The organism is Bacillus cereus group sp. N11, from assembly GCF_016483605.1.
GTDB lineage: Bacteria > Bacillota > Bacilli > Bacillales > Bacillaceae_G > Bacillus_A > Bacillus_A toyonensis.
Window position 1 is genome coordinate 173,014 of the sequence record NZ_JAEHBN010000009.1, and the last position, 57,671, is coordinate 230,684.

The following is a 57,671-nucleotide window of genomic DNA, read 5'->3' on the forward strand; positions in this document are numbered from 1 at the left end:
TCACATAGTGCAGCTGTAACAGCCGCCGGAAGTGCTCGAATTAGTTTTGGCTGTGTGGCTCCTTGTGAAAATACAAATACATTCTGTACCCCTAAAGGTAAAATGAGTCCGAATGCTAAGATTATTCCATGAACAATGGCTTCCATATAATCAACTCCCTTTCAATTACTATCGTACTATGATAAAACTAAAAGAAAACAACCAATTGGATGGTTTTTTATCCACCCAATTTAGGAGGGGATTAGATGAAATGGAAACCAAATCGTCATTCTCATTTGACCGTTCAAGAGCAAATTGTAGATTGGATAAAGTCTCATATTGAGCGAGGTGATTGGACTGTCGGCACAAAAATTCCAACACAGCGCCAACTCGCAACACAATTTAATGTGAACCGAAGTACTGTGCAACTTGCGCTTGATGAATTAAGGGCGGATGGTTTGCTCGAATCTAAAGTGGGGTCAGGGGTATTTGTGGCCAATAATTCGTGGAATGTGCTTTTGAACAGATCTCAACCAAATTGGCAGCAACACATTGAATCAAGTATTCATAAACCAAACTACCACACGATTCAACTCATCAACGAATATGAGCAAATGGATCATATCATCCGTCTTGGAACAGGTGAATTATCACCAGAATTACTTCCAACGAAACAAATTGAACAATCGTTAAAAAAGATTTCACTTGAATCAAAGGCAATTGGCTATTCATCACCACAAGGAAGTGAAAAGCTTCGGGGAATTTTATGTAATTATTTAAAAAAACGCGGTATTCAAACAGCAACAGAGAACATATTAATTGTTTCAGGTGCACTTCAGGCACTTCAATTAATTGCAGTTGGATTATTAGAAGAAGGATCCATTGTCTTCCAAGAACAACCTTCGTATTTAAATTCTGTGCATCCCTTTCAATCCACTGGAATGCGTATGATTTCAGTTTTACGAGACGCACATTTGACAGGCAATTTACGTTCACTCAAAAGAAAAAGACAATCTTTATTTTACTGTGTGCCAACATTACATAATCCGACAGGATATACTTGGTCGGTAAAAGAAAAGAAAAACCTATACAATACATGCAAAGAGCTACAAATCCCGATTATTGAAGATGATGTGTATCACGAACTGTTATTTGAATCATCTTCTCCTGCCATAAAGTCATTTGATACATCAGGGCAAGTTCTTTATATCGGTAGTGTATCCAAAACGCTAAGTCCTGGATTACGGATCGGTTGGGTTGTTGCACCTTCACCTGTAATTGGGCGATTAGCTGATATTAAAATGCAAACAGATTATGGTTCAAGTGCCTTTTCCCAAGAAATCGTCGCACACTGGATATCATCTGGTTTATACGAAAAGCATCTGATTACACTTCGTAAACAATTGAAAAGAAGGGCTACATTTGTAGAAGAAATATTAGAACATCACTTTCAAAAAATCGCTACGTGGAAAAAGTCTGAGGGTGGTTTTTATATATGGCTCAGGTTTCATGAACCTATTGTAAATAAAGCGCTATTTTTAAAGTTACTTAAACAAAATGTTCTGATTAATCCAGGTTATATATATGATCCAAGCGATTTACACCATATTCGTCTTTCTTATGCTTACGCATCATTGGAAGAATTAAAAAAAGGATTAAATATTTTACTAGAACTAAGCCGGCATTAATTACTATCTTAAATGCATTAATACTCCATTTGTGTATTTCCCTAAAATATATATTATTGTATAAAATCCATGAAAAGACGTTAGTCCCCCTTTATCAGACTGTATGATTTTTTCTATGTGTCCAGAAAATCAAAGCATAGAATTCAATAATATCAAGTTTTTCTATCTATAATCACGTTCATATAGTGTGTACGTTTCTGGTGCAAAAACTTCAGGGGAATTGCAAATAATCTCTAAATCTTGGACATACTGATACTATTACTCTAAAAAAGGTGTGTAATCGGTAGGAAAAAGGAAAATTTGTTCAAATGGAAGCACTATCAACCTGATATTATCTTATTAACGGTAAGATGGTACCTACGGTACAACCTAAGTTTTCGTGATTTGGTGGAAATGATGGAGGAACGAGGTCTGTCTATTGCTCACACCACTATTATGCGTTGGGTGCATCAATATGGACCTGAATTAGATGAAAGAGTACGACGTCACCTTAAGATAACAAATGATTCCTGGAGAGTCGATGAAACGTATGTGAAAGTAAAAGGGCAATGGATGTATTTATATCGCGCAGTCGATTCAGAAGGAAATACCATTGATTTTTATCTAAGTGAATCAAGAGATAAACAAGCAGCCAAGCGCCTTTTCAAGAAAGCCTTGGCTGCTTCTCATATTTGTAAACCTCGCATAATAACAGTAGACAAGAACCCAGCCTATGCTGTAGCAATTCAAGAATTAAAAGAAGAGAAACGTATGCCTGAAGGCATACAACTAAGGTAAGTTAAATATCTCAATAATATAGTGGAACAAGATCACCGTTTCATTAAGAAACGTGTACGTTCTATGTTAGGATTCAAGTCATATGAAACAGCCACTTCTATATTGAGTGGCGTTGAAACCATGCATATGATGAAAAAAGGACAACTTCACTTACAGGTGAAGTCTGCCCAAAATGAAGTTAGATTCATACATAAATTATTTGGAATTGCATCATAAACTACCATTGAACAGTCTATGCAGGTTTCTATGCCTCTATCAAATGATTTTTGCACCAGAACCATTAAAAGGATGATTTTATATAAAAGAATCGACAAGCTATGTTAGAATATTATAAAAGTTCTAAAAGAGAAATAATAGAAGTAAATAAAAAGAATATATAAACACCAGAGAACAAATAGTTCACCCTTATTTTACATTCTATTAAAGGGTGTATTTTTTGTACCGACATTTTTAGGCATGAAATGTCGGTTATTATTATCTATTATGTATTAAAGTAAATATTTGAAAGGAAGTAAACTTATGGATTGGCTAGAAAGAATGAATAATGCATTGGACTACGTTGAGAATAGTTTGGATGAAGAAATAGATTACAAGAAGATTGCAAAGGCAGCTAATTGCTCTGAGTTTCATTTTTCAAGAATGTTTTCTTCAATCTCAGGTGTGTCGCTTTCAGAATATATTAGACGAAGACGTTTAACGCTTGCAGCATTTGAAATTCAAAAAAGTGATATTCGAATCATCGATGTAGCAATTAAATACGGTTACGTTTCTTCCGATGCTTTCTCACGTGCTTTTAAAAAAATGCATGGAATAACCCCTTCTAATGCTCGTAATAAAGGAGTACAGTTAAAAGCCTTTCCGAAAATTTCCTTCCAAATTTCTATTAAAGGAGGTACCGAGATGGATTACAGAATTGAAAACCTCGATTTTGAGTTAAGAATTGTAGGAAAGAGTAAACCCGTAAAAACAAGCAGCGCATTTAAAAAAATCCCTACACTTTGGAACACTGCGAAAAAAGACGGATTTATGCAAGAATTAATAGCTATGTCATGGGAAAATCCAAAATGCACGCTTGAAAGCCTTTTGGGGGTTTGTGGAAAAGAAGCCGCCATAACAGATGAAGAGTTTTCCTACTTTATGGGTGTAAGATATGATGGGGAAGTATCAGCTGATATGGAAACATTAATTATTCCTGCAAGTACATGGGCAGTTTTTCCGAACATAGTGGATGCATGGAAACGCTTATATTCTGAGTGGGTCTCAACCTCTGAGTATGAACTTGCAAATTTACCATGCATAGAATGTTATTACGGTCCGAAACATAAACCGAGACATGAACTCTGGGTCCCTGTTATACCGAAATAAAATACACATTCAATAAAAAAGAAGCTGTTTATCGTTTTCCGACAGAAGACTCCTTCCTCAAAAATGTGAAGGTGTGAAACGCCAATTTTAGGTGGGAGATGAATGTCGGTTGGCATATGCCAACATGTTTGCTATCATTTACTTGTACAGATTGCTCTTCAACGTTCTATCGACCCACGCTTGCCGAAGTTGCGAAAACCAAGCAAAAGTAGGTAGTGTGGTGAGTCAACGTACAAGATACTTATGTTCTCACCGTAGGGACTACGGGTAGAGCCTGTTAAGATAACCGGTGGATACATCGGTGTTCACAGGAATCTCCCACTTCAAACAGTCCGTAAGGACGTTAAGTGGTGAGTAGTTCAAGGAGTAATGAAAAAACACTCTCAATTTAAATGCTTAGAAATTTGAGCTTTTTATATTGTGAGTAACCAAATCATGACCTAAAAACTTACGTTTCCGTTGTACAAAAGCTAGTTTTCTAGCAAGCTCTTCTGAAGAATAAGATATCGATGTAATTCTTCAGCAAATAATTGGAGTTCACTTTGAATCGAAAGATTCATAAAAAACGTCATCCTTTCTAATTTAACTTGTTTAGAGAGAATAACGTTTTTTTCAATTGGGGGGAAGTTAATATTCTTAAGTTGATGGGCATGTATGGTGCCCCCAAATGGAAAATAGCAGGATATTCGTTAACATGCAATAATGCATGTTCATTCAGCGAAAAAATCTGGTAAAATCTAAGCACCTGTTCTATTTTTTCAGTTATCTTGGAAACCTTACTTCTTAATTACCCAAATGGGGGGCGCTTTATTGCGTCTTTTTTTTATTTTTAAAAGGATCGGCTCAATTTCTTCTTAGAGCCGTATTTTAATTTAAATGAGATACGATAGTTGTATATAGACAACAATGAGAGGCAGCAAGTATTAAAAGAAAAGTAGATACAAATAGGGGGTGTATTTCATGTATAACTTACAAAAAGATATGTATGAACAATTGAAAGAGAAAAAAGGGGAAGTTACTGTATTTTTAAAGAATGGCGTTCCAGTACGTGGGCAGATCCTTGCGATGGATAAATTCACTATTCTTATGATGGTTCATGGTAAGCAACAACTAGTCTACAAGCAAGCAATTTCCACAATTCTTAAGTAATCCTTCTTCCTTTTTTCGATGGAAGAGGAAAAAACACAAAAAATAGAAGATTGAGATCAATCTTCTTTAAAAAAAGAACAGATGACAGATTACTACTCCAACTCTTAATCAATTATAAATAAGCACATATAAATATTCAATTCATTCCGAGTTTTCTCAATATATTTGTCTTATTTTTAAATTATAATATAAGTAATTCTTTTTATTATTATATATTTGTTCTTTCCTGTTGCAGAATCCTTATTATAAGGATTCTTTTTTTGTTTCAAGATCAGCTTTATATAGGAAACTACAAGACAAAGTATATTGAACTACCCCCACTTTCACTTCGTTTAGAAGAGGGGGATTCCTAAGTAAAGAGTTCTATCGAACTCTAATTTATTAGGCTATCTCCACAGTCCTTGCGGTTAGAAGCCTTATCGCTTCATTCTTTAGATTGATACTTGCGTTAATATCCCTATCATGGTGTGTACGACAAGAAGGGTAGTCCCATTTACGTAGTTTTAGATTTTTAACGTCTTTGTTTTGATATCCACAACAAGAACATAATTGGCTCGAAGCAAATGTTTTCGATACGACAATAATTTGTTTGCCGTCCCATTTTGCCTTATATTCCAACATAGTTCGAAGCTGAGACCATGATACCTCACTAATTGCTTTTGCTAACTTATGATTCTTTAACATATTCGATACTTGCAAATCCTCTATACCGATAACATCGTGGTTTTTGATGATTTCAGTCGAGATTTTGTCCAAGTAATCTTTTCTAGCATTCGTCATGTATTCATGAATTCTAGCTACTTTTACTCGTTGTTTATTCCATCGAGAAGATCCTTTCATTCTTCTAGAAAGAACACGCTGTGCTTTTGCCAACTTCTCTTCTAATGATCGAAAAAACTTCGGATTTTTATAGGTTGTTCTATCTGACAAAATGGCGAAATCTTTTATTCCCACATCCATTCCAATGTAAGAATGTGTTTTCGGAAGTTCTTGCACTTCTGTTTCAACTAACAATGATACAAAGTATCTGCCAGAAGGGTTCCGTCTAACTGTAGCATTTAAAATGCGTCCCTTTACTTCACGACTTTTGGCAAATCGAACAAGACCTAGTTTTGGCAATTTAATTTTGTTTCCTATAACGGCAATGTTTTCATTTGTTTGTTTTGTGGTGTAAGATTGTACATTGTTTTTCTTAGATTTGAAACGCGGGGCACTGTTTTGTTTTTTGAAAAAGCGTGTATAAGCATCCGCAAGGTTGCGAACAGACGACTGAATCGCAATACTATCCACTTCTTTTAGCCAAACAAACTCTTTCTTCATGGCAGGAAGTTTGGCAGAGCATGTACCATATGCCAAACCTTTTCCTGTTTCTCTGTATGCATTATCCCATAGAGATAGGAAGTGATTGAATACAAAACGAGAACAGCCAATCGTTTTATTGATTAGGGTCGCTTGTGCTTGATTTGGATAGATACGAAATTTATATGCTTTATTGATCATCATTCGTTTCACACCCATTTCGATATATGTCTATTATACAACAAACGTACATTCGATAGGTAGTGAAGTAACAGTTTATGTATGTCGAACAATTAAGATGGTTTCCTGCCATCCCTTGCCCGAAGCCAATTCATCTCCCACCTACTCACTTCGCGTTCCTTGAGGAAGGAGCCTTCTTGGCTAAAATGATAAATACAGCCTTTGCACCAAAACCTTATATAGCATGTCGCTCTCTTTTTTTATTGTATGAGAATATAAGTACTCAAGTCATGCCACCTTTCCCCCTAAATTCCTCTATCCATAAATCATTGTGAAAAAGGATGTTTCTATAACAATAAAACAGATAGAAAATTAAAAACATTCTAATTTTTAAGAATATGCAATTTTGCATTAATAATAACAAGATAATGTTTTTTCTGTATAATCCCTTAATAAGATGCATCTTTATTATACGTAGTATTGAGAGGAGAAATAAAAATGAAGAAATCCGTCGTTACATTACTAGCAACCGGAATGGTTTTAGGTGCTCCATTTTCAAGTGCCTTTGCAGCAGAACAAGTATCGCAGCAAGAAGCTTTGGACAAAATGGAAGTCGTTCAAAAAAAGTGGAATGATGAACAAGGAAATCCATCTTTCCTTTCAGGGAAATTATCTGATAAAAAAGCAGATTCAGAAAAGTCTGTAAAATCGTTCCTTGAAGAAAATAAAGAATTATTTAAAATCAACCCACAAACTGACTTAACACTGAAAGAAGTAAATTCAGATGATTTAGAAATGAAACATTATGTGTACATTCAATCTATTAATAAAGTTCCAGTTGATGGAGCACGTTTCATTGTTCATACAGATCGTGATGGCAAAGTAACAACAGTAAACGGAGACGTGCATCCCGCTGCTGCTGAACGTTTGAAAGGAAATACAAAGGCAAAGATTTCAAATGAAACTGCCCTTTCAAATGCATGGAAACATATTAATCTAGCAAAAAAAGATACATTTGTAGAAACAAATGGAACTCCGTTAGAACAAATGAAAGAAACCGTAAAATCTACAAATGAAAAAGCAGATTTAGTTGTTTATGAAAAAGACGGGAATTATTACTTAACTTATAAAGTACAATTACAATTCATTAAACCTTATGGAGCAAACTGGAAAATATATGTAAACGCAGAAGATGGAACAATTGTAAATTCATATAATGCAGTTACAGATGCAGATACTCCGCAAAAAGGCTACGGCAACGGCGTATTAGGGGATCGAAAAAGCCTGAATACAACTTATAGCAGTCAATATGGAAAATACTATTTAAAAGACACAACAAAGCCGATGAACGGTGGCGTTATTGAGACAACTACAACTAATCATGGCACTGATTGGCAAAATCCAAGTAATTACAATTTATTCGATACAGATAATGCTTGGATAGATAAGAGCCAAGCTCCGGCAGTTGATGCTCATTTTAATGCAGGAAAAGTATATGATTATTATAAAAATGTTCATAACCGTAACAGTTTTGATGGAAAAGGTGCAACGATTCGTTCTGGAATTAATTTCGGAACCAACTACAATAATGCATTCTGGAATGGACAACAAATGGTATATGGTGATGGCGATGGTGTTCAATTCGCACCGCTGTCAGGTTCTCTTGATGTTGTTGCACACGAACTAACACATGCGGTAACTGATAAGTCAGCTGAGCTTGAATACCTAAATCAATCCGGGGCACTAAATGAATCTTTTTCTGATGTATTTGGATATTTCGTTGATCCAGCCAACTGGGATTTAGGAGAAGCTGTAACTACGCCAAAAGTTGCAGGAGATGCACTTCGCAGCTTATCAAATCCTGAAAAGTATGGCCAGCCTGCTCATATGAATGACTATCAATATTTACCCCCAACAGAAGAAGGAGACAATGGCGGCGTACATATCAATAGCGGTATTCCAAATAAAGCTGCTTATTTAACAATCAATGCTATTGGTAAGGAAAAAGCAGAAAAAATCTACTACCGTGCTTTAACAACGTACCTTACACCAACTAGTGATTTCAGCAAGGCACGTGCTGCATTATTACAATCTGTTGCTGATTACGATGGCGTTAATAGCGCGACATATCAAGCTGTGCAAAAAGCTTGGAATGACGTAGGAGTAAAATAATAGTTTCATTGATAGAAAAGTGTAAAAGGACACGCTTGCTAGGATTATCTGACGAGGGTGTCCTTTTTTCACTGTATTTTTTATCGTATACTGTGGTCCCGCCACATGCCCATCAACTTAAGAAATTGGTAGTTCCCCAAAACGAAAAAATAAGTCGAATTCTATAATTAACTGTAAAAGGGTAAAACTTTCATTTTGAGGTGGTTCCAAATCCTTAGCTTGATAACGATGTGACGGTAGCCCGACTTAGAAGAATTACTTGGATTCACTGGAGAAGAAATTGAGCAAAAACGTTATTTTATAAATAATCAAGTCAGATTATCTATTTCTGACTTGATTTGAAATTAAAAATATAAACCTTTGCCCACTGGCTGAACTGTTTCTAGCACATTGTCAACCATTTCTTCATTAATTAGGGTTCTTATAATCCAAGCTGAGAGATCTTGAGCAGCAAAACAACCTGCGGCAGTAGAGATATTCCCTTCGTTTACGAAACTTTGCTCAATAACGTCTACATCAAATTCTTTAAGTTGTTCTACTACGGATGGATATGTAGTTGCTTTTTTGCCGGTTAATAATTTTTTAGCTCCTAGTAGTAGTGAACCAGAACACATAGAGCCTATTAATTGTCTTTGAGGATCTACATGAATGCTATGAAGATATTCTTGATTTTGATATAAACCTTGTACACCCTTACCACTTGCAAATATTACAGCGTCAGCGGAAGGAATATCAGATATGCTTCCTGTCATGGGGATACGTAAGCCAGACATGGATATATGAGTTTTTTCCGTTCCTAATAGTTGGACATTCCAATCAGAAATACCACCAACTAAACGGACACGATTTAATAAATCCCACGGTAAAAAAACATCTATATCAGTAAAGTTATCGAAACAGACTATTGCAATTTTCATTCTTCATCCTCTATTATTAAAATATTAAGAACATTTTAATTATAACAATTTCAAGTGGAGGTAGCGAAGTTTAAATTGCTTAATATCTGGATATCGCCCCAGCGTTACCAAGCTAAAAAATTGTATCCAAAAAACGAAAAATACGCTATTCTTTTTGTAGAAATATACAGAAAGGGTGGCGTTTTTGGTATGAATTTATGGATTTCTGATGAATTACAATTGTTTTCTAAAGAATTACAGCAACATATGTCACCACATACTCTGGATTAGTTAGCTAGAACAGTCGGATTTGTTCAACGAAAAAGTAAATATCGTGCACAAGACTTAGTGGCTTTATGTGTTTGGTTAAGCAAAAATATAGCTCATACTTCATTGACACAATTATGTATCCAATTAGAAGCTAACACAGGCATTTCCATGAGTCCGGAAGGACTCAATCAACGCTTTAATTCTCAGGCTGTACAGTTTTTACAACAAATATTAGCACATTTACTTCACCAACAATTTTGTTCTTCTAGTAAGATTCCAACTTTGTATATAAACTATTTTCGTAGTATTCGTGTATTGGATTCTACACATTTTCAGGTTCCAGATAAATTTGCTTCTACATATCAAGGCTCAGGAGGTAGTGGTTATAGTGCTGGTGTGAAAATTCAATTAGAATACGATTTGCTTAGCGGTCAATTTTTACATGTTCATGTAGGCTCGGGAAAGCAATATGATAAAATTTATGGTTCTACTTGCTTAACATCTCTTCAACCGCACGATGTATGTATACGTGATCTAGGATATTTCGATTTAAGAGATCTACATACGATAGACGAGTGTGGTGCTTATTTTATTTCACGATTAAAGCTCAATACTCGTATATATCAGAAGAATAGTGAAACTGAATACTTTCAAAATGGAACAATAAAAAACAATCTGAATACACCCAACTAGATATGGAGCAATTCATTGACCAATTACAGTCAGGTGAAACATATGAAATTCCTGAGATTTATATTGGAATGTATCAAAAGCTGCCCGCAAGGATAATTCTGTACAAATTAAATGAAACGCAAATGAAAAGTAGACAAAAGGATTTAGCATCTAAAGAACATAAGAAGCAAATTACTTATAAAGAGCGTAGTAAGCGACTTAGTGCAATTAACTTTTACATTACGAATATCCCTTCGGAATATCTACCAAAGGAACAAGTATACGATTTGTACTCCTTACGATGGCAAATTGAACTGATATTTAAAACATGGAAATCATTTTTTCGTATTCATCATTGTAATTCTGTAAAATTAGAACGATTAGAGTGTCACTTATACGGACAATTAATAAGTATCCTTCTTTGTTCCTCCACCATGTTTCAAATGCGCCAATTACTCCTCATCAAGAAAAAACGAGAACTAAGCGAATATAAAGCGATTTATATGATAAAAGATTATTTTCCACTTATTTATCACTCTCTACAAAAAGACACCCAAGAATTAACAAAGATATTGTCACGGCTGTTTAATCTCTTATAGAAAAATGGACGGAAATCCCATAGGTATGAAAAGAAAACAGTCTTTGATATCTTAGGCGTCGTGTACAACTTTTCTATGTCTCACGATCATGTAGCCTAATCCAAAAAATTGAAACCTGATAGGGTTTATTTGGTATGCAAATCTTTAAAAAAATCACACTGAATCTTCAGAAAAAAGGAAAAAACCTAGTTAAACGGAATTTTACTTACCCTTAGGTTGATGGGTATGGGGCGGTACCTCTTTCTGTACATGTATTTATCTTTTAAAGATGCTCATAGGATAAGATTTTGTAGTCCTTAGCGTACAATTTTCCCAGAATGATATAGTGACCCCATATAGCTATTTAAGGGAATTCAGCTCTGGGGGCATTTATTTTTCTTAAGTTGATGGATATGCAGGGTGCTCCCTATATACGTAATGTAATTGAGCGTTTATCCTTTTCTAACCTTGGTCCACTTAAATTTTTATCTTTTTTCACCTTCTTCTAAACCTTCAACATACCCCTTGTACAATAAAAAGACATTGGAACTATTCATAATCTTTACAACAGAACCACCCAGCCTATCTAAAGTTGATAAAGCTTATCTATTATTTTTTCGATTTCATCTTATGATTCTAAGCAAGGAAGGGGAATCTTCATTTTTCTATTCCGTTTTATGAACATCGGAACTAAAATCCCTCATTTCTTTATTTTATCTGCATTTCATCTGCATCTGTGTCCATTAAACTACGTAATTGTAAGATTTAGTTATAAAAATAGACTCATAAAAAGAGGGATCCATGAATGAAAATAAGCAAAAGTCGATCATATATGCGGAATGTTTTTTTTGATCGTAGCCATCGATCATTAAATAAACTTCAAGGTCAAAAAAAATCCCCAATAAAATTTGGGGATTTTATTCGAAAGGATACAAGTATAGCTTTATTTTTTCTTCTACCAAGTGCCATTGGATTTTCAATTTTTTATCTGATTCCATTTGTAATGGGAATGATTTATTCGTTAATGGATGGCACTACTGATGGTTCTTTTGTCGGTTTAACCAATTATAAAGAACTGTTGGGTAGTGCTTCTTTTCTCAAAGCAGCAACGAATACATTTTGGTTTACCACAGTGAGTGTACCGCTCATCATCATTATTTCTTTATTACTGGCACTTTGTTTGAACCAAAACATATATATTCAAAATTGGTTACGAAGCGCGTTTGTATTACCACTTGTCGTTCCTGTGGTTTCTATTGTCATGCTTTGGCAAATTTTATTCGATTGGAACGGCACGTTTAACGTATGGATGCACAACATGGGGTTTGAACGAATTGATTGGATGAAATCAAATTGGGCAATTTATATCTTGTCAATCGTATATCTATGGAAAAATATTGGATACAACATTATTTTATTCTTGGCAGCTTTACAAAATATCCCAAAGGAGTATTACGAAACTGCAGAAATTGAAGGTGCAGGTCGTATGCATACATTTCTAAATATTACACTCATTTATTTAACACCAACAATGTTCTTTGTCATATTAATGTCGATTATCAATTCGTTTAAAGTCTTTCGGGAAGCATACTTGATTGCTGGAAGTATACCACATGACAGTTTGTATATGATGCAGCATTATATGAACAATATGTTCGTGTCGCTAGATATTCAAAAGTTGACAGCGGCTGCCACGTTGATGGTGGGGGTTATTTCTATCCTTGTATTCGTATTGTTTGCAATAGAACGTCGTTTTCGAAAGTTTATGAATTAGGTGGGAAAAGCAGATGAAAAAAGAAAATGTATTTCGTAAATGGATGTTAACGCTATTTTTGACTATATTAGCCGTCATGATGCTATTTCCAATCGTATTTACCTTGACCAACTCATTTATGACTGAGCATGAGATTGGGTTCAATTATGATTCGATTGGAAAAGTGGAAAAGGATACACCGTTCATTAATTTGAAATTAATCCCAGATTTAGTGTCATTTGAACAATATGGAACAGTATTAGTGGAAAATCCAAAATTCTTAAAAATGTTTTGGAACTCAGTATTCATGGTTGTGCCAATCATAGTAGGTCAAGTCATCGTTGCATCATTTGCAGCCTATGTCTTTGCTAAGATTCAATTTCGAGGAAGAGACAAGTTGTTTATCGTTTATCTTTTGACGATGCTGATGCCATTCCAAGTTACACTGGTACCGAATTATATCATGGCGGATAAACTTGGAATATTAAATAGTACGGCGGCTATTATTCTTCCAGGAATCTTTGGAGCATTCGGTATATTTATGCTCCGGCAGTTCATGTTGCATATCCCGGATGCATATATAGAGGCGGCTAAGATGGATGGAGCCGGCCATATTACAATCTTTTTTAAGATTATTCTTCCTCTTATTCGTCCTGGAATTGCTGCTCTTATTGTTTTATTATTTGCGGATTATTGGAATATGATCGAACAGCCGCTTATTTTTCTGAATGATGAATCCAAATATCCATTATCGCTCTATTTATCAAAAATTAATGAAGGGGCACGCGGTGTTGGGTTTTCTGCTTCTATTCTGTATATGACTCCAATGATACTTTTATTTTTATATGCGCAGTCCTACTTTATTAAGGGAATTCAGTTATCAGGTGTGAAGGAATAATGAAGAATTACAATGTAAACTTTCCTTCGGAAAGATATTAGGAGGGAACTCAATGGAGTATAGTACAGAACAAGACGTTACAAGAAAAAAACGAAATATTAAAATCATTTCCAGTGTATTCATAGGGATTTTAACTATCCTAACACTCTTTAGTAATACGTTAGCGAATTGGGATTTGCCGAAGGTTATTACAGAGAAGCCAAAAAATGGTGAGCTTAAACAAACGTTTACAGGTAATGGCGAATTACAGCCACAGGAAGAAGTAAAGTTAAGTGCGAGTAGCGTAGAAGCGAAAGTGAAGGAGATACGTGTAAAAGAAGGAGACCGTGTCAAACAAAATCAATTATTAGTGACATACGATAGTAAAAAGAGTGAGCAAGATCTTCTTGATGCAGAAGCAGACCTTCAAATTAAAAAGTTAGAACTAAATGATAAAAAGTTAGAATTGAGTGAGGCTCAAGTTGCTTATAATGAAGCCCCAAAAAACCAACGAGATAACAAGTCAAACGATCAACCGAATAATCAACAAGATAGTAAATCAAATGATCAACCAAATAATCAACAAAATAACAAATCAAATGATCAACCGAATGGGGGTATAAGTGAGGCAAATATACAAAGTCTCAAAACAGCTGTGGAGAGCCAAAAAATTGGGATTAGTACGCAAGAAAGAAAAATTAAAGGTTTAAAAGAAGAATTAGAGATGAGTAAGAAGCTGATTGCTCCCTTCGATGGAGTCGTTACAAAAATAAATGCAAAGAAAGATCAACCTTCTACGAGTAATGAAGGAGATGTGATTCTCTCTGATGAGAGTAAAGGCTTTAAAGTTGAATTACAAGTACCTGCTGATTTAGCCACGCACTTGAAGGTTGGAGAAAAGATTGGGATGAAAAGAAATGCTAAATCCTTAGAAGGTGAACTTATAGAGATTAAAAATATAGAAAGTAATGAAAATCAGAGACCTCAGGAACAAGGTAAACAGCAAGATGAACAAAAGGGTGAACCAAAAGACGATCAAAAAGGTGAACCAAAAGATGAACAGCAATTTGAAATAACACCAGCAACTTCACAAGCACAGAAACGTATTCTTGTAAAAGTACAAGGAGAAGAACTGAAAAAAGGGGAGCAGGTGGAAGCCACAATAACTAAACAATTGACTAAAGGCGTGCTTATACCAAATAAGGTGATTAAGAAGGAAGGACAGAAAACATTTGTCTATACAATAGAAGAAAAAAAAGGACCTTTAGGTAATGCCTTTTATATAGAAGAGTCTCCCATTACTATTGGTGAATCCAATGGACAAGAAACAGTCGTGTTAGAAGGCGTATATGAGAATGATCAAATTGTTTTACAAACCAGTGAACCTTTGAAAAAAGACGACCGAGTAAAGATAAAATAGCAAAAATAAGGAGAGAATTTAAAATGAAAAAGGTTTGTATGATGCTAGTAGCAAGCTTATCAATCAGCTTTATGGCAGGTTGCGGAAATAGTGATAGCAAAGGAGAAAGAAAAACAAAAGATGGAAAAACGATAGTCGAATTGTGGACTTTAGGTAATACAGAACGCCTAAAACAGGCAGAGAAACTATATGAACAAAAGAACCCCAACATTGACATCCAGATAAAAGGTGATTTTTCCGAAAATGGATCGAATAAGGACGACATCTCCATAGAGAAAGAAATTAGTAAGGTGAATACAGAATTTTTATCTGGTAAAGGATCCGATGTGATTGTACTAGACTTTTTGCCACAAGAAAAGTATGTGAAGAAAGGATTGCTTACAGATTTAAGTAAAATGATGGATCAGGATAAATCTTTTGATAAAAATCAATATTTTAATAACATTTTAGATAATTCAAAAATAAACGAAAAACTTTACGGTATCCCATTATTTTTTTCGTTAAGTGGGCTAGTTGCGAACGATACAGCGATACAACAATCTGGAGTAAAAGTGAATGACAAAGAGTGGACTTGGAGTGAGTTTACAAGTATCGGAAAAGAATTGAAAAATAAAGGAACACAAAAACATGTTATTGGAAATACTCCTCCAGAATACCTGCTGCAATCTCTGGTGTATGATCAGTACGCTGAGTTAGTAGATAAAGCAACTGGAAAAGCAAAGTTCGAGTCTGAGTTATTTGTACAGATGTTGGAAAACGTAAAGAAGATGTATGACGAGAAAATAGTTACTGCAGATCAAGTGAACTTAGAAGAAGCATATTTTTCCCTAGTATCAATCAATAAGGTAGAAGACTATTTCAGTACGGGAGCTGTATATGCTATGAAAGAGAGGACAAAAATGTATCAAAAACCACATATAGCTGGACAGAAAAGGGGAGTCGCTTTTACACCGCGAACAACAGTAGGTATAAATGAGAAATCTCCGGTTAAAAAGGAGGCATGGGACTTCCTTAAGTTTTTAATGTCTGAGGAGCGCCAGGAGTCCAAAGAGTTTTATCTGAAAATTAATGCATTTCCAATTAATAAACTTGCTTACGAAAAACAAATCAAAATATTGAAGGAAAAAGGAAAACTTGAGCATCCAAATGGTTCTATTAACATTACTGAGAGTGATATACAAGGATTAGAGCAAATGGTTGCTGGAATAAATGTTCAGAGCCCAATAGAGACTAAAATTGAATCCATTATTGCTGAGGAGTCCAAGTCTTACTTTAATGGCCAAAAATCAGCTAAAGATGTAGCAGAGCTGATTCAAAACCGAGTGACAACATATATAAACGAGTAAGCTGTATATATTTCACGACAGGTAGTAGTAATTAATGTGGAATTTACTAGCAAAACGGGGATAAAAATTGAAGAGGAATAAAGTGATTCTAATGTTATGTAGCAGTATAGTTCTAACTGATATCAAAAAATAAATGTAATTACTCAGAAACATACTCAATAAACCATGTCATGTACGATGACAACAGTGCATTGTTTCATAGGAAAGCCTAACAAGTAAGAGAAACTGCATAAAATTAAACGGCAGTTTCTCTTATTCTACTTCTTGAGCTCAAGGAACCATTCCGATTTCCTATAAATACAGACTAGCCCTCTAAATCTATCCCAATAGAGTTTCCGAAGTATTATTGTTTGTTTGGGTAGATGAGAAAAAGTGTGTGAAGTTCAACGTGAATACGTAAAATAACAAAAATAAGGAGAAAATTTAAAATGAAAAAGGTTTGTATGATGTTAGTAGCAAGTCTATCAATCAGCTGCATGGCAGGTTGCGGAAATAGTGATAGCAAAGGTGAAAGAAAAACAAAAGATGGAAAAACGATAGTCGAAGTGTCGACTTTAGGTGACACAAGGTCCCTAAAACAGGCCGAGAAACTATATGAACAAAAGAATCCTAAAATAGACATCCAGATAAAAGGAGCATTTCCAGAAAGTAGATCAGATGAAAGTGGATCCAAAGGAGAAGGATCAAAGATAGATGAGACCTCCATAGAGAAAACGATTAGTAAGGTGAATACAGAATTTTTATCAGGTAAAGGGTCCGATGTGATTGTACTAGACAGCTTACCTGCGGACAAGTATGTGAAGAAAGGATTACTTACAGACTTAAGTGAAATGATGGAACAGGATAAATCTTTTGATAAAAATCAATATTTTAATAACGTTTTAGATAATTCAAAAACAAACCAAAAACTTTATGGTATTCCATTATATTTTTGGTTAAGTGGCTTGCTTGGGGACGATACAGCGATACAACAATCTGGAGTAAAAGTGAATGACAAAGAGTGGACTTGGAGTGAGTTCACAAGCATTGGAAAAGAGTTATCAAGCAAAGGAACAGATAAAAAGGTTATTGGGAATACTCCTCCGGAACAAATGCTGCAATTTCTGGTGCAAGATCATTACAATGAGCTAGTAGATAAAGCTAGTGGAAAAGCAAAGTTCGAGTCTGATTTATTTGTACAGATGCTGGAAGACGTAAAGAAGATGTATGACGAGAAAATAGCCACTGCAGATCCTGTTAATTTAGGAGAAGCGTATTTTAACCTTCTACCAATGATCATGTCGGTAGAAGACTATTTCAGTACGGGAGCTGCATTTGGTATAACAGGGACAAAGGTATATCAAAAACCACATATAGCTGGACAAAAAAAGGGAGTTGCTTTTACACCGTACACAACAGTAGGTATAAATGCGAAATCACCGGTTAAAAAGGAATCGTGGGATTTTCTTAAGTTTTTAATGTCTGATGAGGTCCAAAGTAAAGCGAATGCATTTCCAATTAATAAAGCTGTATATGAACAGCAAATCAAAACATTGAAGGAAAAAGGAAAACTGGAGCATCCAAATAGTTCTATTAACGTTACCGAGAATGATATGCAAGGGTTAGAGAAAATGGTTGCTGAAATAAGCGTCCAGAGCCCACAAAGTACTAAAATTGAATCCATTATTGCTGAGGAGTCCAAGCCTTACTTTAGTAGCCAAAAATCAGCTAAGGACGTAGCAGCGCTGATTCAAAATCGAGTGACGACATTTATAAACGAATAATCTGTATATATTTCACGACAGGTAATAGCAATTAAAGTGAAAATAACTAGCAAAGTGGGGATTAGAATTGAAGAGGAATAAAATGATTTTGATGTTATGTAGCGGTATATTACTAACTGGTATGGTTGCATGTAGTAACAAAGGTGATGAGAATCCGGTGAAACCTGTTGCTCAAAATACGAATGCAGAGAAAAAAGAGTCATCTGTTGAACTTTCAAAAGATGATCGAGATACGAGTGCGAATAAAAAGGAATCACCTGTTGAGGAAACCAAACTCTCTATAGAAGATACACTCTCAAAAGAAGATCAAGAAATTGTTGACGTATTGTTTAATTCGGTCCCTGAAATAAAAAGTTATTATCAAAAAGACAAACAAGATTACACGGTTTCATTAACAGCAGAAGTTACAAAACCCAATCCAAATTTAGCAGATAAAAATATGAAAGAATACTATAAAGTGCATTTTGAAGGAAAAGTATTAGGTGGTTGGGAGTTTTATGTGAAACCAGATAGTAAAGAGGTTCTATTTAAAGGGATATTTGTAGGGAATAAGGGCTTCTATACTCTTGAAGAGTTCAAAAAAGAAGCCAATGAAGTGGATGATTTCTATGAAAAACTGAAAGAGAAAATTCCTGAGTTTAGAAAAAATGTGAAAACAACTGTTGCTAAAAAACTACAAAGTAAAGTAGCGAAAAAGCAAGAAATTAGCGATGAAGAAATCATAGCGTATCTAGATGAGGTTGCGGAACCGGAATTTACAGTATGGAACCAAGCTATGGCGGAAAAAAAGGGAATAGACATAAAAAAAGAAGTAATCAAACCAGATCCAAGTGCAAAAGACCCACTGAAGAGGGACTTTTATCAAGTTACAATCCAAAAAGAAACTTTCCTTATTAAACCTACTTTTGAAGAAAGAGACATATATTTGGCTCTAGATCAACCGATTGAGAAGGCAGGGAAAGAAGTGAATTCAGTAGAAGTTTCTCGTTTTATAACATTTTCTATGGACATGATTTCTCAGAAGGAAAGTAACCAAAAATAAATGTAACTACTCCTACTAAATAAGATGACGTACTCAATAAACCATGTCATATACGATGACAAAGGGGACTAAAAGCCCACGATAAATAAGAGGAACTGCACAAAATTGAATGGTAGTTTCTCTTATTTTATTTCTTAAGCCCAAGGAACCATGCCTTTTTATACTGCTCTCATAGGTTGAAATAAAGACTGGTCTCCTCAATTTATCCAATAGAGTTTCTGAAGTATTATTGTTCGTTCGGGTAGATGAGAAAAAGCGTTTAAGGTTCAACATGAATACGTAAATTTTGAATTCATACGATATATTTAAAAATACAAGGAAAACAAAAATGATAAAAACATATATAGTTCTTTTATTACAGGAGGTAAAAACATGACAGAGGTAGTATTAAAAAATATTTATAAAATATATGACAATAACGTGCCGGCGGTAGAGGATTTTAATCTTCATATTCAAGACAAAGAATTTATAGTATTTGTTGGTCCTTCTGGATGTGGCAAGTCGACCACTTTACGTATGATTGCTGGATTAGAGGACATTTCACAAGGAGATTTATACATTGACGAAAAATATGTGAATGACGTACCACCAAAGGATCGTGACATCGCAATGGTTTTCCAAAATTATGCCCTCTATCCTCACATGACCGTGTATGATAATATGGCATTTGGCTTGAAAATTCGTAAGTTACCAAAAGACGAAATTGAGCGTCGTGTTCACGATGCAGCAAGAATTCTCGGATTAGAAGAACTTTTAAAAAGGAAACCAAACGCGTTATCCGGTGGTCAGAGACAACGTGTTGCTTTAGGGCGCGCCATTGTACGTGATGCAAAAGTATTTTTAATGGATGAGCCATTATCAAATCTAGATGCAAAACTACGTGTTACCATGCGCTCTGAAATTTCAAAGCTCCATCATCGTTTACAAACAACAACTATTTATGTGACACATGATCAAACAGAGGCGATGACAATGGCAACGCGCCTGGTAGTTATGAAAGACGGGTGGATACAACAAGTAGGTACACCAAAAGAAGTATATGAACATCCTGAAAATGTATTTGTCGGTGGCTTTATTGGTTCACCAGCCATGAATTTCTTTAGGGGAAAAGTGGAGAATGGAAAATTTATTTTAGGTCATATCAAACTAAGTATTCCCGAAAAAAAATTAGAAGCACTACGTGAACAAGGATATGAAAATAAAAACATAATTCTTGGCATTCGTCCGGAACATATCTATGATGAGCCAAGTATATTAGAAACATTGCCTGATAATATGATAAATATAAAAATTGAAGTGGCGGAATTGCTTGGAGCCGAATCGATGATTTATGCTACGTTACACAATCAATCCTTCATTGCACGTTTAGATACACGTAATGATTATCAAACAGGCGAAGCTATGCAACTTGTATTTAACATGGACCAAGTACATTTCTTTGATGCTGAAACACAGCTACGTATTAAATAAATTAGTATCTTTTTGCACCAGAACCCACTATATTATTTGGGGGATTATGCACTTTTAAACACAAATGAATCTATTTTCTTTACGTTAAGGAAAAGACAAACACATTATCAAAATAAATAAAAAAAGTGTAGAACATATATTCTACACTTTTTTCTGTAAATAGAAATAAAATAGCACACCATCTACGGTATTATATACCCCATACTCAGCTCCATGAAGTTCTAAAATGTTTTTTGAAATGGCAAGTCCAAGACCTGTTCCACCTTGTGAACGTTGACGAGCTGTATCAACTCGGTAAAAGCGATCCCAAATTTTATCTAATTGATCTTCTTCAATATGGGCACCTTTATTTTCGATACAAACCTTTATGCGACTTGGCTCATCTATTGTAGAAATAATAATATTTTCTTTTTCTGGCGTGTAACGAATAGCATTCGTGATAAAGTTTGTGAGTACTTGTTCTATACGATGGTAATTTGCAATGACTTCAGTTGCAGCAAGATGTGTGTGAACATGTAATTGCTTTTTTGTTATCTCTAAAGATAATTGTTCACATATCTGCGTAATGGCTTTGTCAATGCAAAAAGCATCCATCTGCATTTTATACGTACCAGATTCAAATTTTGCTAACTCAAGCATATCCACAATTAACATATCCATCTTATCCACTTCTTTTTCCATTGCCTTAAAGTAATACTCTTTCTTATGACTTGCAACACCATCTTTTAAGATAGAAATACAACTTTTCATAATACTTAGAGGTGTCTTTAGCTCATGCGATACCCCTGAAATAAATTCTTTTCTTGTGTGTTCTAATTGCTTTTCTTTCTCTATATCTCGGTGTAACTGCTCAATATGTGAATGTAATGTATTTGAAAGTACATTAATATTTTGAGCTAAATCACCAATTTCATCTTTTGACATGACTGGTACCCTTTCCGAAAAGTCTAAGTTTACAATTTTTTTGGTTGTCTTGTTTATTTGTAATAAGGGCTTTGCAATCTTTTTTGAATAGTAAAAAGAAGCTAGAAAAATAAGAAGCAACACAAACATAATAATATAGACATAATACTCTTGTATCATTTGTACAGCTTCATCAACTGGCTGCAACGAAGTCATTGAGAAAATGTATGTTATTGCACCGCTTTTATCCTTTATCGGTTTTATTATGAACTTATATTTAATATTATTCTGCTCATAATCGATTTCTTGTAATGAATCATAGTTAGGATTCTTTTCATTTAGCAATAAGTTTGCCTGAAACTCCTGTATCTTTTCCATAAACACGTTATTTGTATAAACAAAATTCGATTGGTCCTTCCTATCTGAAATTTGGACCTTTGTAATTTTCCCATTTAGATATTTTTCAGGTAATGCTTTGGCCAATACTTTTTCAAATTCAGCCTGTTCTTTTCCTTTGATCATTTTTTTTTCATAATCAGATATACCTTCAGGCATGTCTGCAGGCGGATGTTTCTTTCTAGTTTTTTTGATAATTTCATCCACTTTTTTATCTAATGGCGCATTTCCCAACTGCGTACCGCTTCTTTCTATGCTTAAACTATAAGGAAAGAACGCAGCATTTTTTTCTATACCTACCAAAGAAATTGATTCTCCTAAAGGGAACATGTTATCTGAAATATCGTGCTCACTTTTTAAATTATACAATGGTATGGTAATTGTAGAATTAGCGAATTGACTTTCTTTATTTTTAGACTGCTTTAATGTTACTTCTATATAAAAATCATTTACATTCTTTAAGCTCCCATTACCATCTAATGTAGTAATCCATGTATTATGCTCTCGATAAAAGTCTTGTTCTAACTTTTGAATGGCTTGTGAATTTCCTCCGCTATTTAAATAACCTGTTTCAAAAGATCTCATGTTTGTTTTGATATCTTCTACTTTTTTATTCGCATAAAATTGTTTAAAGAATATCGTTTGTCCAACAAAAATGATTGCCAAGATCAACATACATAACACGGTTGTTAACATAAATAATTTTAATACAATTCCTCTTTTCACACTTTCTCCTCCAATTTATAACTCGCTCGAACAATGGTAATAACACTCTTACATTTATCTCCCCATTTATATCGCAATTTACTATACAGCCATCACCAACAAATTCATAGCCCCATATTTTTGTAATTAACTACTATCACGTAGGAACTATACCTTGATTTGGCATTACATATGTTCGTATTTCAAATTCGTTATGAGTCAAGTTAATATCTTTTCTTTAGATTGTGACCATATGTGTATGTTTCTTACAGCTCAATCTAACTTTTCTTTCACTACTTGATTATTCTCTTTTCCTTCAAGCGTAATTTGAGCATTTAATTCCTGCCCTTGCTTGTCTAATAGTGCTAATTTTTTCGTATCTTCATACATTGTTCCTTTTATACTTGAACTCAATACAAAATAAACTGATGCTAAACCTATATAAATCAGTATAAGAAGTATGATTATTTTATTGTTCATAAAAAAGTCCCTTCTGAGTCAACTTGTTTTTGGATAATATGTTTACAATTCAATAGACTTTTTTTTAGTAAAAAAATATCGTGAATGTTACAAAACTCTTACAAATATAAATGGAGACAATAAATTGAGAAATTTCTCCTTCCATAACTGTCTAGAAATTCTGTAACAATTTCTGAGTGTATTTATATGATATAAGTTTTATATAAAGATTAAATGCAGATAACATGCATTTTTAACAATATTGCTATCTACATCTACAAAAGCGGGCACAATACTTATCTATGGGATTCAGCCGAATTGCCATCAAGCTAATATCTTTAATTACCCCCATAACAAAAGTTTTATGCATCGTTGATTATTTATATTGATAGGTTATGTAAACTTTATATGTAAAAGAAGCAATACCTCTATATCCATGTATTTCATATACGGGGATATAGAGGTATTTTTGTACATTACAAAAGTGTAAGGTAAATGTAAGGTTAACCAATGGCGGATTATGTCGAAAAAACGCAGAATAGGGAAAGAAAAAACAAGTGTAGGAGGCTATATATGAACAAACCAGTTGTAGTCGTTAAAAACGTCCAAAAAGTATACGGTAAAAAAGGCGAAAACCAATCACACGCATTAAAAGGTGTGTCGTTCTCAATTCAAGAGGGTGAATTTGTTGGCATCATGGGACCATCTGGTTCAGGAAAAACAACGTTACTAAATGTAATTTCAACATTGGATAAAGCAACAGGTGGTGTTGTTGAAATTGCAGGTACGGATATTACGAAGATGAAGCAAGGTGAGTTATCTGATTTCCGTTCTCAAAAATTGGGATTCATCTTCCAAGACTTTAACTTACTAGAAAACCTATCAATTTACGAAAATATTGCACTGCCACTTTCACTACAAGGTGTTCCATCGCGTAAGATTGGACCAAAAGTAGAAAAAGTAGCGGAAATGTTAGGGATTTCAGGAATACTTCAAAAGTATCCATCTGAAGTATCTGGTGGACAAAAACAGCGTTCAGCAGCAGCCCGTGCGCTTGTACATGAACCAGCCATTATTTTAGGGGATGAGCCAACAGGTTCACTTGATTCTAAAAACGCAACGAGTCTTTTAGAGGCGATGACAAATCTAAATGAAGCACAAGGTGTTTCCATTATGATGGTTACACATGATCCGTTTAGTGCAAGTTACTGCAGACGTATTTTATTTATTCAAGATGGCGAATTATATAAAGAAATTCACCGCACTGGTACGCGTGAGGCGTTCTATAAAGAAATTTTAGATGTGCTTGCAGACTTAGGTACACAAAAAGCATAAGAAAGGAGGTTCAAGCATGTTATTTAAGCTTTCCATGTCAGGACTAACAAGTAAGCTAAAAGATTATATCGTCTTACTTGTTGGTCTTGTCATATCAATTTCGATTTTTTACATGTTTCAAACGCTGGGACTTAATGAAGCGTTTCTTAAAGCGAATTCTACTATTGGTCATATTGTATTCGTCTTTCATGCTGGTACGGTACTATTAGCAATCATCACATTCTTCTACATTTTGTATGCGAATTCTTTCTTACTATCACTTCGTCAAAAAGAATTTGGTATGTATATGATGTTAGGAGCAAAAAAACATAAGATTACACTACTTATGTTTATCGAAACAATTATTATTGGGATCGTATCTCTTATTATTGGAATTGCAGTTGGTGTAGGACTTGCACAAGGAATTGGGCAGTTACTTATGAAGCAACTTGAGTTTACTGCAGGCGGTTATCAGGCATTTTATGTTCCATCAATGACTGTTACTTGTATGTTCTTCTTTGCACTATTTGTGTTATCTGCCATTATGAATAGTATTAAATTATCACGTATTTCAGTATTACAACTTGTACATGCGGATGCACAAACAGAACGTGTTGTGTTTAAAGGGAAGATGACAGTAATAGTCGCAGTTCTTGGAATTGTATTATTAGCAATTGGTTATGCTTCGATGATTTACATGAATGAATTAGAACAGAAGGGAATTATTATTGCGTTAATTACCGTGACATCAGGAACTTACCTGTTATTTGGAACGTTCCTACCACTTATCATTAACAAACTAAAAAGCAATAAAAAGCGTAGTGAAAAAGGACTTAATGCCTTTACATTTGCACAATTAAATTTCCGTATTAATAGCTTAACAAAGGTACTAGCGACAGTAACGATGTTAATTGCACTTGGAGCGGGTGCAATTTCAGGCGGTATGGCTTTTAAAAATAACGTCATGCTTACTGTAGATCGTTGGATGATTTATGATGTAGCGATTCATAATCCAACCGCAGCAGAAAAGAAAATTTTAGATGGTATTACATTTAAAGAGAAAAGTGAATATCGTTACAAAACAGATGATAAATATGTGTATTATTTAAAAGAAGATTTAGAGAAAAATCGTCCTTTAGTACAAGACTTAAAAGGTGCTAAAGAAAAGAAAGATCTCGATAAATTCAAACGAGTTTCTGGAGAGTTATCAGTAGGTGCTATTTCGAGTTTTAGTCAGGAGAAATCGGATAATGTAATTCCTAAGGAGTGGGATACTGCATTAAGAACGATTCAACCCGGTTATGTACACCCTAATCAAACCATCAAAATTGTAGATAAAAAAATGTATGATAGTTTGCAAGGTAAAGAGGGCGTTGCATTACTTGGAAAAGTAGAGAATTTCTTAACATCCCAAAAAGAATGGAAAAAAATTGACGAGTTGCAACTAGCTAAATATAAAAATATAAAAGCTGAAATGCTTAATAGTAAATATGCAGGTTATAGTATGTTTTATGGCTTTGCCAGCGGAACGGTATTCATGGGCTTCTTCTTAGGAATTGCTTTTTTAGCGATGATGGCAAGTTGCTTAATGTTTAAAATTCTCTCTGGTGCATCAAAAGATATTACACGTTACCAAATGCTTCGTAAAATCGGTGTTCGCCGTGAATTATTAACGAAGTCTATTTATAAAGAGTTATTCTTAGTGTTCCTATTCCCAGCAATTGTGGGTATCGCTCACGTATTAGTAGGTATGAACATCTTTGAACGTTTTATAATTGATCCGTACTTCCGTATTTGGCTTCCGATTGTTATTTTCGTAGTCATTTACGCGATTTACTACTGCATTACAGTTCAATTGTATAAAGGAATTGTTCTTCCGAAAGAGGACTAAGAACTAGAAAATGCCGAGCAGAGGGTGCTCGGTATTTTTTGATATGAAAATTTCAAATCATCAGGAGTCGGTTAAGTCCTCACATAAAGGGGAAGTACCAGCGTTCTTATAACCAGGGGTAAAGTAGCATTTCTTATAGGAAAGGCACTACTTTGCTTCTTCATATTCCTTCATTATTTTATAAAACGTGTTTTTCTTTAGTTCTAACATTTCCATAAACATAACAGCTGTTATTTCTCCACTCTTCCATTTTGGATGAGTTTCTTCTATAAGTGAATTTGAAAGTAAACAAATGGGTAAAAGTTTACTTTCTGATTTCGAATCATTTATAGCTGTTTTTGTAATTAATTTCTCAATATAGATATACTTGTTAATTATGTTATTTTTATCATTTTTGATGTCCGCTAATGCTTGTTGCGTAATTTAATTCCATTGCTACACAGGCCCTAGTTCGGTATAGTAAAGTGCATATAAAAAATCCCTCTTTGCTATCTCCCAAAAAAAGAATCATTACTGCGGACTTTATAAACTGTATTTTCAGAAATATTACAAACATGTAAGTAAAATGAAAGGTAATTCAATATGAGAAAAATCATCTTACTATTACAATAAGTAACAGAAACACTCATGAAAAACTTGTGGTGCGATATCAAGTTTTTTTAGTGCTTAAAACATTCGACCAAGTATTACAGTTTAAATAAGGAAACACGAAACTATACCATCAATTAATGGTATAGTTTCGTGTTTTAAAAAAAGTAAAAATGTCGGCAGGCATCATCTATCAACTCTCATTCTTAGTATGTAAATTTGGAGGGGATTTCCATGGCAGATAAAATATATATTATTCTAAAGAGGTGTAAAATGAATTTTATTAATGAACGAGAAAAAAAATTTACTAAACGACAAATTATATTACTTATATTAATAATAGGATATTATTCCCTTTTAATAATAGCTACCACATTTGGTCGTTCAGCTGAGAATATCTTTGTAAGAACAATTGATTTCGATGTACTGAGCCAGTATCAACAAGCATGGAATCAATTTTCATTTAATTCTTTTTTTCATATCATCGTTAATATAGGTATGCTGTTTCCGTTAGGGATTTTATTACCTCTATTTAGTGAAGTTTTTTTAAAAGCAAAATGGATGTTAATCAGTTCAATTACAACATCTTTATTTATTGAAACTCTTCAATTTATAACACTTCGTGGAAGTGCGGAACTAGACGATTTACTTCACAATACCATAGGAATGATGTTAGGGTATTGTATATTAAATATAGTTCTTATTTTTTTGAAAAAAAAGGAATCACACAAACAAATAGTCAAATATTTAATCTTACCCACTGCAGTAAGCTTCGTCGCACTTGGAATAATTGTTTCATATCAAATGAAGGAATTTGGTAATATGCCATTTGATCCGTATGGAAAAACAGATATGTCTCATGTCACTATAAAAACATCACTAGAGTTAAGTAATGAAGGTAAAAAAATGCCTGTTTACGATTCCAAAGGTCAAAAAGTGCGAGACGTCGAAATTATTTCTCCAAAAGAAGCATTTCAAAAACTGAAACATGGAGACATTTATCCTATGGGACCTTTCGGAGCGGGTGAAGAATTTGAGGGTGAGACATTATTCATTACAGAGTATAATTTAGAGCACGCCACTGATACAAAAGGTTTTTCTCAACCTGTATATATTTTTCGCGTACAGTTAAAAGATAATGACGTAGTTCTTACGGCTCCACCTATTTCCGCAAGTAAATAATGTGAATTTTCTTATTTTGTATTTGTGACCATCAGGGTTGCCGGCGATGTTAGTTTTTTCTTATATAGGGGTACCACCCCATCGCTATCAAGCTAAGCCCGTGTAACGTCAATGATAAGCGCAAGGTTGTTTCTTTTTTTCGAAAGTCTATACGTAGATGCTTTAAAGATTTGCATACGAAATAAACCCTAACGGGTTTCCTTTTTTGAATTAAGCTGCTTGGTTATCAGACATGGTACAATTATAAACGACACCTAATATATCAAAGACTGTTTTCTTCTCATACCTATGGGATTTTCGCCCGTTTTGCTGTAGGAGATTGAACAGGCGAAGTAACACCTTTGATAGCTCTTGGGTGTTTTTTTGTATAGTTTGGAATATAAGAAGAAAATAGACTTTAATCATATATATGGCTTTATACTCACTAAGCTCTCGTTTTTTCTTCATGAGGAGCAATTGGCGCATTTGAAACATGATAGAAGAACAGAGTAGAATGGCAATCAATTGACCATATAAATGGCACTCCAATCGTTTTGGCTTTATCTTTTTACAATGATGAATTTGAAAGAACGACTTCCACGTTTTCAATAAAATTTCGATTTGCCAACGCAAAGAATACCAGTCATGTACCTGTCCCATCGGGACAATATCTGTAGGGGTGTTTGTCATATATACATTGATACCACTGAGTCGTTTACTACGAGGAGAATACTTCATTCCTTTCTTTTTTTTTTCTTTTACAGCTTGATCTTGTAATCGTTTTTGTTGCTGTTGTTTTGTTAATCTATGAACAATTACACGAGCTGGCACTTTATCAATCATTCCTACATAAGCATCAGCTATTTCACATGTTTGTCCTGGTTGAAGGGAGTTCATTACCGTCTCCATATCTATCTGTATATACTCTGTACCTTTCTTAATTCTTCCGTCTTGAAAATAATCAGGATTAGAATTTTTTTGATAAATACGTGTATTCGACTTGATACGAGAGATATAGTAGGCCTCTTTATCTTGTATATATTGAAGGTCTTTTAAATGAAAATAACCTAAATCTCGGATACATAAATCATTCGCTGTCACAGTTGGGGCACACAGAGAGCCGTAAGTATGATCATGTTGTTTACCTGGACCTGTATGAATATGTAGGAACTGTCCACTTAACAAATCATACTCAAGTTGAATTTTTATCCCAGCTGTATGGCTGCATCCTCCTGCACCTGGATAAACCGATGAAAATACATCCGGGAGTTGAAATGCAGTTGAATCTAAAATACGAATACGCTTGAAAACAGAAGTGTATGGAGAAGAAATCGGCATAGATGCGGCCAATTTTTTACTTAGTAGTTCGGCTAGTAGGTGTTGTAAAAGTTGGACGGCCGCCTTATTAAACTGTTGATTCAGTCCCTCAGGACTGATGAGTACTTCTGTCGATGCTTCTAAACAGCTAGATAAATGAGTTAAAGAAGTCATAGCTACATTTTGGCTCACCCATACACATAAAGCTACTAAATCTTTTGCTTGGTACTTACTGGTTCGTTGTACAAAACCAACATCTCTAGCAAGATCCTGTAAGGTATTTGGAGATAAAAAACTTTGAATCTCTTGAGCAAATAGTTGTAATTCGTCAGACACAGAAACAGACATAAAAAACGCCATCATTTCCTATGACTCTACAGAAAGAATAACGTATTTTTTTCATTTTGAGGGTATTTCTTTTTATTAGTTTGATAGCGATGTGGTGGAACTCCTGTTTTTAAAAAATAAATATCACAAAATAAAAGTGTGAAATTACATTAATATAGAAAAAAACACTCTTATAGTGTAAAATTACACCATAAGAAAAGGAGAGATATTATGAATAAACAAGAATTTATTCAGTTAGTAAATGAAAAATTAAAACTTATTCGTATTGAAAATGATTTATCACAAGATAAAATGTCTGAAATTATCGGTTTATCCAAAAAAACCTTAATAGAAATAGAAAAAGGGAGACGCAGTCTCACATGGACAGGCGCAGTGTGTGTGGTCACTCTTTTTGAAGATAGCGATATAGTCCATATGACTTTTGGAGACGATATTAACGAGATTATCAAAACAATTGCTTTTACAAATTATAATAATAGTTTCCCAAAGACTTTAGGAGGAAAACTATGGTGGCGAGAAATAAAAGAGTTGAATGGTTATAAAATACAACAAAACATCCTTTCTCAACATTACCGAATTTTAAACAAAGAAAATCATAGAATATGTAGTTCATTTGAATTAAATGAACTTGAAAAAAGATTTATAGAAATAACAAAATAATTATAATAGATTCACCTGAAAAAACTTATTAAGTAATCTTTGATTGATGTCACAGCAAAAATCTTAAATAAATTAAATTTTGGGGAGTAATTAAAATGAAGAAAATAGCAATCATTTCGCGTTTAAATATTATAATAGCTAGTATGTTAATATTAAATTTATTTATTTTCACATCACGAATGCGCTCTTTACCATGGTTTATTGAAGATGGTTGGGGACATTTAGTATTAGTTCCGACATCTTTTGTTTTATTGATCATCTTTTTAAAATCTTATCAGCTACATAAAAATAAAGAGATAAGTAATTCACAAAAATTTATTCCACTTGTTTCAGCAATATTTACACTCTTCTTTCTACTAATGCCTTTAAATGATTTTATGACTATATTTGCGCTTATAGTCAATGTAAGTATATTATGTTTTATATCCTTTTTGACAAATTCTAATTATAAATAAAACTATAGATAAAAATGCACTTCAAACGGTTCTGGTGCAAAGATTGCATTTATTTGAAAGAGGTATATATATTCCTAATGGCATCTATTCTTATGCAGCCATTCCGAATAGTTGATGAATAAACTTCACTTCATTTTGGACAGACTTGTCCCGTAAAATAAGTTGGCCTTTTTTAATGATATGCATCGCTTCTATTCCTGAAAGAATAGATTTAGCTGTACGAAAAGATTTCAATCCTAACATTGAACGAACTCTCTTTTTAATAAAACGATGATCTTGCTCTACAATGTTATTAAGGTATTTTACCTGCCTTATTTGGATGCCTACAGGCATCTTTTTCTCTGTCTTCAACTCTTCAATCGCTATAGGATAGGTCGGGTTTTTGTCCACTGTAATCACACGGGGCTTTGAAACATGAAAAAACTGCAAAGCTTTCTTGAAAAAACGCTTTGCACCTCATCGCTATCAAGCTAAGAAAAGCAAATACCCCCAAGACGAAAAAATAAGCTGTTTTCTGTCAAAAATAAACGAAATTTTCATCCTGGGGGTGTTATAAAATTCTTAAGCTGATGGGCATGGGGGAGTAATATATCGTCACCAAGCTAAGGTTTTGAAGTACCCCCTAAATGAAAATTTTATTTCTCTATAGTTAGTTATTATGAGAAATGAGCTCATTTTTTTGTACGATACATTTTTTAACTAATTTTGGTTAAGTTATTTTCATAGAGGTTATTGCTAATTCAATGGACATATTTATATATCACTATGCCTGATTTTTAAAATAGAAATTTCTTAAAAACTATATGTAACTTCTTTCTGAAAGGAAGGGTATTATCAATTGAAACCGTATGAAAAAATACCTGATGAATCTATAAAATCTTTACAGGATTTAATGCAATTACTAAAAAAATCTAAAGATTTTATAACATTGGAAATCGCTTCAAACAATTCCTCTATAGTCATTTCATATTTTAGAACATTAATCGATATAAATATATTTCATGAAGAGGTTTTAACTTATATAAAAGAGAAGAGCTTCGATTCATTACAAGATATGCAGTCTGTCTTACCCTTTGAAAATTCAAAAGTAACAAATCAAATGAAAGATATTCAGGATAGTATTTTAAACGGCTATATACTTATTCAGTTCGATACAGATAAATTAAATGGCTTGTTAATAAATGTGTCAAAGAAAGAAAAAAGAGATATTACAAAAGCTGAAATTGAATACAATATCGTGGGTCCACAAATCGCATTTGTTGAAGATTTAGATGTAAACTTAAATTTAGTACGTAGAAAGCTACCAACGCCTTATTTACAAATGAAGGAATTGAAAGTAGGCTCTCTATCTAACACAACCGTTGCAATTGTATATATCGAGGGAATTGTAAATGATCAAAATCTACAAGAAATTATAAAACGGGTGAGTCAAATAAAAACAGACCACGTTTTGGATAGCACGTATCTGATTCAGTTAATTGCAGACAATCCAAATTCTATATTTCCTCAATTTTTGAATACAGAACGACCAGACCGTGTAGCAGCTGTATTGGCAGAAGGGAAAATTGCACTTTTTGTAGATGGCTCACCTTACGCTATCACCCTTCCAACAACATTAATTGACTTTTTTTCTACGACAGAAGATTACACCATGCCTTGGATTATTGCCTCATTTTTTCGACTGTTAAGGCTTTTTGCTTTTATGTTTTCTGTTTTAACGACTCCATTATATGTTTCGATCTTAACATATCATTATGAGCTTATTCCAAAAGAACTTCTTGAAACGTTAATCATATCGAGAAGTAAAGTACCTTTCCCTCCACTAATTGAAGCACTTTTTTTAGAAATAACGATTGAATTACTGAGAGAAGCGGGGACACGTTTACCAACTAAAGTGGGTTTAACGGTCGGTATAGTAGGGGGTATTGTAATTGGACAAGCATCGGTGGAGGCAAGTCTTACAAGTAACGTACTTATTATCATTGTTGCACTTTCAGCTCTTAGTTCATTTACAGCACCAATATATCGAATTGGTAATACAATTCGAGTAATTCGTTTTCCTTTTATAATAGCTGCACACCTCTTGGGGTTATTAGGAATTGTTTTAACAAGTTCTTTCCTTTTAGCACGCTTATTACGTACAGAATCATTAAGACGTCCTTATTTGTTCCCTTTTTATCCTACACGCCCTACAGATTGGAAAGACAGCATTATACGTATGCCAATCTCAGCGATGTTCCGACGTCCAATTTTTTCAAGATCTAAACAGCGGTTTCGTTTTGATCCAGAAGAGGTAGAGAAAAATAAAATCATATCACGAAATGATTTTGATGATTGAATTTAACAGGGAGGAACATTATGAAACAGATCCCAATTGAGTATCAAGTATCTCCATATATGGTGTTTTTTTTAATTATTACTATACAGATGGGGGTTGGTATGCTTGGCTTTGAAAGGATTAGTGCAAAATTAGTTGGAAATGATGCATGGATTAGCACGCTACTTTTTGGAATATCTGTTAATCTTATGATTTGGATCATATATCAGATTTTAAATCAGGGTAATGGAGACATCATTGCAATCAATCAAAACGTACTTGGAAAATGGATTGGTGGATTGTTCAACTTCATTTTTTTATCCTATATTGTATTGTTAGGTGCAACAACACTACATACTTATATCGAAATAGTACATGTTTGGATGTTTCCTTCCATTTCATCTTGGGTTATAGCAGGGGCTTTTTTAGGCCTATGTTATTACATTGTAACTGGAGGATTTCGTGTAGTTGCCGGAATCGGCTTCTTTGGAATCGTTATCCCAAGTATTCTAATTTTCACATTTTTTTATCCTTTGCAGTATGCAGATTTCCGAAATTTATTTCCAATTGCACAGCATTCATTCCTAGAAATTATGAAAGGAATGAAAGGAAATATGTTTAGTTTTTTTGGATTTGAAATGTTATTGTTGTACTACCCATTTATTAGAAAGGCAAAAACGTCTCAAAAATATGCGCACTATGCAAATTTAGTAACGACTATTGTCTACACATACCTTATGATTTTAACTCTTGCGTTTTTTAGTGAAAAACAACTCGCGAGCGCGATATGGGCATATTTAAGCATGATTAAAATTATACAATTTCCCTTTATAGAACGGTTTGAATACATTATTGTTTCTTTTTGGGCTTTTTTTATATTACCCAATGTTTCCTTTACACTATGGGGAGTAAGTCGTGGTATAAAAGAAGCACTAGGAATAAAGCAAAAATATGTTTTGCCAGTCATCATCGTATTCATCTTTGTTTTATCATTTTTCTTGAATAACCGTAATAAAATTAACTTATTAAATACTTGGACAGGTCAAATTGGCTTTGTATATATATATGTATACCTACCTGTACTATGGCTAATTCAAACCGCCAAAATAAAGTTAAGGAGATAAACATGAAGCGATGGATACTTTTCCTTATATTAAGTGTCTTCTCAATAGGTTGTGCTAAAACGAAAATTGTGGATGACATTGATTTAGTTCAAGTTGCGGCATATGATACTGAAACAGAAGGTAAGCTAAAAGGAACCTTTGCGATTGCAGCTTATAAAGGAGGCGGGGAAGGTGAAACGAAAATCTATTCAGCATCAGGCCAGACTGGTAGAGAAGTTCTTGCAAGAGCATCCGAAAAATCTTCTGGACCTCTAGAGTTAGGTCAATTGCGTGTTATTATATTTAATGAAAAAATAATTGAAAAGGGAATGCAGGAAATTTTAGAGACTTTGAACCGAAATCCCAGTGTAGGAAATGCAATTTATTTAGCAATTACAAATGTAAAAGGTGAGTCACTATTAAAGGGGAACTATTCTAAAGAAAAAGAAATTGCTTCCTATCTATCCTCTTTACTGGAGCAAAATATGGACAATGGAACGCAACCAAAAACAAATTTTTTTATGTTTTTAAACCAACTTGATGATGATGCGAGAGATTCATATTTACCGATGATATCTAAAAAAGATGACGTGTTGGAGTTAAATGGAATAGCACTTTTTAAAAGATGTAAAATGGTTGATAAAGTGAAACCTAAAGATTTATTTGTATTTAAATTGTTGACAGATAATTTTAAACAAGGTACATACCAATTCAAACTACCTGGTTCTTCAAATACTTACGCCACGATAGAGAATATAAAGGCTAGAACAAAATATAAGATGGAGGGGAATAGTAAGCATCCATTCGTAAATGCTCATATTCAAGTTAAAGCTGAAATTCAAGAATTTACAAAAACAAAAAATCTAGATAATCCTAAAGAAATAAAACAATTAGAAAAAATTATGGAAACAGAAATAGAAAAAAGAGCAACTACATTGATAAAGAGATTTATTAAAAAAGGCACAGATCCTATAGGACTTAGAAAGCTTGGTAGAACTCACGTAAGAAAATGGAACAGTCAAGAATGGGAAGAATCCTATAAACATTTGCGTTTTCGTGTAACAGCTGATGTAAAGGTAACTCAATCTGGTGTTACAGAATAAGTAAATCAAATAAGATATGGAAAATTTAAATAAATATGGTCTCGCAGGAGATTAGGGAGAAGAGAAACTATTAACAAAGCATCTCATAAACATTAAGATGCTTTGTTAATAGTTTTTATACCTGTATAGCCGTATTACTTACGTAAGCATTAGATCACTTCATAATCTACACCAATTCTAACAATTACCTTATTTTTTGCATCATAACGAAAAAAACTGTTGTCCTAATGGGACAACAGTTTTTTCATTATGCCACGTCTTCTTTTTGTTCCTTTTGTAGCGTACTATTTTTGTAACCGTAACTGAAGTAGACAACAAGTCCAATTACAAGCCAGATTGCAAAGCCAATCCATGTTGTTGCTGGAAGTTGTAATGCTAAGTATCCACAGAATAGAACCGCTAAAGCCGGAATCCATGGTACAAAGGGTACTTTAAAAGCACGCGGTAGTTCTGGTTGTTTTTTACGTAAAATAACTACTCCAATTGAGACAACGCTGAACGCGAATAATGTACCGATATTTGTTAATTCAGCTAGTTTATTTAAAGGAACAAAACCAGCAAAGAAAGCAACCATAGTAGCAGTAATCCAGCTATTAAGAACAGGTGTTTTCGTTTTTTTATTTACGCGAGAAAGTGCTTTTGGTAGTAATCCATCGCGGCTAATTGCGTAAAACAAACGTGTTTGTCCATATAACATAACGAGTAATACAGTTGTAATTCCAGTAATTGCTCCTAAAGAAATGAAACCAGCAATCCAATCTTGTTGAATGTATTGTAGTGCAAATGCAACGGGGTTTTTCACACCTAACTGATCATAAGGTACAATTCCAGTTAAAACCAATGAAACAACGATATATAAAATCGTGCAAATTGTTAAAGAAGCAATGATACCGATTGGCATACTTCGCTGTGGATTTTTGACTTCTTCGGCAGCTGTTGATACAGCATCGAATCCGATGTAAGCAAAGAATACAGTTGCAGCTCCAGTTGTTACACCAGAGAAGCCAAACGGCATAAATGGTGTCCAATTTTCAGGTTTTACATAGAATGCTCCCACTCCGATAAATAGTAAGATGACAAAGAGTTTGATAGCTACCATGATAGCGTTAAAACGTGCTGATTTTTTGGCACCCCTTGTTAATAACAGCGTTATTAGAAAGATAATACAGATTGCTGGTAAATCTACATATGTTCCGGCTTCTGGACTATATGCGCTTGTTAAAGCAGTAGGTAATGTAATGCCAAATCCGCTTAATAATCCTTGTAAATATCCTGACCAACCAGATGCAACAGCTGAGGAAGCTAATCCATATTCTAAAATTAAATCCCATCCTAAAATCCAAGCGATTAATTCTCCAAATGTTGCATAGCTATAAGTGTAAGCACTACCGGATACTGGTACAGTTGATGAAAATTCAGAATAGCATAATGCTGCAAATACACAGGCTAAACCTGATAAAATAAACGACAAAACAAGTGCGGGTCCTGCGTGTTCTGCTGCAGCAACACCGGTAAGAACAAAAATTCCAGTTCCGATAATAGCGCCAATCCCGAGCATAGTAAGATCAAAAGCACCAAGTTCTTTTTTCAAAGATGCCCCTTTTTGTTCCGACTGTGCTAATAATGCTGAAATAGATTTTTTTCGAAATAGATTCATATAGATACCTCATCTCTTAGTTGTTTTAATATTCTGAAAAATAATTACATTTTGTCGTATAATGTCGAATCATTGTAGTTCACATTTTAATTGAAATAAATATTTTTGTAAAGATTTATTTTCAGAAAATTAAGTCTTTAAATTTCCCCTTTATTTTTTTCACTAAATCCCTCTGTTCCAAATGTATTCCTTTAATAGAAAAATTTATATTACTATATAAATCATAGGGATTGTTTGCATATTGACTTTGGTTTTATGTACAATAAAGATAAAGATATAGTCTGAAACAGGAAGAGGAAAACCATGTCCAATTCATTAGTAAATTTACGTATCGATTTTGCATTTAAGCAGTTATTTGGCACAAATGGGAATGAAGATATTTTAGTTGCCTTTTTAAATGCCATTTTAAAAGATTCTTTAGAATCACCTATTATTTCCCTACAATTAGAAGATCCTCATTTGCATCGAGAATATGAAGAAGATAAATTATCGATTTTAGATATTTCGGCTACTTTAAATACAGGAACAAAGGTAAATGTTGAAATACAATTGAATAACAATCACGATATGATTAAACGAAGCCTTTATTATTGGGGAAGGTTATACAGCTCACAATTGCAAAAAGGAATGCCTTATAGCTCACTTCATAAAACGATTACCATAAACTTGTTAAACTTCGTGATGTTTCCAGAATATGAAGAGTTTCATTCAACAGGAATCCTTTGGAATCAGCAACAACAAAAGTTATTAAGTGACGATATAGAAGTTCATATTGTAGAAATTCCAAAGTTACTACAACAATGGCGTGAAGAAAAAGTTAATCCGTGGGAAGACTCGTTTGTTCGTTGGTTATTATTATTGCCAGCGAATGAAGATGAGCACCTCACACAAACATTGGAGGACATTGCCATGAACCAAGATCCGATTTTACAAAAAGCAATGAATAATTGGGAACGTATGAGCCAAGATTCTTCATTCCGTCAAGCATATGAAGCAAGAGAAAAGGCCTTAATGGATGAGGCTGCAAAGTTTGCTCATGCTCGTAATGAAGGGAAAAAAGAAGGAATTCAAGAAGGGGTTCAGCAAGGGAAAATTCAGATGATTAAAGGTATGCATGAACTTGGTGTCCCACTTGAAACAATTGCTAAAGTCAGTAAATTAGACATACATGAGGTTGAACGTATTTTAAAACAAAAATAAACAGCAACAAAAAAAGAACCTATTAGTCGGGTTCTTTTTTTTGAGCTATTTTTCAAATAGAGGTAACAATTGAATTTTTTACAGGTATTACTATAGCCGTATAATATGAACTTTAACTTTATTTTCTTATTATCAATGGGACCGCGTTATAAATTGAAAAGGAATTGTATTAATAATGTTTGGAATATCATATTCCATTAAAATCAGAAACTTAATAGAGATTGAATTGAACTACTAACCACTTAACGTCCTTACGGACTGTTTGAAGTGGGAAAGTCTTCTGTCGGAGAATGATAAAAAGTTTACCTTACTGCATTTTCAAATGATGTTAATAGTGAACCTAGATCATTTGAAAAATATAAAAAGATGTTGAAGAAATATCCCTCAACATCTTTTATGACTAACGGTATAAACGAATCGCTCCGGCCGTGTTATCATCCGCTTGACCCACTACTTCAAATTTTAAACCCAACTTTGGTAAGATACGTCCAGCATCCGGAATTTGCTCGTTTATATACGTGTTCGAATCATCAAACTTTGATACCCCAGGCAATCCATCATATTTAAATGTTCCACTCTTTGAAGATACAACCTTCCAAGATGGTGTTTGGTTGAAAGAGAATGCTGCATCTGCAATTTGAAAACGCGTACTATTTCTAAATGTTGGTTGTCCACTTAGTGTTCCAACGATTGCCTTTGGATGAGAGTCAACTACTCCAAGAAATCCGTGTCCTGGATGTACACCAACCCAATTATCTGTATAACTTGAATCCGCATACCACACAACCATGCCAGTATTATATGCAGGACCTTGAGAGAATTTTAATGCTTCATCAGAGCCAGCATAGTTTCGCCACTCCAAATAATAGTTATGCTTTTTCTTTTCAATTCCATTAGAAATAGTAAATCCATCTAATTTAAATTTTGGTTTTCCTTCTGTATTATCAGAGAAAATAGGTTGTCCATCTACTGTTAGAGTTGCATTATCAAGAGCAAAACCATTTAACGCTAAACTATCATCTGTCATATATTCAAACACAAGCTTTACTTTTTTACCTGTAAATTGACTTAAATCATAAGATTTATCTACCCATTTTCCTAGAGTTGTATCTGCACCATTTGTTACATTATTCTTACCAATTGTGTCTATTAAAATGTTAGTGCCATCTTCTGTAACTGCATGCACCTCCAGTAAATCATGCTCCATTTCAATTTCATATAATGTTTTAAAATCAAAACTTACAATTTTTGCGTTTGTTAAATCAAACATAGGTGTTTCTAATTTGGTATGAAGATTGTCACCTTTTGTACTATAATAGTATTTTTTACCGAATACAGATTCAATTCCCTTTACCTCTTTATCTGGTAAATTAACGCGAATTATACCTGGTCGCTCAGTTTTTGATACACTTTGATCCAAATATGTTGCATATCCAATTCCTCGATTTAATTTATCATAATCTACTTCTGTAATATTAACCCAGTTTCCACCCATAATTTTTTGGAAGAACTCTTTATTTTGTGGTGAGAAGCTAGTTGGGGCAGTCCCAACAATTTTTCCAGCCCAGCTACCGCTACTCATTAAAGACCATCCTGCAATGGGTTCCCCTTGACCTTTATTTTCTAGTGCAGTGTCATACTCATCTGGAAGACCTAAATCATGACCGAATTCGTGTGCAAAAACACCAACCGCGCCATCTTCTGGCTCAATTGTATAGTCAAATGCTGCTATTTTCCCATTCCAGTATGGAACTTTTGATTTTGTACCTTCTATTTCATACGGTAATGGAGAAACTATAGAACGGTGTGACCAAATTGCATCATTCCCTAATTTTCCACCACCTGCTTCTTGTCCCATGCCAGCGTGGATTACCATTAAATGATCAATTACGCCATCTGGTTGATTTCTATCTCCATCTCCATTTATATCATATTGATCAAACTGATCAAAGTTGGATAAGTCGATACCACTATCTGCTGCTACCTGTAAAGCTTCTTTAACCAAATCGCGCGGTCCTTTAGGTCCCTTATTATCACGACCTCCACTATCAGTATCTCTGCCGTAATCAGATGCTTTTCCTGGAAGTGTTAACCAATTCGTAACAGTTCCATCAACTGTATAACTGCCTCCAGATTGCTCTTCATAGTATTTCTTAAAAGATTTAATACTTGTGCCATCGTATAACTGAAAAGGTTCATCCCCAAACAACATTTTTTGGTAATGTTCTTGATTGAAGTCATCGGAATACATATAGTTAGGGTATTTATCGACGTTGTTGTGCTTAAAGTCATCAAATTCTACTAGTAAAACGAGAACTTTGTCCTTGCGAACCTCTCCGTTATACTTTTTTTCTTTTGCTGGAGGAGTTGGCACATGCCCATTTAAAGTTCCTTTAACTGAAGAAGGTGGACTTAAAGGAGAATGGTTTGCTTGTTGTTTTACACCTGTTTTTGTATCTTTCACTGACTTAAGAAAATGAGATGCTTCTGTCGAGAGACTATCCCGGTTTATTTCTTCTTTTCCATTTTTCCCACCTTTCTTTTTCTCAATATACTCCTCGACAGCTTCTACTGTTTCACTAACGGAAGCTGATGGATTAATTTCTCCACGATTTTTTAGAGCATCAGCTAAGCGCTCTTTTGGAATCAAATTTTCATCAATTGGAGCGGTAGGCAAGGTTTTTGTAGTTGTTTCTGCGTAAACGGACTGACTTTTAAGTCCAACTAAACAACCGATAACAGCAACTACTGTAAGCTGTGATAACATCTTTAGCGTGTTTTTTTTCATTTCGAACTTCCCCCTGTTAAATAAATATAACAATGAATAGATATTATCTGACTTTCTATTAATATGCAATATTTTGTTTTAATTTACAAAAAAATGAATTTGAGTTTAACTTATAAAAATTTTACTCCAAGTAGATGTACACTAACTATGGGTTTAAAAAATAACCTTGAGATAGTAATAGAAATATCCCTTTTTTAAATATCATGAAGGTAGAGAGATTAATAATCAAATAAAGGAAAACGTTTGCGCTTACAATTAAAATTTTGAGATATGCAAAATTACATATTTTTGTAATTTGTGTTCTAGTATAGTACAAAATAAGCAATTACACACTTAAAATATCTTGCAATTTACATTTTTTCCAAAAAAAGATTGCAAACGATTGCATTTGTGTGTAAAATCCGAATAGTGAACTTTTAAGGAACTTAACGTCGTTATATCCTTATACAAAACACAAAATTATGTTAGATTAGGCTGTTATACTAATCTATAAAACTTAAGGAGGTGTAATAATATTGAAAAAAATCCCTATTATTTTAGGCACTTTAGGATTAAGTTTAGGTTTACTTGGCACTTCAGTTATTGGTGCATCAAGTGATTCTACGAAAGGTCTTGTTAAAGAAAAATCTGTTGCTGGTACTGAACAAACTAAAGGTAATGGCGTACAGCTAAGATGGTGGTCAAATAATGCAATTATGGATCCAGTAGGTAAAACAACTTTTTTAAGCAGTTCAAGCAGTTCTAGTAGTTCAATGTGTTATGCATCTGCTGGAGGAATGGTTGGTGGCCATGCTCCAGAAATGGATATCAAAGAATTTGGAAGATAAGCAACTTTGTATGGATATATACAATGCCCCAAGAACTTTCATTACTATCCGTGAAAGTTAACGATATTTCGAAATAAAATAGAATGAAGAAAAACTTTTAGTTTATATACAAATCCTTTTCATATATTAGTTGTATCTATCCGTAAGAATTATATTTTTTATAGAAAGGTTTTGTATTTTTATGCAACAGAAAAGAAATACAGTACAAGTATATTTTATAGCTTATCTTATTTCATTTTATTTTATTTGGGTAGTAAAAGAATTATGTTTTATAAAACACATTGGAACGTTTAGTACCCATACTGTACCATTTGAGGCTGCATTTTTAAAAATAGTAATTTGGGTTATCCCGGCTTGTTTTTTTATTAAATATATTCTTCATGAAAATCCTATAACGTATATGAGACTAAATTCTAATGTAATTAGAGGATGGGTATGGGGAACTTTTCTTTCTTTATTGTTAGGACTTCGATTTGTTATGGAAGTTTACATAGTAAAAAATACCAGTTTTAATTTCAATTTACATTTGAATGCCTATCTGAATACGGTTATAATTGCTGGTTTTGCAGAGGAAATTGTGTTTCGTGGTTTTATTTTAAAAGAATTGAATAAGCGTTTTTCATTTTGGAAAGCAAATATTATCACAACTTTTTTATTTCTATTCATTCATTATCCTGCTTGGGCTTATACTGGTGAATTATTCAATTTATGGAATAATATATATATTTATTTGCTTGGATTACTTTTGGGCTATGTTTTCAAAGAAACAAAATCTCTTTGGACAGTTATTCTATTACATTCGTTTCACAATTTATTTGTAATGATAAGTTAATTCAAAAAGCATAAAATACTTTTTATGTTAAAATTAGAAAAAAATGGTTGATTAATGAATTTTAATATGATACATTAACGATTGAAAATATAAGGGGGAAATAAAATTGAAAAAATTACCGATTATTGTATGTACACTAGGGTTAAGCGTTGGTCTATTGGGAACATCAGCTGTTGGTGCAGCAAGTGATTCTTCAAATGCTATGGTTAAAGAAAAAACTTTAGCTGTTTCTGAACAAAATAGCAGTGAAGGAGTAACACCACGATGGGTTGGAAAAGCGGCAACATGGGCAGCTGGCGTAGTGGGTGGCCTGGCATTCGAAGCTGCTACTAATTCATCTGGAAGTTCATCTAGTAGTAGTGGTTATAGTGGGAGCTGTTATGCATCTGCTGGAGGAATGGTTGGTGGTCATGCACCAGAAATGGATCGCGTTGAATTTGGAAGATAAACTAAATAAGGAATTAAGTTTTTTAAAAATTTAAATGGGGTGTATAAAATGAAAAAAATTCCAGTTATTTTAGGAGTAGTAGGATTAAGTATTGGCTTATTGGGAACATCGGCTGTTGGTGCAGCGAGTGATTCTTCAAGTGCTATGGTTAAAGAAAAAACTTTAGCTGTTTCTGAACAAAATAGCAATGAAGGAGTACAACCAAGATGGGCAGGACAAGTTGCAAAATCTTTTGTTACTGGATTTGCTTCTAGTGCAGCAGTAAATGCTTTAGTATCTGGAAGCAAATCTAGCGATGTTAGTGGTTATGGTGGGAGCGGTTATGCTTCTTGCGGTGGATTAGTAGGAGGACATGCACCAGAAATGGATCGTGTAGAATTCGGTAGATAATATATTATTGTATTTTTGACAAATAAAAAGTTTAGGATTTTCCCTAAGCTTTTTATTTGTTAATTAGGGGTGAAGTTTTTTGAAGAAAATAGTTTTTATAGGTCTAATGTTTATTATGTTGTTTCATGCTTCAATGACAGTGTTATATAACTCTCCAATAAATCCAATAAAAGTAAAACTAGGTTTTATTATTGATAATTATATGAATCCTCTATTTTCTCAGAATTGGAATTTATTTGCTCCCAATCCTGTTAGCACCAATATGGATATTGTAACTAGAGGCGGTTATAAAGATTCTAATGGAAACGAAAAAACAACAGATTGGGTTAACATTACTAAAACATTTACTACTAATTTACAAAATAATAGATTCGATATAAATCGATTGACCCTTGCATCAATACGTACTTCGGGAACGAATGTGCAAGAAGCAATGTTTAAAAATAAGGATTTTCTAGAAAAAAATAATGTGAAGAATAATGCTGATTTACATGTTCTTTATGATGTTTCAAAACGCACTTTATCAAGAACTTACGAAGGAAATATAGATAAAATTGAAGTAAGAATGGTAACTTCTGAGTTCCCTGAATACGGAAAAAAAGGGGAAGTTAAAAAAACGTATCTGAGCTTACCTGCTCAAAATATTTCAGCATTGGGTGAAAAAAATGATTAATTATATGAAACCTTTTAAGAATTTATATAATGTAGCCACATCAAATAAACATTATCTAATAGGGGCAAGTATTTTAAGAATAGCTATTGGTATTCATATAGCCTTCACATATTTAGTTTATTTTACTAAAAGACATGAAATTTGGGGACCAAATTCCTTTTACCTTTTAGATTATACCAAGGGAAAATTTTTATCTCTTTATTCTTTTAATGATTCAATTTTATATTTTGAAATTCTATATTTTTTAGGAATTATTATTAATACATTGTATTTGCTCGGTGTGAAAACTAGGGTTGTAGGAGTTTTAAATTACATAATGATTTATTCTTTATATGCTCGAAACCCGCTAGCTTTAGATGGGGGAAACAATATTTTAATTATAATTTTATTCTACTTAATGTTTGCTGAAGTGAATAGGTATTTCTCTATTAGCAAAGGGAAAAATACAGACAGCAATAAATTTTCAAATATGTTTCATAATTGTGCTATATTTATGTGTTTATTCCAAGTGTGTATTCTATACTTTTTCTCTGGATTTGCAAAATCGCAGGGGCACATGTGGTATAACGGAACTGCACTATATTATATTTTACATGTTGATGAATTTACTCAGCCATTCCTTGCTCAATTTATTATCAATTCACCTGTTCTATTAACTTTAGGAGCTTATAGTGCCATAATTACACAATTATTTTTCCCACTATGTGTATTTAATAAATATTTAAAGATACCTATTCTTATAGGATCAATTTCATTTCATTTTGTGATTATTATTATGATGGGATTAATTCAATTTGGTTTAATCATGATTGCATTAGATATTCTTTTCTTGACAGATAAAGAACATAAAAAGTTTTATATGTTTTTAAAGAAATTTAAAGAAAGAAGGTTACAAGGTGGCAAAGGGAAAAAACATATTGAGAAAATGGCTTCCTAAAAACCATATATACGTCTATTTCGATGGGTATTGTGTATTCTGCAATAAAATTGTAGGTGATTGGAAAGAAAAGGATCAACATAATCTCTTGTATTTTAAATCTTTCCGTGAGAAGAAAAATCAAATGGAAATAAACATTGATATTGAAGAACTAAATAAATATATACATGCTGTAAATTCTGGTAACGGGAAAGTTTACAAAGGAATAGATGTTGTTATAGAGGTATCTAAAAGGATACCTCAGTATTGGTTTTTAGTTCCATTTCTTTATTTATCTAAATTTACAAGAATAGGTAATTTAGTTTACTCTATTATTGCAAAAAATAGAAAAATTGTACCTGTCAATAAATGTACGGATGAAAGTTGTACTATAGATATATATAACCATAATAAGTGATTCTTAGGTACTTCATTGGATAGATATTTGAAGTACCTTTTGTTTTCATAGTGGATATGAAAAGGAGAGGGATTTTTTTGGGGATAAGACTAGAAAATAGTAAAATTGTACAGTTAATAATTTCTCTATTTATATTTTTTGTTATTTTAATACCTTGCGAAATCAGTAATGCAGAAGAGCAAGAAAATTATTATACAATACAAGCAAAACATAGTAAAGATTACAATGAATTAGTGAATTTAACCAATGAATATAAAGCAACAGTTTTGTATTCAATTGAAGAACTTGGAATTATACAAGTAAAAACAACTGAAACTAATATAAAAAAAATTGGCTCAAGCTCATTGGTTGATACATTTAATCCTTCTTTACGTTCTGTAAGCTCACGTTTAAATTCTGAAAAACCAGAAAATAACCCATCTCCAAATCCAGGTTCGTTATGGGATTTACAATGGGATATGAAGCAAGTAACAAATAATGGTGAAAGTTATAAATTATTTTCAGGAACCAAAAATGTTACCGTTGGAATTATTGATTCTGGTTTAGATATCAATCATTTAGATTTAAAAGATAATGTCGTGCAAGGATCTAAGAATCTCGTACCTAAAGGCGGTTTTAGAGGAAAAGAAATCGAAGAAACTGGAGAATTAAATTTATTAACTGATAAATTAGGTCATGGGACCCATGTAGCTGGACAAATTGCTGCAAATGGTAATTTGAAAGGAATTGCACCAGGAATAGGAATTAAATCTTATAGAGTTTTTGGGGAGCAAAATGCGGACTCATTATGGATTATAAAAGCTATAATAGAAGCTGCAAAAGATGATGTTGATGTTATTAATATAAGTTTGGGAGATTATTTAATAAATGGAATAGCTCTATTAGGTGAGAATGGATCCAAGACAAATCTAGCAGAAATTAAAGCTTATAGGGATGCTATTAAATTTGCTGAAAATCAGGGGAGCATTATAGTTGCAGCAGCAGGAAATGATTCGCTTAATGTAAATGATAAGCAACAAATGCTAAATTTCCTTAAAAATAAAATTAAAAATGATGGAATAACGCTTCAAGGAAAGGTTCTTGATGTTCCTGCAAGCCTGCCCAGTGTAGTTACTGTTTCTTCTGTAGGGTCCTCCAATGAATTATCCTTATTTTCAAACTATGGAAAAGGATTTATAGATATTGCTGCTCAAGGAGGAGATACTAGGCTATTAGAAAAATATGGTGAACAATCATGGGAAAAAAATGAAATGTATAAAAAGGAACGCATAATTAGTACGGTTCCAAATCAAGGATATTTCTATGCCTACGGTAATTCCATGGCAGCTCCTAAAGTTTCAGGGGCTTTGGCTTTAATTATTGATAAGAATCATTTGAAAAATCACCCCAAAAGAGCAATTCAATTTCTTTATCAAAACGGTGTAGATAGAATTGGATTTAATAGAGATTTATTTGGAAACGGTATCCTTAATGTATACAAGGCTTTAAATAACTAGTTAATAAAAGGACATTTGAATTGCTTTAATTTATTATTTTCGTTAGTGGGTAAGATTCTATTATGAAAATATATAATTTATGGTTAGTTCAAGAAATTAAGCTATCCTATTTGTAGGGTTACGCTATGGTAATCAAATATAGTTTTATATAAGTTGAATTTCAAAGTTTTTCTTCATTTCAATCCAAATCATAAATTTCAATATTTTATATGAATAGAAAGTAGTTTGAAATAAAGTATAACATCGAAAAATTTAAAAAGTGGTGGGATTAAATGTTTAAAAAAATGACTGTATCTATATTATTAATAGGAATCCTGACAACAGGAGGTTTATCTATACATGCGAACGAACTAAAAGATGACTCATTCATTGGATGTACGAATATCTCACAAAATCAAGAAACGAATGAATATGTAAAAAAATGTTTTAAAACGTTTCCTAAATCTCCTTTAGGTCCAAATGTAATAAGAGTACCTGATATCTCTCCATATGATGATGGTACCTATCAGGGAGCACTATATCTTGTTTCTCAAAAAAGTAGTATGTTTTCAATTACAGCAAATTATGAGGGGAGCGTAAAAAAATACAAATAAAGCTCCAAACTCCATATGCAATATTGCATATCACTTTAATTTAATTGAAAAATTTCTATATCAATACTATCCTAATATTAAGAAGAGTTTCAAGAATATTATATGTATATCTAATAAATTGAAATAAGGTGAATTATTATGAAATTTAAAGATTTCAGCTCAGAATTTTGGCTTTGGTTATATGCCCTGTGTTTCATTGGGAACTTTGTCAATTTTTCTCGAATATTAATATTTGAACATGACTTCTCATGGAAGTCGATACTGTTTGGATCTGCTGGACTTGTGGCTTTTCTTGCCGCTCGAAGTGAAATGAAAAAAGTAAAAAACTCATAGAATCTTTTAATAGAAAAGCACTAAAGTTAACCATAAGAATGAAATGATAAAAAAACGCATCTTTTTGTAAAAATATACAAAAAGATGCGTTTTTATTTGAACCTATCAATTCAGGTTGAGTCTTATTTCAGAAAATATTGAAGACCCTTTATAAATTTATACACAAACAAATGGAGGATTAGGTGATTTTAATTATGTAAAAAAAACATAATTAAAAAAGATAATATTGAAGAAATGCAATACAAATTTATCAAAGTGTTAAAATTAGAATTCATCTTCCATAATTAAATTTCCAGCATCATTATCTTTCGTTAACCGTTGTTTTAAATAATTTTCTTTTGTAGTTCTATCATTTTTATGGCCTACTGCAGCTGCTATTATATGGGGTGCAAGTCCCTTGTAATCATATAAATACTGTACATAAAAATGTCTAAAGAAATGGGGAGTAATTCGGATATTCTTCGTAAAGGGTAATTTGGTATCCCTTATAATCTTAGAAATATATTGTGATAAGTAATTTTCTCTATAAGAAGTATGGGTTTTCGTTTGAAAAATTGCCCCGCCATTTTTATTACCTATATCTATAGGTAATCTCCTACGGATTCGAAACGCAACAATACGACTAAAAATCTCCTTATTAATAGAAACAATACGTTCATTATCTCCCTTTGTATCAACCGTTAAATAATATCGACCTCTTATAGCGTCATACTCAAGATCTTCCCACTTTGCATGGGCCACTTCTGCAACACGCAAACCAGTAGTAGCAAGGACCGACAATAACGCATAATTAATTTCATTATCCTTGTAGTAGTTTAGCAGCTGCTTTACTTCTTCATAGGATAACTCACGCTTAGGTTTATGTTGTTTATTCACCGTCGTACTTAAGATTTCTACATGAAGTGGCTCCTGGATAAATTGAATTTCATATAGCCATTTCAAATAGGAACGGATTACACCAAGTTTTCTACTAATTGTAGATGCTTTGTATTTTTCTTTTGATTGATAAGAGATTGCCTCCTGGGATAGCCATTTTTGATAATTACGGATATGCCGTTTTCTTAAATTCCTCCAGATTTGTCCAACTTCAAAATCTGTTACATCTTTCTGCAAAAAATCCGTACTTTGTTTGACAAAGAAGTAAAACTGACTTAAATCACGTGCATATAGAGTTCTAGAAGCATCTTTGATACGTTTCTCTTGATCAAAATGTTTTTGCCGGTTCAAGTAGTAATATAATATCTCTTCATCAGAAAATCCCTCATATGTATATGTATCTTTTCTTTCATTATTTTCTTTTTTAAATTCAGCTTCAATTATATAATCACGATTCCATAATGCAATTATGCTTGTAAATTTTTGTTTTTGTTTCTCCATGTTTTCTAAAGAAGTTTCATTATGAATTGAATTCAATTCAATTGTCATTATCCCACAACTCCTTATTAATTACTTTTATATTTATTATTATAACTGAAAATAATTTAAAATTAATTACATAGTAAGATTAAATTTTATAAAAATGAAAAGTAATAGTAACCATAGAAAAACGCCCATTTTCTATGGTTATATTAATCTAACTTATATAACTGTTTTTGTTGTTGTTTTTAAATAAATATAAAAATTAATTTAATTAGTAAATATAAATCGTTATTATTAGATTGTGTAAAAAGATTAAACTTTAAATATGTTATAATGAATTAAAGTTATATATTCTTTAAAATTAAAATTAGACTTAAATTTTTTTTAAAATACATATAAATGAAATATAAGAGGAGAGGAAATATGAGTGAGAATCAGCAAATGATTATGAATACAAACGAAGTGAGGGAATATTTAGAAGTTAGTAATTTCGTTGTTAATAATTTAATCAAACAGGAAGAATTAGTACCAATCAACAAGGATACATGGCGTTTAGATGGAAGTTTCCTTTTCAAAAGAGAAGATGTGGAAACAATTAAAAAGGGAAGAGAGACCGAAGGTATTACCCTTTACCAAGCTAGTAAAAAATATGGTATAAGCACATATCAATTAGAAAAATGGTTGGGCGATGGGGAATTAGCCGCTACTATACGGGAACATCGTAACCGCGAAACAAAATTCATTAGAGAAGAAGAGTTACTTCAAGTTATAAAACAATTTGATCAAGAAAACACGTTATATACATACTCACAAAAGTATAATACAGTCCTTTTCCATAAATATATTCAAAGTAATACGATAGCAAGGGTCATTTCTATTCCTAAGCGTGGTGATATTATGTTGATTGATGAATTTGGAAGTGAGTTCACCTTAAATGAAGCTATTAAATCAGGATTCGTACCAGCATACGATCTACCTGATAAACCACGTAGTCATCATCAAAGGTTTGTTAAATTCCGTTTACCTAAGTCCGATCAATTACGCAGCAACTCTTTCCAATTGATTGACTTAATCCTTCAGTACGTATCACCAAGAAACCTAAAGGTTTCAGAAGAGGAGGATTTTTGGTATTTCGATATACGCCAATCTCTTATTGAATTACCTATGGGTATGCAAATGGAATGGATAGAATACTTAACACCATATATAATAGAAGGAAAATTAATAAAGCGTGTAAATAATAGTATATATTTAGATAGTAGTAGCGTGACAAAACCAGTTACACTTTCTAGCAAAGAATATCAAGCAATTAATAAAATAGTAGAAGAGACCAACACTACCATTGAAGAATTCATTGCATCTGCTATTAATCAAAAAATAAAAGACTATCAGACTTCACAAAACTAAATCCTAAAATAATTTAGTTTTAGTTAAAAAAGACATAAATTATCTATCTACGTTAATTTATGTCTTTTTTATTTTTACTATCATTTATACAACTAAGAGGGGTACCGCCACATCACCATCAAGCTAAGAAAAGCAAATACCCCCAAAACGAAAAAATAAGCTTTTTTATAACAAGTTAGCACAAAATCTCATTGTGGGTAGTTGTATTTTTTTTACTTGATAGCAATGTGGTGAGACCCCTTTAAGGAAATAAAGTCTTAGACTGACCGGGAGGCATTAAGCTAACGGACAGGTATGTGCGATCTAGAAAGGAAGCGTTCCTTTTGTCAAAATGATAGCAAGCATCTAATTATTACGCTCTTCTCCGCAGAAAGTGAGGTTCTGACCATGACGAGACGTTCAGAAGCTGAACATTGGAACGAGGTGTTTGCCGATGTGAATCTCGGCAAGCCGCAAGTAGATTTTTGGCTGAAAAAATACGAGCCGATGCTAGAATTGGCCCAAGATGGACCGGTCATTGATCTTGGCTGCGGATATGGCAGCGACTCTTTGTTTTTAACAGAACGAGGTTATCGGGTCATCGCCTGCGACTTCTCCTCTGAGTCGTTGGCGATTATACGCAAATATGTGCCAGGCGTTGAAACAAACCTATTCGATATGACAGGAGGATTGCCGTTTCCGGATGGTAGCGCGAGGGCGGTTGTCGCGGATTTGTCCCTGCATTATTTTCACTGGGACGATACTGTTTCTATTGTTAGCGAAATTGCGAGAGTTGTCGGCACTGGCGGATTGCTGCTAGCCCGCTTGAATTCCACGTGCGATGTTCATTACGGTGCCGGCCAGGGCATCGAATTGGAACCCCGTTATTACGAGCATGAGGGGCGGCGGAAACGTTTTTTTGACGAAGCAGATATGCGTCGGTTGTTTGACGGATGGGCGATCAACATGTTGACGGAAACGGACATGCACCGCTACCGGAAGCCGAAAATTTGCTGGGAGATGGCAGCTTGCGTCCGCTGATGGTGGGGGCTGTGTGTGCCGACGAACTTGCCGATGTGAATCCGACCGTCGGGACAGCTGGTCGAAAGCAGCCGGACAAAGAGACTCAAACCTTTTTTGTTCCGCTCACGGGGATCGATAATGCAATAAACCAAAAAACAATTTAACACTTTATTTTCGTGTGATTGACTAGTTTTTGGTTTATAAAGCCGGATTAGTATAAATTTTCCTCGAACAGAGTTAATTAAACAACTTAAAACTACATTGAATACATGTAAACAAAGTGACAACCATTGATTTAACAATGATTGTCACTTTGGAGTTAAGATAATCGGAAAAAACCCACGCTAATACATTTTCTAGAAAATTAAGGTTGCTTTTTCTACGCTAAAGAAATTCTAACCTATAATCATCAGATTAAAGTCTTAAAGCCCACAAAAGCAAAAATAACAAGCATAAAAAAAAATGAAAAAACCAACATACACCCTACAGTGTTATATTGGTTTTAAAGCATTATATGTTTAGGCAATAACATCTTGGTTAGGGTTTTTATTTCCACAAACAATCTTTTAGGCGAAATTACTCCATACCCATCAAACTAATATTTTGGAACCCACCATAACGAAAAGTTTGTTTTCATTTAAATGGAAAAATCTTACTTTCACTTTTATCGTTTGGAGGATTGTCTGTTTCTTAAACTGTTAATAGACGTACAGTTAATCTTCTTTATAAAATTTATATTTACCAGACAGGTCTAAACTTCAATGGTGAATTACTTTCATTTGCTTCATAAACTAATTTTGTTAAATCTTCCTTAAGCATTTGCATTCGTTCAGCACCTATGTTTTCAATCCAGCGCTCTTCAATCTCAGTTAGTATCTTCTCTTTTGCTTGCACTACTAACCAACCCCGTTCAGTCAAAACAATAATTTTACCTCTCTTATCAGTGGGATGAGTTTTACGCATTACATAACCACTTTTCTCAAGATAATCCACCATTTTACTTACAGCTTGCTTTGTAATTCCTAAATATTCAGCTAGTTCTATACCTGTCGCTCCATTAGGGGTGATGTATTTAAACATAAAACCATGTATAGGTCTAATATCTCCAAATCCCAATTCACTCAATCTGTCATGTAGTTCATTAATCGATGTACTAAAGGATAATGATAAAAGGGATGTAAGATCTAATTCACTAAATACTTGATGATTCATACATAAGACCTCCTCGAAAAGTCAATTAAGTTGACTTTTTGGTTCATTGTACTACGAATAACATAATCAATCAAGTTAACTATGTTGTTTTTTTATAAAAGAAATATGCCTCACTTACAACGTCAAAAAATATTTATTCACATAAAAACTTAGTAAAATTACAACATATTAAATAAGAAATAACATGATAAAAATATCGATTTTTTCAAAAAATTTTCCTTATCACAAAAATATACAGGTTACTTTAAATATCCAATTAATTATAATTTCCTACCAAAATACAGGAATTGTTTTATTTATTTGATATAATTTATGTGATTACAATAAATACACGGGGAATAAAAGATTACAAATCATCTATACGGAGGTATGAAAGATGGATGAAAAACGAGACATAGGACCTAAAATAGAAAAAAGCTTTGAATTAATAGGGAAAAGGTGGACAGGATTAATTATTTATGTACTAATGAGTGGTCCTAAACGTTTTAGTGAAATTCATTCAATGATTCCAGATTTAAGTAAACGTATGCTTACAGAAAGAATGAAAGAACTTGAGGATAACGATATGGTAGTGCGACATGTGAGCACGGAACGCCCTGTACGAATAGAGTATTTACTAACAAAAAAAGGAACAGAATTAGGGAAAATTCTTGGACCAATTAGTCAATGGGCTGAAAGTTGGATAAAAGAGTAAATATAAAGGTTCTTACAAATACAAAAATCAAACAAATATTAAGAAAAGACAAAGTGCAATCTCCTAAAAAATATAGTCAATACATTTAATAAGTAGACAATTCATATTAAAAAAATTACACTGTTTCATATTAAAGTAATAGCTGACCTCATTTTAGAAAGGTAGGAAGAAACAAATGGCAAATCTTCTTTATATTACAGCGCATCCATTTGATAATACCGAATCATACAGTTTGACAGTTGGAAAAGAATTTATTAAGTCCTATAAAGAATTAAATCCCTATGATGAAGTTGTTCATCTTGATTTATACAAAGCGGATATTCCATATCTTGATGCTGATGTATTTAATGGTTGGGAGAAACTTAGATCTGGAATTCCTTTACATGAATTAACACCTATTGAAATATCAAAAGTAGGACGTCTAGCTGAATTAGGCGGACAATTTGTATTAGCTGACAAGTATGTATTCGTCACTCCAATGTGGAATTTTTCTATTCCAGCCATTTTAAAAACATATCTTGACGCTGTGGCTGTATCAGGAAAAACATTTAAATATACAAAAGAGGGATCGGTAGGATTATTAACAGGTAAAAAAGCATTGCACATTCAAGCACGTGGCGATATTTACTCTGAAGGACCAGAAGCGCGTAAGGAGATGGGCCATCGGTATTTAGAAGTTATGATGGAATTCTTTGGAACCTCTTTCTTTGAAGGGATATTTGTCGAAGGACATAACAAATTTCCAGAACAGGCTGAAGAGATTAAGAAAAGAGCTATTATTAGAGCTAAAGAAGTTGCTAAATATTTTTAAATATTTCAATCTAAAAACACAGTATTGCTAATTATATTTATTATAGTAACAATACTGTGTTTAATAAAAACTCTCCTAGGCTTTTCTACACTTACCTTGTTGTATCTAATTTATCTCACAATATTATCTAGCACTATAGTATTGTGTATATCAACTTAATCCACCAAAATAATTTTCAGTTGTTTACTCGAATCATTTTAGGACTATAATTATAACCGTTATCAGCGGACACTAAAAGAGATGGCCCCGGTAGAATACCGAAACCATCTCTTAAGCGCTTGATTTTTTAGGGGCTTTTTATTAAACTTTCCATTTTATAGGGTACCCTTCAAGCGTCTGAGGGAATTTTAAAGACTTTATAACCTCAATTGATTGACCGTAACTTTATTTACATCAACCAAGAAATCAAGAAGGGCAGGGTAACAAGAGACATAAGCGCACTAATAAAAAAGGAAGAGGCTGTCTCACCTGCTAGACTGTCAAATTTCAACGAAATCATAGCAGCTACTGAAGATCCTGGGAATGCTACTAATAAAACTAACTTTGTTACGTCATCTGAAGATAATCCTATTGCATGTGCAATTCCAAGCATGATAAGTGGTTGAACGATTACTTTAAGAAGTGAAATCCCAAATGCAGTTGGGCTAAATTGAACTTTACGAATTCCGATTGTAACCCCAACAGCAAATAAAGCTGCACCCGATGTAATGCCACCAATTTGCTCTAAACTCTTCTCTAATAAATGTGGTGACTGGAACCCGCATAGCACAAGGATAACCCCAATTAAAGGAACACATGCTAGCGGCTCTGAAAGACCATGTAAAATTGATTTAACAGTTACTTTCAAAAGACCTTCTTTCTCGTCAGTCTCTTCATTCTGACGTTGACCCACTGCACCAATAATAGTAGCTAATGGATCTAGTATGGCATTCACAACGATTCCTGTAATGGCAATTGGAAGCGCAGCTACACTTGCTCCAAACAAACTCCCTAAAACCGGAGTCCCCATAAATGCAAAAGTTGGTTGGGCTGAGTTTAAAGAAAACATGGATGCTTTTGTTAATGAAAACTTAAATACGTATTTAGCAATTAATAGGAAAACAATATAAAAGCCTACAATACCAATAACTAAGGCAAGTAAAAATGGCCATTTTTCAATTAATGTTTGCTTAGGGGTTGTTGTAATCCCCACAAACAGATGGGCTGGTAATGCAAATTTAGTTACTAATGTATTTAATCCTTTTGATGTCGTCGCATCAAATTTTTTAAAATATCCGGCCAAATATCCTAATAGGATGGTAAAGAAAATAGGTGTTAGAATAATAAAGATTTGACTAGTTTCCATTTTAAAATCCTCCATAATGTATATATCTAAATTACGATTTAACTTCAAAGTGAATAATATCCGGTAAATAATAATGCCTATCAAGGTGATAGGCATTCATTTAAACCTACATAGTTATCTCCGAATTTTCACTAGATTTGATTGATTTATAAGTTGGATGCCACATAGCATCTTTTACAGCTTGTTCAACATCTTCTGGAACATGTTGAGCCACGCCATCTTGAATAGCTGCTTTTGCAACTTGAATTGCTACTGCTATAGAAACAGAACGCAAGTCCTTTGTACTTGGAAGTAATGAAGCACCAGCTTTACGACTATCAGTCATATCAGTTACAGCATTTGCAACAGCAGTAAACATACCACTTGTAATCACTTTCGCTTTTACGACAATCGCACCAAGTCCTAAACCAGGGAATACAAATGCATTGTTAGATTGACCAATTTCGTATACTGTACCTTTATAAGAAACGGGCTCAAATGGACTTCCTGTTGCAATTAGTGCTTTTCCATCTGTCCAAGTAAGTAAATCTTGCGGAGTTGCCTCTGCTAATGGCGTTGGGTTTGACATTGGCATAATGACTGGGCGTTCCACATGTTTGGCCATTTCTTTTACGATTTCTTCTGAGAAGGCTCCTTTTACACCTGATGTTCCAATCAGAATAGTAGGTTTTACTTGTTTAATCACTTCTAGAAGAGTTATTTTACCGGATTCATCACGCGCCCAACCTTTTACTTCTTCCGATTTTTGTAAGTAAGGTTTTTGGAAGTTTAAAATACCATCCATATCGTCTGTTAAAAGTCCTCGGTAATCAACAGCCCAAAATCTACTATATGCTTCTTCTTTCGAAAGACCATCAAACACCATCGCATCATGAATTTGATCAGCATTACCAATCCCTGCAGCTCCTGGTCCAAATACCACTACTCGATGCTCTCGTAATGGGACATCAGTAACTTGAACAGCAGAAAGGATAGCTGCTAATGTAATAGCTCCAGTACCTTCAATGTCATCGTTAAATGTTAAAATCTTATCTCCGTACTTCTCAATAATGTTGCGAGCATTGACATTACCGAAGTCTTCCCAATGTAATAAAGCATTTGGGAACATTTCTAATGCTTTTTCAACGTATGCATCAATAAATTCATCGTATTTTTCGCCTCGAACTCGTTCATGTCGATTTCCAATATAAAAAGGATCTTGTAACAACTCTTCGTTGCTTGTCCCTACATCTAATACAACAGGCAACACACGACTGGGATCGATTCCAGCTGCTGCCGTGTAAACAGCCAATTTACCAACAGAAATATTGATTCCATTCGCTCCCCAATCACCAATACCAAGAATACTTTCAGAATCTGTAGCTACAATTAAATCAATATCCTCTGCTTTAAATCCACTATTTGCAAATGCTTTTTCAATTCCATCCATATCATTAATAGAAAGATAAACACCGTCTGGACGATGATATTCATGACTATACTCTTGAATGGCTTGTCCAACAGTCGGAGTGTAAATGATAGGTAACATTTCACTAAGATGATTTGTTAGCAATCGATAGAATAATACGGTATTACGATTAGATAAATCGTTTAACCAAACATTTTTGCGTAAGTTATTAGGTTGTTCTTTAAATTGTAAATAAGCACGTTTAACTTGTTCTTCTAACGATAAAACTGTTGGAGGCAATATCCCTTCTAAGTCAAGATCTTTACGCTCTTTATTTGTGAATGCTAATCCTTTATTTAAGAAAGGTTGGGCAAGAAGATTTTTCCCTTTCAAATTTGTTTGAATAGATCCGTCATTGGAAAGATTAAATGTATTCATGTGATTATTCCTTCTTCCTTGATGTTTTG

The 57,671-nt window shown here is 33.5% G+C and carries 45 protein-coding genes and 5 pseudogenes (1 of these 50 running past the window's edge); 36 read left to right on the forward strand and 14 right to left on the reverse strand.

The features are described 5' to 3' along the window. On the reverse strand, positions 1-146 hold the 5' end (the start) of the coding sequence (locus JDS98_RS16795; protein WP_199634115.1) for a LysE/ArgO family amino acid transporter. The gene continues 457 nt to the left of window position 1, outside the view; only the first 146 of its 603 coding nucleotides appear in the window; it begins with the start codon at positions 144-146; the stop codon falls past the left edge of the window. A 99-nt stretch (positions 147-245) separates the two neighbouring features. On the opposite strand from JDS98_RS16795, the gene JDS98_RS16800 reads away from it, so the two are divergent. The 4 genes and pseudogenes from JDS98_RS16800 (at position 246) to hfq (ending at position 4,958) form a co-directional block, all read left to right on the forward strand. Continuing rightward, complete coding sequence (locus JDS98_RS16800) at positions 246-1,667, forward strand: aminotransferase-like domain-containing protein (RefSeq protein WP_199634116.1); 1,422 nt, start codon at positions 246-248, stop codon at positions 1,665-1,667. 279 nt (positions 1,668-1,946) lie between these two features. Then, positions 1,947-2,660, forward strand: a pseudogene (locus tag JDS98_RS16805) (IS6 family transposase). A gap of 303 nt (positions 2,661-2,963) precedes the next feature. Then, positions 2,964-3,809, forward strand: a complete 846-nt coding sequence (locus JDS98_RS16810; protein ID WP_199634117.1) for an AraC family transcriptional regulator — start codon at positions 2,964-2,966, stop codon at positions 3,807-3,809. 960 nt (positions 3,810-4,769) lie between these two features. Beyond that, positions 4,770-4,958 carry an RNA chaperone Hfq gene (hfq, locus tag JDS98_RS16815; RefSeq protein WP_048567202.1) on the forward strand — a complete coding sequence of 63 codons (189 nt, stop codon included), beginning with the start codon at positions 4,770-4,772 and terminating at the stop codon, positions 4,956-4,958. Between the two features lie 381 nt (positions 4,959-5,339). Here hfq and tnpB read toward each other — a convergent pair whose 3' ends face one another. Next, entirely contained in the window at positions 5,340-6,461 is a 1,122-nt protein-coding gene (tnpB, locus tag JDS98_RS16820; protein WP_199634118.1) for an IS200/IS605 family element RNA-guided endonuclease TnpB, read from the reverse strand. Between the two features lie 474 nt (positions 6,462-6,935). Here tnpB and JDS98_RS16825 point away from each other — a divergent pair, with 474 nt between their 5' ends. Continuing rightward, positions 6,936-8,609: a M4 family metallopeptidase gene (locus JDS98_RS16825; RefSeq protein ID WP_199634119.1), complete on the forward strand. Its 1,674-nt coding sequence runs from the start codon at positions 6,936-6,938 to the stop codon at positions 8,607-8,609. Between the two features lie 344 nt (positions 8,610-8,953). On the opposite strand, the gene JDS98_RS16830 is transcribed toward JDS98_RS16825, so the two are convergent. Then, the gene (locus tag JDS98_RS16830) at positions 8,954-9,526 is read right to left on the reverse strand and encodes a DJ-1/PfpI family protein (RefSeq protein ID WP_199634120.1); all 573 of its coding nucleotides are present in this window, start codon (positions 9,524-9,526) and stop codon (positions 8,954-8,956) included. 189 nt (positions 9,527-9,715) lie between these two features. Between JDS98_RS16830 and JDS98_RS16835 the strand changes: the two are divergent. The 8 genes and pseudogenes from JDS98_RS16835 to JDS98_RS16870 all read left to right on the forward strand — a co-directional run bounded on the left by JDS98_RS16835 (position 9,716) and on the right by JDS98_RS16870 (position 20,696). After that, a pseudogene (locus JDS98_RS16835) lies at positions 9,716-11,145 on the forward strand (IS4 family transposase). Between the two features lie 685 nt (positions 11,146-11,830). Further along, positions 11,831-12,799 carry a carbohydrate ABC transporter permease gene (locus JDS98_RS16840; protein ID WP_199634121.1) on the forward strand — a complete coding sequence of 323 codons (969 nt, stop codon included), beginning with the start codon at positions 11,831-11,833 and terminating at the stop codon, positions 12,797-12,799. A gap of 13 nt (positions 12,800-12,812) precedes the next feature. Then, the gene (locus JDS98_RS16845; protein ID WP_199634122.1) at positions 12,813-13,676 is read left to right on the forward strand and encodes a carbohydrate ABC transporter permease; all 864 of its coding nucleotides are present in this window, start codon (positions 12,813-12,815) and stop codon (positions 13,674-13,676) included. Between the two features lie 52 nt (positions 13,677-13,728). Beyond that, positions 13,729-15,075, forward strand: a complete 1,347-nt coding sequence (locus JDS98_RS16850) for an efflux RND transporter periplasmic adaptor subunit (RefSeq protein ID WP_199634123.1) — start codon at positions 13,729-13,731, stop codon at positions 15,073-15,075. 23 nt (positions 15,076-15,098) lie between these two features. Continuing rightward, positions 15,099-16,421 (forward strand): ABC transporter substrate-binding protein, encoded by a 1,323-nt coding sequence (locus JDS98_RS16855; RefSeq protein WP_199634124.1) that lies wholly within the window; start codon positions 15,099-15,101, stop codon positions 16,419-16,421. Positions 16,422-16,849: 428 nt separating this feature from the next. Then, positions 16,850-18,184 carry an ABC transporter substrate-binding protein gene (locus JDS98_RS16860; protein WP_199634125.1) on the forward strand — a complete coding sequence of 445 codons (1,335 nt, stop codon included), beginning with the start codon at positions 16,850-16,852 and terminating at the stop codon, positions 18,182-18,184. A gap of 82 nt (positions 18,185-18,266) precedes the next feature. Next, positions 18,267-19,226, forward strand: coding sequence for a hypothetical protein (locus JDS98_RS16865; RefSeq protein WP_199634126.1), 960 nt, complete (start codon positions 18,267-18,269; stop codon positions 19,224-19,226). Between the two features lie 372 nt (positions 19,227-19,598). Further along, the gene (locus tag JDS98_RS16870; protein WP_199634127.1) at positions 19,599-20,696 is read left to right on the forward strand and encodes an ABC transporter ATP-binding protein; all 1,098 of its coding nucleotides are present in this window, start codon (positions 19,599-19,601) and stop codon (positions 20,694-20,696) included. A gap of 141 nt (positions 20,697-20,837) precedes the next feature. Here the strand turns inward: JDS98_RS16870 and JDS98_RS16875 are convergent, their stop codons facing one another. Both JDS98_RS16875 and JDS98_RS16880 read right to left on the reverse strand, forming a co-directional pair. Beyond that, positions 20,838-22,721, reverse strand: a complete 1,884-nt coding sequence (locus JDS98_RS16875) for a sensor histidine kinase (RefSeq protein WP_199634128.1) — start codon at positions 22,719-22,721, stop codon at positions 20,838-20,840. A gap of 255 nt (positions 22,722-22,976) precedes the next feature. Continuing rightward, positions 22,977-23,180 (reverse strand): annotated as a pseudogene (locus JDS98_RS16880) (hypothetical protein); the annotation flags it as partial. A 552-nt stretch (positions 23,181-23,732) separates the two neighbouring features. Here JDS98_RS16880 and JDS98_RS16885 point away from each other — a divergent pair. Further along, positions 23,733-24,494: an ABC transporter ATP-binding protein gene (locus JDS98_RS16885; RefSeq protein ID WP_199634130.1), complete on the forward strand. Its 762-nt coding sequence runs from the start codon at positions 23,733-23,735 to the stop codon at positions 24,492-24,494. A 16-nt stretch (positions 24,495-24,510) separates the two neighbouring features. Then, the gene (locus JDS98_RS16890; protein WP_199634131.1) at positions 24,511-26,364 is read left to right on the forward strand and encodes an FtsX-like permease family protein; all 1,854 of its coding nucleotides are present in this window, start codon (positions 24,511-24,513) and stop codon (positions 26,362-26,364) included. A gap of 147 nt (positions 26,365-26,511) precedes the next feature. On the opposite strand, the pseudogene JDS98_RS30315 reads toward JDS98_RS16890, so the two are convergent. After that, a pseudogene (locus JDS98_RS30315) lies at positions 26,512-26,637 on the reverse strand (recombinase family protein); the annotation flags it as partial. A gap of 588 nt (positions 26,638-27,225) precedes the next feature. On the opposite strand from JDS98_RS30315, the gene JDS98_RS16895 reads away from it, so the two are divergent. After that, positions 27,226-28,134, forward strand: coding sequence for a VanZ family protein (locus tag JDS98_RS16895; protein ID WP_199634159.1), 909 nt, complete (start codon positions 27,226-27,228; stop codon positions 28,132-28,134). Positions 28,135-28,344: 210 nt separating this feature from the next. On the opposite strand, the gene JDS98_RS16900 is transcribed toward JDS98_RS16895, so the two are convergent. Next, positions 28,345-29,778, reverse strand: coding sequence for an IS4 family transposase (locus JDS98_RS16900; protein ID WP_199634160.1), 1,434 nt, complete (start codon positions 29,776-29,778; stop codon positions 28,345-28,347). A gap of 210 nt (positions 29,779-29,988) precedes the next feature. Here JDS98_RS16900 and JDS98_RS16905 point away from each other — a divergent pair, with 210 nt between their 5' ends. Both JDS98_RS16905 and JDS98_RS16910 read left to right on the forward strand, forming a co-directional pair. Next, complete coding sequence (locus JDS98_RS16905; RefSeq protein ID WP_199634132.1) at positions 29,989-30,438, forward strand: helix-turn-helix transcriptional regulator; 450 nt, start codon at positions 29,989-29,991, stop codon at positions 30,436-30,438. Between the two features lie 95 nt (positions 30,439-30,533). After that, positions 30,534-30,893 carry a hypothetical protein gene (locus tag JDS98_RS16910; RefSeq protein WP_199634133.1) on the forward strand — a complete coding sequence of 120 codons (360 nt, stop codon included), beginning with the start codon at positions 30,534-30,536 and terminating at the stop codon, positions 30,891-30,893. A 90-nt stretch (positions 30,894-30,983) separates the two neighbouring features. Here the strand turns inward: JDS98_RS16910 and JDS98_RS16915 are convergent. Then, positions 30,984-31,346 (reverse strand): annotated as a pseudogene (locus JDS98_RS16915) (DDE-type integrase/transposase/recombinase); the annotation flags it as partial. Positions 31,347-31,731: 385 nt separating this feature from the next. On the opposite strand from JDS98_RS16915, the gene JDS98_RS16920 reads away from it, so the two are divergent. From JDS98_RS16920 to JDS98_RS16930, 3 genes are read left to right on the forward strand one after another with little or no spacing between them, the layout of a single operon-like run. Next, positions 31,732-33,231 (forward strand): spore germination protein, encoded by a 1,500-nt coding sequence (locus tag JDS98_RS16920; RefSeq protein WP_199634134.1) that lies wholly within the window; start codon positions 31,732-31,734, stop codon positions 33,229-33,231. A gap of 20 nt (positions 33,232-33,251) precedes the next feature. Beyond that, entirely contained in the window at positions 33,252-34,334 is a 1,083-nt protein-coding gene (locus tag JDS98_RS16925; RefSeq protein WP_000809704.1) for a GerAB/ArcD/ProY family transporter, read from the forward strand. A gap of 2 nt (positions 34,335-34,336) precedes the next feature. Further along, positions 34,337-35,416: a Ger(x)C family spore germination protein gene (locus JDS98_RS16930; protein ID WP_199634135.1), complete on the forward strand. Its 1,080-nt coding sequence runs from the start codon at positions 34,337-34,339 to the stop codon at positions 35,414-35,416. Positions 35,417-35,663: 247 nt separating this feature from the next. Here JDS98_RS16930 and JDS98_RS16935 read toward each other — a convergent pair whose 3' ends face one another. Continuing rightward, positions 35,664-37,073, reverse strand: a complete 1,410-nt coding sequence (locus JDS98_RS16935; RefSeq protein ID WP_199634136.1) for a branched-chain amino acid transporter BcaP — start codon at positions 37,071-37,073, stop codon at positions 35,664-35,666. A 303-nt stretch (positions 37,074-37,376) separates the two neighbouring features. Between JDS98_RS16935 and JDS98_RS16940 the strand changes: the two genes are divergently transcribed. Further along, positions 37,377-38,273 (forward strand): Rpn family recombination-promoting nuclease/putative transposase, encoded by an 897-nt coding sequence (locus tag JDS98_RS16940; RefSeq protein ID WP_199634137.1) that lies wholly within the window; start codon positions 37,377-37,379, stop codon positions 38,271-38,273. Between the two features lie 400 nt (positions 38,274-38,673). Here the strand turns inward: JDS98_RS16940 and JDS98_RS16945 are convergent, their stop codons facing one another. Beyond that, positions 38,674-41,061, reverse strand: a complete 2,388-nt coding sequence (locus JDS98_RS16945; protein WP_199634138.1) for an immune inhibitor A domain-containing protein — start codon at positions 41,059-41,061, stop codon at positions 38,674-38,676. Positions 41,062-41,576: 515 nt separating this feature from the next. On the opposite strand from JDS98_RS16945, the gene JDS98_RS16950 reads away from it, so the two are divergent. From JDS98_RS16950 to JDS98_RS16990, 9 genes are all read left to right on the forward strand, one after another. Further along, positions 41,577-41,888: a hypothetical protein gene (locus tag JDS98_RS16950; protein WP_046958486.1), complete on the forward strand. Its 312-nt coding sequence runs from the start codon at positions 41,577-41,579 to the stop codon at positions 41,886-41,888. Positions 41,889-42,069: 181 nt separating this feature from the next. Further along, positions 42,070-42,720 carry a CPBP family intramembrane glutamic endopeptidase gene (locus tag JDS98_RS16955; protein WP_046958485.1) on the forward strand — a complete coding sequence of 217 codons (651 nt, stop codon included), beginning with the start codon at positions 42,070-42,072 and terminating at the stop codon, positions 42,718-42,720. Between the two features lie 106 nt (positions 42,721-42,826). Next, positions 42,827-43,168: a hypothetical protein gene (locus tag JDS98_RS16960; RefSeq protein ID WP_199634139.1), complete on the forward strand. Its 342-nt coding sequence runs from the start codon at positions 42,827-42,829 to the stop codon at positions 43,166-43,168. A 48-nt stretch (positions 43,169-43,216) separates the two neighbouring features. Next, positions 43,217-43,558: a hypothetical protein gene (locus JDS98_RS16965; protein ID WP_046958483.1), complete on the forward strand. Its 342-nt coding sequence runs from the start codon at positions 43,217-43,219 to the stop codon at positions 43,556-43,558. Positions 43,559-43,637: 79 nt separating this feature from the next. Next, positions 43,638-44,231: a DUF5819 family protein gene (locus tag JDS98_RS16970; protein WP_052767444.1), complete on the forward strand. Its 594-nt coding sequence runs from the start codon at positions 43,638-43,640 to the stop codon at positions 44,229-44,231. Further along, positions 44,224-45,168: an HTTM domain-containing protein gene (locus JDS98_RS16975; protein WP_052767443.1), complete on the forward strand. Its 945-nt coding sequence runs from the start codon at positions 44,224-44,226 to the stop codon at positions 45,166-45,168. The genes JDS98_RS16970 and JDS98_RS16975 overlap by 8 nt, the downstream gene beginning before the upstream one ends. Then, on the forward strand, positions 45,128-45,565 hold the full coding sequence (locus JDS98_RS16980) for a thiol-disulfide oxidoreductase DCC family protein (RefSeq protein ID WP_052767442.1): 438 nt from the start codon (positions 45,128-45,130) through the stop codon (positions 45,563-45,565). Before JDS98_RS16975 ends, JDS98_RS16980 begins: the two co-directional genes overlap by 41 nt. 77 nt (positions 45,566-45,642) lie before the next feature. Continuing rightward, a complete protein-coding gene (locus JDS98_RS16985; RefSeq protein WP_242480980.1) occupies positions 45,643-47,061 on the forward strand; it encodes a S8 family peptidase in 1,419 nt (472 codons plus the stop codon). Between the two features lie 272 nt (positions 47,062-47,333). Further along, on the forward strand, positions 47,334-47,654 hold the full coding sequence (locus JDS98_RS16990; RefSeq protein ID WP_046958481.1) for a hypothetical protein: 321 nt from the start codon (positions 47,334-47,336) through the stop codon (positions 47,652-47,654). A gap of 597 nt (positions 47,655-48,251) precedes the next feature. Here JDS98_RS16990 and JDS98_RS16995 read toward each other — a convergent pair. Continuing rightward, positions 48,252-49,412, reverse strand: a complete 1,161-nt coding sequence (locus tag JDS98_RS16995; RefSeq protein ID WP_199634141.1) for a tyrosine-type recombinase/integrase — start codon at positions 49,410-49,412, stop codon at positions 48,252-48,254. A gap of 357 nt (positions 49,413-49,769) precedes the next feature. Here JDS98_RS16995 and JDS98_RS17000 point away from each other — a divergent pair, with 357 nt between their 5' ends. The 3 genes from JDS98_RS17000 (at position 49,770) to JDS98_RS17010 (ending at position 51,919) form a co-directional block, all read left to right on the forward strand. Beyond that, positions 49,770-50,753: a hypothetical protein gene (locus JDS98_RS17000; protein ID WP_001293862.1), complete on the forward strand. Its 984-nt coding sequence runs from the start codon at positions 49,770-49,772 to the stop codon at positions 50,751-50,753. Positions 50,754-51,140: 387 nt separating this feature from the next. Next, positions 51,141-51,773 carry a class I SAM-dependent methyltransferase gene (locus JDS98_RS17005; RefSeq protein WP_098711994.1) on the forward strand — a complete coding sequence of 211 codons (633 nt, stop codon included), beginning with the start codon at positions 51,141-51,143 and terminating at the stop codon, positions 51,771-51,773. After that, entirely contained in the window at positions 51,761-51,919 is a 159-nt protein-coding gene (locus JDS98_RS17010) for a hypothetical protein (RefSeq protein WP_199634142.1), read from the forward strand. Before JDS98_RS17005 ends, JDS98_RS17010 begins: the two co-directional genes overlap by 13 nt. A 574-nt stretch (positions 51,920-52,493) precedes the next feature. Here JDS98_RS17010 and JDS98_RS17015 read toward each other — a convergent pair. Continuing rightward, positions 52,494-52,967: a MarR family winged helix-turn-helix transcriptional regulator gene (locus tag JDS98_RS17015; protein WP_147807498.1), complete on the reverse strand. Its 474-nt coding sequence runs from the start codon at positions 52,965-52,967 to the stop codon at positions 52,494-52,496. A 376-nt stretch (positions 52,968-53,343) separates the two neighbouring features. On the opposite strand from JDS98_RS17015, the gene JDS98_RS17020 reads away from it, so the two are divergent. Further along, complete coding sequence (locus tag JDS98_RS17020) at positions 53,344-53,661, forward strand: winged helix-turn-helix transcriptional regulator (RefSeq protein WP_147807497.1); 318 nt, start codon at positions 53,344-53,346, stop codon at positions 53,659-53,661. Positions 53,662-53,836: 175 nt separating this feature from the next. Then, positions 53,837-54,472, forward strand: a complete 636-nt coding sequence (locus JDS98_RS17025) for an FMN-dependent NADH-azoreductase (protein ID WP_199634143.1) — start codon at positions 53,837-53,839, stop codon at positions 54,470-54,472. 388 nt (positions 54,473-54,860) lie between these two features. On the opposite strand, the gene JDS98_RS17035 is transcribed toward JDS98_RS17025, so the two are convergent. Beyond that, the gene (locus JDS98_RS17035; protein ID WP_199634144.1) at positions 54,861-55,817 is read right to left on the reverse strand and encodes an AEC family transporter; all 957 of its coding nucleotides are present in this window, start codon (positions 55,815-55,817) and stop codon (positions 54,861-54,863) included. 106 nt (positions 55,818-55,923) lie between these two features. After that, positions 55,924-57,642 carry an NAD-dependent malic enzyme gene (locus JDS98_RS17040; RefSeq protein ID WP_199634145.1) on the reverse strand — a complete coding sequence of 573 codons (1,719 nt, stop codon included), beginning with the start codon at positions 57,640-57,642 and terminating at the stop codon, positions 55,924-55,926. Positions 57,643-57,671: the final 29 nt, after the last annotated feature.

Coding starts and splice junctions, on each gene's coding strand:
- JDS98_RS17025 (WP_199634143.1), top strand. CDS start 53,837: ATGGCAAATCTTCTTTATATTACAGCGCATCCATTTGATAATACCGAA.
- JDS98_RS16965 (WP_046958483.1), top strand. CDS start 43,217: ATGAAAAAAATTCCAGTTATTTTAGGAGTAGTAGGATTAAGTATTGGC.
- JDS98_RS17020 (WP_147807497.1), top strand. CDS start 53,344: ATGGATGAAAAACGAGACATAGGACCTAAAATAGAAAAAAGCTTTGAA.
- JDS98_RS16930 (WP_199634135.1), top strand. CDS start 34,337: ATGAAGCGATGGATACTTTTCCTTATATTAAGTGTCTTCTCAATAGGT.
- JDS98_RS17015 (WP_147807498.1), bottom strand. CDS start 52,967: ATGAATCATCAAGTATTTAGTGAATTAGATCTTACATCCCTTTTATCA.
- JDS98_RS16935 (WP_199634136.1), bottom strand. CDS start 37,073: ATGAATCTATTTCGAAAAAAATCTATTTCAGCATTATTAGCACAGTCG.
- JDS98_RS16860 (WP_199634125.1), top strand. CDS start 16,850: ATGAAAAAGGTTTGTATGATGTTAGTAGCAAGTCTATCAATCAGCTGC.
- JDS98_RS16940 (WP_199634137.1), top strand. CDS start 37,377: ATGTCCAATTCATTAGTAAATTTACGTATCGATTTTGCATTTAAGCAG.
- JDS98_RS16855 (WP_199634124.1), top strand. CDS start 15,099: ATGAAAAAGGTTTGTATGATGCTAGTAGCAAGCTTATCAATCAGCTTT.
- JDS98_RS16840 (WP_199634121.1), top strand. CDS start 11,831: ATGAAAATAAGCAAAAGTCGATCATATATGCGGAATGTTTTTTTTGAT.
- JDS98_RS16850 (WP_199634123.1), top strand. CDS start 13,729: ATGGAGTATAGTACAGAACAAGACGTTACAAGAAAAAAACGAAATATT.
- JDS98_RS16810 (WP_199634117.1), top strand. CDS start 2,964: ATGGATTGGCTAGAAAGAATGAATAATGCATTGGACTACGTTGAGAAT.
- JDS98_RS17005 (WP_098711994.1), top strand. CDS start 51,141: ATGACGAGACGTTCAGAAGCTGAACATTGGAACGAGGTGTTTGCCGAT.
- JDS98_RS16990 (WP_046958481.1), top strand. CDS start 47,334: ATGTTTAAAAAAATGACTGTATCTATATTATTAATAGGAATCCTGACA.
- JDS98_RS16865 (WP_199634126.1), top strand. CDS start 18,267: ATGATTTTGATGTTATGTAGCGGTATATTACTAACTGGTATGGTTGCA.
- JDS98_RS16905 (WP_199634132.1), top strand. CDS start 29,989: ATGAATAAACAAGAATTTATTCAGTTAGTAAATGAAAAATTAAAACTT.
- JDS98_RS16845 (WP_199634122.1), top strand. CDS start 12,813: ATGAAAAAAGAAAATGTATTTCGTAAATGGATGTTAACGCTATTTTTG.
- JDS98_RS16910 (WP_199634133.1), top strand. CDS start 30,534: ATGAAGAAAATAGCAATCATTTCGCGTTTAAATATTATAATAGCTAGT.
- tnpB (WP_199634118.1), bottom strand. CDS start 6,461: ATGATGATCAATAAAGCATATAAATTTCGTATCTATCCAAATCAAGCA.
- JDS98_RS16885 (WP_199634130.1), top strand. CDS start 23,733: ATGAACAAACCAGTTGTAGTCGTTAAAAACGTCCAAAAAGTATACGGT.
- hfq (WP_048567202.1), top strand. CDS start 4,770: ATGTATAACTTACAAAAAGATATGTATGAACAATTGAAAGAGAAAAAA.
- JDS98_RS17035 (WP_199634144.1), bottom strand. CDS start 55,817: ATGGAAACTAGTCAAATCTTTATTATTCTAACACCTATTTTCTTTACC.
- JDS98_RS16955 (WP_046958485.1), top strand. CDS start 42,070: ATGCAACAGAAAAGAAATACAGTACAAGTATATTTTATAGCTTATCTT.
- JDS98_RS16890 (WP_199634131.1), top strand. CDS start 24,511: ATGTTATTTAAGCTTTCCATGTCAGGACTAACAAGTAAGCTAAAAGAT.
- JDS98_RS16900 (WP_199634160.1), bottom strand. CDS start 29,778: ATGTCTGTTTCTGTGTCTGACGAATTACAACTATTTGCTCAAGAGATT.
- JDS98_RS16825 (WP_199634119.1), top strand. CDS start 6,936: ATGAAGAAATCCGTCGTTACATTACTAGCAACCGGAATGGTTTTAGGT.
- JDS98_RS16870 (WP_199634127.1), top strand. CDS start 19,599: ATGACAGAGGTAGTATTAAAAAATATTTATAAAATATATGACAATAAC.
- JDS98_RS16925 (WP_000809704.1), top strand. CDS start 33,252: ATGAAACAGATCCCAATTGAGTATCAAGTATCTCCATATATGGTGTTT.
- JDS98_RS17040 (WP_199634145.1), bottom strand. CDS start 57,642: ATGAATACATTTAATCTTTCCAATGACGGATCTATTCAAACAAATTTG.
- JDS98_RS16975 (WP_052767443.1), top strand. CDS start 44,224: ATGATTAATTATATGAAACCTTTTAAGAATTTATATAATGTAGCCACA.
- JDS98_RS16995 (WP_199634141.1), bottom strand. CDS start 49,412: ATGACAATTGAATTGAATTCAATTCATAATGAAACTTCTTTAGAAAAC.
- JDS98_RS16830 (WP_199634120.1), bottom strand. CDS start 9,526: ATGAAAATTGCAATAGTCTGTTTCGATAACTTTACTGATATAGATGTT.
- JDS98_RS17000 (WP_001293862.1), top strand. CDS start 49,770: ATGAGTGAGAATCAGCAAATGATTATGAATACAAACGAAGTGAGGGAA.
- JDS98_RS16945 (WP_199634138.1), bottom strand. CDS start 41,061: ATGAAAAAAAACACGCTAAAGATGTTATCACAGCTTACAGTAGTTGCT.
- JDS98_RS16895 (WP_199634159.1), top strand. CDS start 27,226: ATGAATTTTATTAATGAACGAGAAAAAAAATTTACTAAACGACAAATT.
- JDS98_RS16800 (WP_199634116.1), top strand. CDS start 246: ATGAAATGGAAACCAAATCGTCATTCTCATTTGACCGTTCAAGAGCAA.